This window comes from Salipiger pallidus (assembly GCF_014643635.1).
Taxonomy (GTDB): Bacteria; Pseudomonadota; Alphaproteobacteria; order Rhodobacterales; family Rhodobacteraceae; genus Salipiger; species Salipiger pallidus.
Genome location: NZ_BMJV01000003.1, coordinates 111,481 through 166,898 on the forward strand (window position 1 = coordinate 111,481; position 55,418 = coordinate 166,898).

Genomic DNA, 55,418 nt, shown 5'->3' on the forward strand with positions numbered 1-55,418 from the left:
ACCCATCTGCGACGGGCAGGTCGGCTCGCCCACGAGGCAGACCGTCATCGCCTCGGCCTCGGCGTCCATCCAGTCGAGCAGGGCGATGGTGCCGTCAGTGGCGTCCCCCTCTTCATCACCGGTGATGGCCAGCACGATGGCACCGTCGGGGGGCGTGTCCCTGACGAAATCCACGGCGGCGGCGGCAAAGGCGGCGACGCCGGATTTCATGTCCGTGGCCCCGCGCCCGTACATCACGCCGTCCCGGATCTCGGCCCCGAAGGGATCGGCGGTCCAGGCCGCCTCGTCGCCCACTGGCACAACGTCGGTGTGGCCGTTGAAGCCGAAGGTGCGGGGGTGGCCCTTGTCGCCCCACCGGGCATAAAGGTTCGACGTTCCGTTCCTGTCGACCCGGTAGCAGGTGAAGCCGGCCTCGGTCAGCAACTCCTGCAACAGCACCAGCGCACCGCCTTCGGCGGGTGTGACCGAGGGGCAGCGGATAAGCCGGGCGGTAAGGTCGACGGGGTCGGTCATGTCATGGCTCCTGCGTTTGCGTGCCCTCCGGGCTAGCGCAGCGGCGGACAAAGGGCAAACCTGTAGCATGACGGGCGTGGAGAACGATGGTCCGGTTTCCACGGGCGTGCCCCTGTTCGGGCAGCAAAATGGTGTGGGTTGATCGACGCCGCGATGCCCCTTGTCATGACCAGATGCCGATGCTTGGAGACGATGGGACTTGTAGCGGCATGCACGGCCCAAGCCCTTTTCCCAAGCGCATGACTTCCCAAGTGGATGGATGTCCTGGCGGATGGACCAACCGCAGATCTGCCCTCTCAGGGGCCGCGGGGTGGGTGGTGCCCTTAGTCCTCGTCGTAGAAGGGCGTGACCTGCGCGACGATGACCGAGTTCTCTTCGAGCGCGCGCTCCATAAGGGCGCGCTCGTCCTCGTCGATGTCGTGGCCCTGTTCGAGCCGTTCCTCGAGGGTGCCGTAGCCCGTCACGTCCAGCGGGGCGACATCGGCCTGCTTGAGGATCGCGACGGTCTCGCGCACCGCTTCGGCCTCGTCGACACCGGAGGCATAGCACATCAGCGCGGCGCCGGTAGCCTTGTCGGGTAGCCCGTCACCGGACTTGCGGCCCACGTCCACCAGAAGCGTGTAGACCTGCTGGCGCGAGGGTTTCTTGGGCTTGTTCATGACGGACTCCGGCTTGACTGCGCGGGGGGATGCGGCAGCGCCGCGCCCCTGTCAAGCGGACACTGCGTTTCGCTTGGGGCGCATACTGAATTGCGCCAGCGGCGCATGCTGAACTATTCCAGCGGCACACAGTGGGGAATGCCTGGGGCGGGCTCAGCCCATGGAACCGAAGAGCTCGACCGCCACGGCGCAGCCGTAGATCACCATCAGCAGAACGCTTTCGATACCGATGCGCGCCGGCCCCTCGCGCTGGCGCAGCACCAGCCCGCCCAGCAGGACGGCGGTCATCAGCATGCCCGTCGCCAGCCAATAGAGGTCGGTCTGCCCCGCTGCCTGATAGATGCTGCCATCGCGGTAGGCTACGTCCGAGAACACGAGGAACAGCGTGTCGAAGGTGTTGCCGCCGATGATGCCGCCCACGGCCAGCTGCAACGATCCCTTTCGCACTGCGACCAGCGTGGTCACCAGCTCGGGCAGCGAAGTAATCGTCGCGGTGATGAGCGCGCCGACAAGGCTCGATGACAGCCCGTAGCGGGTGATGAATTCGCCTGCGACCTGGCTGATGATCCAGCCCGCACAGCCCATGAGGGCCACCAGAGCGGCAAAGATCAGCGCGGGTCTCAGGACCGGGGCGTTTGGGTCGTGGTCTTCCTCGGGCTCGTCTTTCCGCGTGTCGCGGGTCTGAACCGGTTGCCACATGGGTCGTTCGCTGACGATGGCCGACAGCCGCACGCCCCACAGGTAGCCTAGGAACATCACCAGCGACACGGGGTGCACCCCGAAATAGGCGATGTCCGGCCCGGCCATCGCGGCGACGGGAAGGCTCAGCAGGATCATCAGCATCACCGCTTGGAACAGGTTCGCAGGCTCGGCGGCGGCATGTTCGAGGTTGGCGCGCTTGTGCAGCAGGTCCGCCACGGCAAGGAACAAGGTCTGCGCCGCGATCCCCCCGACCGCGTTGGACACCGCAAAGCTCGCGTCACCGCCATAGGCGGCGGTGATCGACACCACCACCCCCGACAGCGAGGTGGCCCCGCCCAGCAGGATGCCCCCCGCCAGCGCTTCGCCCAGAGAGGTGCGGTCGGCGATGAGGTCGGCCAGATGGGTGGCCCGGATCGAGGCGGCGACAACGGCGGCCCCGGCGATGGCAAAGATCAGCAGAAGGATCGTGAGCGATAGATCGGCGAACATGGGGCTCCGGCGTCTTGGTCAGCTGCGTCGGGGGAGTGGGTGACATGAAAAAGGCCGCGCACCGGGTGGTGCACGGCCCAAGGCCTCATGGCCAATGTGTCAGGCGCTCCGGCGGAAGGCCCGCGCAATGGCGATCAGAATGCAGGCACCGATGAAGCCGATGATCAGCTGACCAATCCAGCCACCCAGCGTGCTGCCGACAACAAACATCAGGATGGCGTTCAGCAGGATCGCGCCCACGATGCCGAGAATGATGTTCATGATGATGCCCATGTTCGACTTCATGAACTGTTCCGCGAGCCAGCCGGCGATCCCGCCGACGATGATGGCTGCAAGCCAACCGAGTCCGGTCATTGTAAAACCCCTTGAATATATGGTGCCGGGGCACGCCCGGCGTCTGAGTTAACAACATCCGAAGGTTTGGATTGGTTCCGCGCCCCTGTAATTTTACGGCCCGCCACGCGAAAGGCCGGAGCAGGTGCCCCGGCCTTCCACAATAGTCTGCGTCGCGGATCAGTCGCGAAGCAGCTCGTTGATGCCGGTCTTGGAGCGGGTGCGCTCGTCGACGCGTTTCACGATGACGGCGCAGTAGAGGTGCACGCCGTTCTTCGACGGCATGGTGCCCGACACGACCACCGAGTAGGGCGGCACCTCGCCGTACATGACTTCGCCGGTCTCGCGGTCGACGATCTTCGTGGACTGGCCGATGTAGACACCCATGCCCAGCACCGAGCCTTCGCGGACGATGACGCCCTCGACCACCTCGGAGCGGGCGCCGATGAAGCAGTTGTCCTCGATGATGGTCGGGCCGGCCTGCATGGGCTCCAGCACGCCGCCGATGCCGACGCCACCTGACAGGTGCACGCCCTTGCCGATCTGTGCGCAGGACCCGACGGTGGCCCAGGTGTCGACCATGGTGCCGGTGTCCACGTAGGCACCGAGGTTCACGAACGACGGCATCAGCACCACGCCCGGCGCGATGTAGGCCGACCGGCGCACGACGCAGTTCGGCACGGCGCGGAAGCCGGCCTCTTTCCACTCGGCGTCATCCCAGCCTGCGAACTTGCTGTCGACCTTGTCCCACCAGCCGCTGCCCTGCGGGCCACCGGACTGCAGTTCCATGTCCTTGATGCGGAAGCCCAGCAGCACGGCCTTCTTGGCCCACTGGTTGACCTGCCAGTCGCCGCTCTCGGTCTTCTCCGCCACGCGCAGCTGCCCGCTGTCGAGCGCGTCGAGCGTGTCCTCGATAGCTTCGCGGGTTTCGCCGGTGGTGGCGGGGGTGATGGTGTCGCGCGCCTCCCAGGCGGCTTCGATGGCGGCTTCGAGCTGTGCGTTGGACATGTCTGTCTCCTCGTGCGATCCGGGGTTTGAATTGCCTATAGCGGCCAGATCGCCGCAAGAAAAGGAGCCTCCAGCATGGCCAAAGCCATCCACAGCATGATCCGCGTCCTAGATGAGGACCGCTCGGTCGCCTTCTACGACACCGCCTTCGGGCTCAAGGTCGCGGAGCGGCTCGATTTCGACAGCTTCACGCTGGTCTACCTGTCGAACCCAGAGTCGGAGTTCGAGCTGGAGCTGACGGTGAACAAGGACCAGTCCGAACCTTACGATCTGGGCAATGGCTACGGCCATTTCGCCGTGTCGGTCGAGGATGTCGCCGCCGAGCACGCGCGCTTCACCGAGGCCGGCCTGAACCCCCGCAAGCTGGTGGATTTCGCCCCGGGCGGAGAAGTCATCGCACGGTTCTTCTTCGTGCAGGACCCTGACGGTTACGAGATCGAGGTGCTGCAGCGGGGCGGACGCTACCTCTGAGATTCTGCGCGGCGGCCCGGACCCAGCGCCGCAGGTCGCCGCGACATCGCCATACCGGAGACGAGGCTTTGGCTTGGCCGCCTTCAGGCTGGCGACCGGTTGCCTGGCGCCCAAAGGGGCAGGGTCTTGCGGACTTTGCAGGGACAAACCGGGAGGTCCGGAGGCCGCTTCGCCAGCCCGGCGGCCGGTGATATGCGGCGACCCACGCTTACCCCTTGCGGAATCGCGGTGCGGCGCGTATATCCCCCCTCAATAGCGGCGCGTTCGGAGCTTCTCCGGGGCCCACCGGGAAAGATACGACGGGCCGCGCGCCCGTTTTTTTGTGCCGTAATCGGACCTCAACCGGACCCGGAGACATGACAGACCTGATCGCCAAGACCTCCATCGACAAGCGCATCGCCGAGATCGTCACCCCCGTCATCGAGGACATGGGGTTCGAGCTTGTGCGCCTCCGCCTGATGAGCGGCAAGACCGCCACGCTTCAGATCATGGCCGAGCGCCCCGAGGGCGGTGTCGAGATCGACGAGCTGGGCGAAATTTCGACCGCCATTTCCGCCGTACTTGATGTCGAAGACCCGATCATCGACACCTACGTGCTCGAGGTCGGCAGCCCCGGCGTCGACCGTCCGCTGACGCGGCTCAAGGATTTCGAGACTTACGAAGGCTATGACGCCAAGATTCAGACCGAAGAGTTGGTGGATGGGCGCAAGCGCTGGCAGGGCATCCTGGCCGGTGTCGAGGGCGGCGAAGTGCTGCTCAACATCGAAGAGGATGGCGAGACGCAGACCATCGGCCTGCAGTTTGACTGGTTGGCCGATGCCAAGCTGATCCTGACCGACGACCTCATGCGCGAGATGCTCAAAGCCCGCAAGGCGCGCGATGGCAACGACGCGGATGCATCGACTTTCGACGAAATTCAGGCCGACGACGCGGCCACCGACGAGGAGTAAGACCCCCATGGCAATCACCTCTGCCAACCAGCTCGAGCTGCTTCAGACCGCCGAGGCCGTCGCGCGCGAGAAGATGATCGACCCGGCTCTCGTGATCGAGGCTATGGAAGAGTCGCTCGCCCGCGCCGCCAAGAGCCGCTACGGCTCCGAGATGGACATCCGCGTTAAGATCGACCGCAAGACCGGCCGGGCGACCTTTACCCGGGTGCGCACCGTGGTCGAAGACGAGCTTCTGGAAAACTACCAGGCCGAGTTCACCGTGAAGCAGGCCAAGCAGTACATGGCCGACCCGCAGGTGGGCGACACCTACGAAGAAGAAGTTCCGCCTGTGGATCTTGGCCGGATCGCGGCCCAGTCGGCCAAGCAGGTGATCCTGCAAAAGGTCCGCGAAGCCGAGCGTGATCGCCAGTACGACGAATTCAAGGACCGCAACGGCACCATCATCAACGGTACCGTCAAGCGCGAGGAATACGGCAACGTCATCGTCGACATCGGCCGTGGCGAGGGCATCCTGCGCCGCAATGACAAGATCGGCCGCGAGGCCTATCGCCCCGGCGATCGCATCCGCTGCTACATCAAGGATGTGCGCCGCGAAGTGCGCGGCCCGCAGATCTTCCTGTCGCGCACCGCGCCGGAATTCATGGCCGAGCTGTTCAAGATGGAAGTGCCGGAAATCTACGACGGCATCATCGAGATCAAGGCTGTGGCCCGTGATCCCGGTTCGCGCGCCAAGATCGGCGTCATCTCCTATGATAATTCCATCGACCCCGTCGGTGCCTGCGTCGGTATGCGCGGCAGCCGCGTTCAGGCCGTCGTGAACGAGCTTCAGGGCGAGAAAATCGACATCATCCCGTGGAACGAGGATATGCCGACCTTCCTCGTGAACGCCCTGCAGCCCGCAGAGGTGAGCAAGGTGGTGCTCGACGAGGACGCCGAGCGCATCGAGGTCGTTGTGCCCGACGAGCAGCTGTCGCTGGCGATTGGCCGCCGTGGTCAGAACGTGCGCCTTGCGTCGCAGCTGACCGGCCTCGACATCGACATCATGACCGAAGAGGAAGAATCGAAGCGCCGTCAGGCCGAGTTCGAGCAGCGCACCAAGCTGTTCATGGACACGCTGGATCTCGACGAGTTCTTCGCCCAGCTTCTGGTGTCCGAAGGCTTTACCAACCTCGAGGAAGTGGCCTACGTCGAGCTGGACGAGCTGCTGGTCATTGACGGTGTCGACGAGGACACCGCGCAGGAACTGCAGACCCGTGCCCGCGAGAACCTCGAGGAACAGGCCCGCAAGGCTCTGGAACACGCTCGTGAACTGGGTGCAGAGGACAGCCTCATTGACTTCGACGGCCTCACTCCCCAAATGGTAGAGGCACTTGCCGAGGACGGCGTGAAGACCCTCGAGGACTTCGCGACCTGCGCGGACTGGGAACTGGCCGGCGGCTGGACCGTCGTGGACGGCAAGCGTGTGAAGGACGATGGCCTTCTCGAGACGTTCAATGTCGATCTTGCCGAAGCTCAGAACCTCATCATGACCGCACGCGTCATGCTGGGCTGGGTCGATCCGACCGAGCTCGAGGCGGACGAGGAAGAGGGTGACGATCTCGAGATCGACGCCGAAGAAGACACCGACGAGGAGCAGGCCTGAACATGAGCCGGGGCGGCGCACAGAAAAACCGCGAGGACGGCCCGGAACGCCGCTGTATCGCCACGGGCGAAACGGAACCGGCGTCCGGACTGATCCGCTTCGTGGTGGGGCCGGAGGGGCAGGTTGTGCCTGACCTCGCCGGCAAGCTGCCCGGGCGCGGCATCTGGGTGTCTTCGGAGACGAAGGCGCTCGAGACTGCCGAGAAGAAGGGCCTCTTCAAACGGGCCGCGAAGGCTCCGGTCACCGTACCGGAAAACCTTCCGGTGCTCGTGGAACAGATGTTGGCGCGCAGGGTGGTGGAACTCATCAGCCTCGCACGCAAGTCCGGCGCCGCGGTGGCGGGCTATGAAAAGGTCAAGGACTGGCTTGGGCGTGAGGACGCCGATGTGCTGATCCAGGCCGAGGACGGGTCGTCTCGCGGCAAGTCCAAATTGTCTACTCCCCCCTGGGGGACCTATATCGGTTGGCTCACTGCGGATGAACTTGGGCTGGCCTTCGGTCGTGAAAAGGTGATACATGCCGCGCTTGGCGCTGGCGGACTCACCAAACGTGTTGTAGAGGAGGCCCGACGACTGAAGGGCCTGCGTGTCGGTGCGTCCGACGCGAAAACGGTGGCAGGGGCCACCGGGGGCGGCAGCGGCCGCCGGAAAGGACGAGAGAGCTGAATGAGCGATAACGACGGCAAGAAGACTTTGGGTGTACGTGGCGGAGGGCCCCGTTCGGGTTCTGTGAAGCAGAGCTTCAGCCACGGGCGTACGAAGAACGTCGTGGTGGAAACCAAGCGCAAACGCGTCGTGGTGCCCAAGCCCGCAGCGGGTGGTGGCAAAAGCGGTGCGGTTGGCGGCAGTGGCAAGCGCCCTGCGGGGATCACCGACGCCGAGATGGAGCGCCGCCTGAAGGCGCTTCAGGCTGCCAAGGCGCGCGAGGCTGGTGAAGCCGCGAAGCGCGAGGCCGAGGAAAAGGCCCGCGCCGAAGAGCGTGCACGCCAGCGCGCCGAGAAGGAACAGAAAGAGCGCGAGCAGCGCGAAGCCGAAGAGCGTCTCAAGGCCAAGGCCGAAGAAGAGCGCAAGGCTGCCGAGGCCGCCGAGGCTGCGAAGGTTGCCAAGAAGGCCGAGGCATCCGCACCTGCTGCTGCGGCGGCACCGGCCGCGGACCGCGCGGCGCCTGCCGGCGCCAAGCCCGCCCCGAGCCCACAACGCAAGGCCGACCGCGAGCGCGAAGAGCGTGGCCGGTCTGCCCGTGGCCGCGATGATGGCAACCGCCGCTCCGGCAAGCTGACCCTGAACCAGGCGCTTGGTGGTGAAGGTGGCCGTCAGAAGTCCATGGCCGCGATGAAGCGCAAGCAGGAGCGTGCGCGTCAGAAGGCGATGGGCGGCAGCCAGCAGCGCGAGAAGATTGTGCGCGACGTTCAGCTGCCCGAGGCCATCACGGTCGCGGAACTGGCGAACCGCATGGCGGAACGCGTGGCTGACGTGGTCAAGTCGCTGATGAACAGCGGCATCATGGCGACGCAGAACCAGTCGATCGACGCTGACACCGCGGAACTCATCATCGAAGAGTTCGGCCACCGTGTGACCCGCGTTTCCGACGCGGACGTTGAAGACGTCATCAAGACAGTTGACGACAAGCCGGAAGATCTGCAGGGCCGCCCGCCGGTCATCACGATCATGGGTCACGTCGACCACGGCAAGACGTCGCTGCTCGACAAGATTCGCGAAGCCAACGTGACCTCCGGCGAAGCCGGCGGCATCACCCAGCACATCGGCGCCTACCAGGTGACGACGAAGGGCGGCGACGTGCTGACCTTCCTCGATACCCCGGGCCACGCCGCCTTCACTTCCATGCGCTCCCGTGGTGCACAGGTGACGGACATCGTGGTGCTGGTGGTCGCGGCGGATGACGCCGTCATGCCGCAGACGGTCGAAGCCATTGCACACGCCAAGGCGGCGGGTGTGCCGATGATCGTCGCTATCAACAAGGTCGACAAGCACGAGGCGAACCCGACCAAGGTCCGCACCGATCTGCTGCAGCACGAAGTGGTCGTCGAGGCCATGTCGGGCGACGTGCAGGATGTCGAAGTCTCGGCCCACACCGGGCAGGGCCTTGACGAACTGCTCGAAGCTATCGCGCTGCAGGCCGAGGTTCTCGAACTGAAGGCCAACCCCGACCGCGCCGCCGAAGGTGCCGTGATCGAGGCGCAGCTGGATGTGGGCCGTGGCCCCGTTGCGACCGTTCTCGTTCAGAACGGCACGCTCAAGCAGGGTGACATCTTCGTCGTGGGCGAGCAGTACGGCAAGGTCCGTGCGCTCATCAACGACAAGGGCGAGCGCGTGAAGGAAGCCGGTCCGTCGGTTCCGGTCGAGGTGCTTGGTCTCAACGGCACGCCGGAGGCGGGCGACGTTCTCAACGTCACCAGCACCGAGGCACAGGCCCGTGAGATCGCAGAGTACCGTGAACACGCAGCCAAGGAGAAGCGCGCCGCCGCCGGTGCCGCGACCACCCTTGAGCAGCTGATGAAGAAGGCCAAAGACGACAAGAACGTGTCGGAACTGCCGGTGGTTGTGAAAGCCGACGTGCAGGGGTCTGCTGAGGCGATCGTTCAGGCGCTCGAGAAGGTCGGCAACGACGAGGTCCGCGTGCGGGTCATCCACTACGGTGTGGGTGCCATCACCGAGACCGACATCGGTCTTGCCGAAGCGTCGGGCTGCCCGGTCATCGGCTTCAACGTCCGTGCCAACGCGCCTGCGCGCAACAGCGCGAACCAGAAGGGTGTGGAGATCCGCTACTACTCGGTGATCTACGACCTCGTGGACGACGTAAAAGCAGCGGCCTCGGGCCTGCTGTCCAACGAGATCCGCGAGAACTTCATCGGTTACGCCGAGATCCGCGAAGTCTTTAAGGTGTCGAACGTTGGCAAGGTTGCCGGCTGTCTCGTTACCGAGGGTGTGGCGCGTCGTTCCGCAGGTGTCCGCCTGCTGCGCGACAATGTGGTGATCCACGAAGGCACGCTGAAGACGCTCAAGCGCTTCAAGGACGAGGTTCCCGAGGTCCAGTCCGGCCAGGAATGCGGCATGGCCTTCGAAGCCTACGAGGATGTTCGCCAGGGCGACGTCATCGAGATCTTCGAGCGCGAGGAGGTTGAGCGGTCGCTCTGATCGTTGCCTGATCCAAAGAATTGAAGGGGCGGTACCTGCTGGTGCCGCCCTTTTTCATTGCCGGAAGACCGGACAAGAGCGCGGAATTTGGAGGTAAGAGCCTGACGAAGCTCCAGCGTGGTGCATGTCACTGCAAATAGTAGAGGCAAGCATCGACTTGGTTACGCGCTGCTGAGCTTGGCATGGAAGCAACTGCATTGCAGTTAACCCGAAAGGCCTGTCAGGCAGCGCGTTGCGGGCCCGAAGCCGCCTTGGCATTGGCTTGCGGAGGGGCCTGAGGTTTGTCTGGGGGCCGGACAGCGAAAAGCCCGGCCGTTTAGGGTCGGGCTTTCGTGGTAATGTTCAAGAGAGCGTTGCGAGCGGTTTAGGCTGCGACCGGTGTGCCGGTGAAGACCTGGGTGCCGACCCGCACAGCGATGCGTCCATCCGGGAGCTTCTGTTCAAGAATGCCCTGGACGGAGACGCAACTGCCAAGAACGATCGTACGCAGCATTTCCAGTGTTCCCCAATCAGATACAAGAAACTCACGGATATCGGGAAAACGTTAAAATCTCCACAAGAAATAATCGGTACTGCGACTAATTGTTGTGCAATCGTGAGTATTTCTTAAAATATTCTTGCTGCAGCGCAGAAATTCCTGGACTTCCGGATCTCAGAGCCAGTCCCGCAGGATCGGGATCAGCGGCAGGTCCGCGGGGGGCATGGGGTAATCGCGCAGCTGGTTCGGCCTGACCCATTTCAGCGCCTGACCTTCTTTCGGCTGAGGCGTGCCCTGCCACTTGCGGCAGGCAAACAGCGGCATCAGCAGGTGGAAATCATCGTAGGCGTGCGAGGCGAAGGTCAGAGGCGCAAGGCAGCTTTCCCAAGTGTCTATGCCCAGCTCTTCTTGCAGTTCGCGGATCAGGGCATGTTCGGGGCTTTCGCCCGCTTCGACCTTGCCACCGGGGAATTCCCAGAGGCCTGCGAGAGACTTCCCCTCGGGCCGCTGGGCCAGAAGGACGCGGCCGTCGGTGTCGATAAGGGCGACGGCGGAAACGAGGACGATATGGGCCATGCGGAGCTCCTGGCGGCAACGCCGGAGCGAGGGGCCAGCCCCTCGCGCTCCCCGGCATATTTGAAAAGAGAAGAAGGGGCGGGCGTCAGGACCGGTAGTCGGCGTTGATGCTGATGTAGCCGTGGGTGAGATCGCAGGTCCAGACGGTAGCCTTGCCACCACCCAAGCCGATGTCGACGTTTATGATGATCTCGGGCTGCTTCATCACGCTCGCGCCGTCGGCCTCCTTGTAGGAGGGAGCGACCCAGCCCTTTTCCGCGACGAGGATGTCGCCGAAGCTGATCGACAGCATGTCGCGTTCGGCGGCGGCGCCGGATTTGCCGATGGCCATGACGATGCGGCCCCAGTTGGGGTCCTCGCCGGCGATCGCGGTCTTGACCAGCGGCGAGTTGGCGATGGCCATGGCATGGGTGCGGGCGTCGGTGTCGGATTCAGCGCCGGTGACGTTGACCGTGACAAACTTGGTCGCGCCTTCGCCGTCCTTCACCACCTGGTGGGCGAGGTCGAGGAATACCCCCTCAAGCGCTTCGGCAAAGGCGGCGTCAGCGGACGTGACCGAGACGCCCGAGGCACCGGTGGCACCCATCAGCAGGCTGTCGGAGGTCGAGGTGTCGCTGTCGACGGTGATGCAGTTGAAGCTGCGATCGTTGATTTCCGAGACCATGCGCTGCAGGTCAGCGCGCGAGACCTTCGCGTCAGTGAAGATGTAGACCAGCATCGTCGCCATGTCGGGCGCAATCATCCCTGAGCCCTTGGCAAAGCCCGCGATCTTCACCGGGCCGCCGGGCAGGTTCACGGTGGCCGAAGCGCCTTTGGGGAAGGTGTCGGTGGTCATGATGGCGCGGGCGGCTTCCTCGCCCTTGGCGGCATCGAGCGCACCGTTCAGCTCATCCAGCTTGGCGATGATGCGGTCGTGGGGGAGGCGCTCGCCGATCACCCCGGTGGAACTGGTGAAGACGCGGGCAGCAGGCAGGCCGGTGGCCTCGGCGGTGGCGGCGCAGATCGCCGCGACGGACTCGTCCCCCGCAGCGCCGGTGAAGGCGTTGGAGTTGCCCGAGTTCACGAGGATCGCCGCGCCTTCGGCACCATCGCCGCCGATCTTGGCCTGGCAATCGCGCACGCAGGCGGACCGGGTCTTGGAGCGGGTGAAGACCCCGGCAACGGTGCTGCCGGGGGCCAGGAGGGTCAGCATCACGTCCGTGCGTCCCGCGTATCTCACCCCTGCCGCGACGGAGGCGTATCGCACCCCGTCAATGACCGGAAGGTCGGGAAAGGCTGCGGGTGCGAGCGGGGAGACAGACGTGATCTTGGCCAATTATTCCTCCAGGAGTTGCATGTTCGACAGCGCCGTGGGATCGACTTCGGACGCGTCCTTCCGAGTGATGTCAGCCGAGGACATCTTTTCGTCAATGTAATTCTGCACCGCGGTCTGCTGCAGCTTCATCTCGATCTCGCCGCGTACCTCGTCGAGGGCCGGAGCCTCCTGGACGCGGGTCTCATTGAGTTTGATGACATGCCAGCCGAACTGGGTCTGAACCGGCTCGGATACCTCGCCAACTTCCATCTCGTCGACGGCCGCCTGGAAGGGCTCGACCATCATGCCGGCACCGAACCAGCCAAGCTCGCCGCCGTTGGGGCCGGAGGGCCCGGTGGATTTCTCGCGCGCCACTTCGGCGAAATCGGCGCCGCCATCGAGCTCTGTGATGATCTCCTGGGCTTCTTCCTCGGTTTCCACGAGGATGTGCGAGGCGTTGAATTCCTGGCCCATCTCGGCGTCGACGTATTGCTCGTCATAGGCCGCCTGTACTGCCTCGTCGCTCACCGCGCCGTCGGCTATCGTCTTGACCACCTCGGCTGCCAGAAGCGAACGGCGCTCGTTGTCGAGCGACAGGGTCACGCGGGCGGTTTCCTCGGCCGCGTCATCCTGTGCCAGAACTTCCTGCTGGATGATCTGGTCGAGGATGCCGGTCCACAGCACTTCGTCGCCAAGCTGCTGGTATTGATCGGGAAGCGTGGCGCGGACCGACAGCATGTGGCCAAGGGTGATGTCCGTGTCGCCGACGGTCGCAACCACGGTATCGAGCCCCATGTCGTCCTGTGCGGAGGCGGGCAGCGCCAGGCCGATGGCGAAGGCCGCCGCGGTCAGGGTGGTAAGGGTCTTGCGCATGAGATCAGGTCCTTTCGGGTCCTTGGTATGTCGGTCACGGCAGGAGCATGGCCACCGGGGGCAACGTTGACACTCCCACAGCACAGCCTTACATGGCCCAATGGCTCTGCAAGGCCGGTCGTTCTCTCGTGTCATATGGGCTGCGTTCCGGGCGGGCAAGCGGATGCCACCGCAAGAACACGGTTTTGTCAGACAGGAAGCAGGCCAGAATGCTGGGTATCGGAAGTCTCGCGAAGAAGGTCTTCGGAACGCCGAACGATCGCAAGGTCAAGGCCACGCGTACCATCGTTGAAAAGATCAACGCGCTGGAGCCCGAGTTCGAGAAACTCGACGACGCCGGCCTGATCGCCAAGACGGAAGAATTCAAGAAGCGTATCGAGGGTGGCGAACACCTCGACAATCTGCTGCCGGAGGCCTTTGCCAACTGCCGCGAGGGGGCCCGCCGGGCCATCGGTCTGCGTGCCTTCGACGTGCAGCTCATGGGCGGCATTTTCCTGCACCAGGGCAATATTTCCGAGATGAAGACCGGTGAGGGCAAGACCCTCGTCGCAACCTTCCCGGCCTATCTCAACGCGCTGACCGGCAAGGGCGTGCACGTGGTCACGGTGAACGACTACCTCGCTCGCCGCGACGCGGAATGGATGGCGAATGTCTTCGCCGCGCTCGGTCTCACCACCGGCGTGGTCTATCCCAACCAGGCCGAGGACGAGAAGCGCGAGGCCTATGCCTGCGACATCACCTATGCCACCAACAACGAGCTGGGCTTCGACTACCTGCGCGACAACATGAAGTCCGACCTCGGGCAGATGATGCAACGCGGCCATTACTTCGCCATCGTCGACGAGGTGGACAGTATCCTCGTTGACGAGGCGCGCACGCCGCTGATCATTTCAGGCCCGAGCCAGGACCGTTCGGACCTTTACGTCGCCATCGACAAGCTGATGCCGCAGCTGCCAGAAGAGGCCTACACCCTCGACGAGAAGGCACGCAGCGTCACCTTCACCGAGGAAGGCAACGAGGCGCTTGAGGAGGTGCTGCATAGCGCTGGCGTTCTGGAAGAGGGGCAGAGCCTCTATGATCCGGAAAGCACCACCGTGGTGCACCACGTCAACCAGGCGCTTCGGGCGCACAAGCTTTACACCCGCGACAAGGACTACATCGTCCGCGACGGGCAGGTGGTTCTGATCGACGAGTTCACCGGGCGCATGATGGCGGGCCGCCGCCTTTCCGATGGTCTGCACCAGGCCATCGAGGCCAAGGAAGGCTGCCAGATCCAGCCCGAGAACGTGACCCTCGCCCAGGTGACCTTCCAGAATTACTTCCGTCTCTATGACAAGCTGTCCGGCATGACCGGCACCGCGGCCACCGAGGCCGAGGAATTCATGGAGATCTATGGCCTTGGCGTGGTCGAAGTGCCTACCAACCGGCCCATCGCGCGGGTCGATGACGACGACAAGGTCTTCCGCACCGCCCGCGAGAAATACGAGGCCATCGCAGAAGAGATCAAGGTGGCCCACGAGAAGGGCCAGCCGGTCCTCGTCGGAACCACCTCGATCGAGAAATCCGAGATGCTGAGCCAGCTTCTCGCCAGGGAGAATCTGCCGCACAACGTTCTGAACGCGCGCCAGCACGAGCAGGAGGCGCAGATCGTCGCTGATGCCGGCAAGCTGGGCGCGATCACCATCGCGACGAACATGGCGGGCCGCGGCACCGACATCAAGCTGGGCGGCAACTTCGAATTCCAGGTGATGAGCGCCATCGCCGAGGCGCCCGACGCAGACCCCGCCGAGATCCGTGCCCGCATCGAGGCCGATCACGACAAGGCCGAGGCTGCGGTCAAGGAGGCCGGCGGCCTGTTCGTGCTTGCCACCGAACGCCACGAGAGCCGCCGCATCGACAACCAGCTGCGCGGCCGCTCGGGCCGTCAGGGCGACCCGGGCCGCAGCTCGTTCTACCTGTCGCTCGACGATGACCTGATGCGGATCTTCGGGTCTGAACGGCTCGACAAGATGCTGTCGCGGCTTGGCATGAAGGAAGGCGAGGCGATCGTGCACCCTTGGGTGAACAAGTCGCTGGAACGCGCCCAGGCCAAGGTCGAGGGTCGCAATTTCGACATCCGCAAGCAGCTTCTGAAGTTCGACGACGTGATGAACGACCAGCGCAAGGTGATCTTTGCGCAGCGGCTCGAGATCATGGAAGCCGAGGACGTGTCCGAGATCACCGAGGACATGCGCCACGATGTCATCGACGAGCTGGTCGATGCCTACATCCCGCCGAAGACCTACGCCGACCAGTGGGACACCAAAGGGCTTTATGCGGCACTGCTGCAGAAGCTGTCCATCGACGTCCCGGTCATCAAGTGGGGCGAAGAGGAAGGCACGGACGCAGAGATCATCCGTGAACGGCTCGAAGAGACGTCCGACAGGATGATGACAGAGAAGGCCGAGGCCTTCGGTGCCGATACCATGCGCCAGATCGAAAAGCAGATCCTGCTGCAGACCATCGACCAGAAATGGCGCGAACACCTGCTGACGTTGGAGCACCTGCGTTCGGTCGTGGGCTTCCGTGGCTACGCGCAGCGCGATCCGCTGAACGAGTACAAGACCGAGGCCTTCCAGTTGTTCGAGACCATGCTGGAATCGCTGCGCGAGACGGTGACCGAACAACTGTCGCGCATTCGTCCCATGACGGACGAAGAGCAGCAGGCGATGATGCAGAAGCTGTCGCAGCAGCAGCAGGCTCTGCGCGATCAGGCCGAAGGGGCCCGCGCGGCTCAGCCTCCCGCGCCCGAGACCGAGGCCGAAGTGCAGGAGGCCGCCGAGGGCATCCCCCCGGAACCCACCACCCCGCTGGTGGACGGCTTCGACGAAAGCGACCCGGCGACTTGGGGCAACCCGAGCCGGAACGACCCCTGCCCATGCGGTTCGGGCCGCAAGTTCAAGCACTGCCACGGGCGGCTTGCCTGACGGGCCGGCGCGGCCCGCCACGCCTGTGTCCGCAGGCCGCGCCCTGGGCCCGATGGCCCTCGGCAGGACTGCTAGACAGGCGATGCTGTGGCGCTCCGGTCAAGGCGTGCTGCCGGGATGTGTGATTGCTGCTCATCATGCTGGCCGGTGGCCTCCGACGCACCGCGCATAGACATGGCCCCGGCCAAATGGCCGGGGCCTTCTGCATCTAGTCTATCCTTGTCACCGCCCGCCCCGGAGCAGCTCGCGACGGGCGCGACCGAACGCTAACGGACCCCACCTGATGGAGCACTGGCACGCCACCGGATCCAAGATCGAGTCCCCTCACCGGGCCGAGCTTGGCGAGAACGCGCTGACCCCGGGCGCACATATCAGGGCTGCCCTGATCCGGACCCGGCGCGAGATCTTCTCGCGTCCCGACTGGGTGCGGTTGGTTTCGCTGCAGACCCTGCGGGCGGACCTGCTGGCGGGTCTGACCGGCGCCTCGCTGGTGCTGCCGCAGGGCATCGCCTTTGCCGCCATTGCGGGCCTGCCGCCCGAGTATGGTTTTTACGCGTCGATCATTCCCACCATCATCGCCGCGCTGCTGGGGTCAAGCTGGCATGCAGTGACTGGCGCGACCACGGCGCTTTCGGCGCTGGTCTTCGGCGCATTGGCGGGAAGCTTTGTGCCCGGCTCGCCCGAGTTCATTGCTGCTGCCATCTCGATGGCCTTCCTCGTGGGTCTGTTCCAGCTGCTGCTGGGGCTGATGCGCATGGGCACACTGGTGGATTTTGTGTCGCATTCCGTAATGACCGGCTTCGTGACCGGGGCAGCTTTGCTGATCGCCACCAGCCAGCTGCGTCACGTGCTGAACCTGGATCTGCCGCGACCCGACGATCCGATGGCCTTCGCGCGGGCGCTGGCAGTGGGGGTGCCCGGTGCCGACCTGGCCGCGGTGGCCGTCAGCGTCACTGCCATTGCCGTCGGCATCGCGGTAAAGCGCATCGACCGGCGCCTGCCCCATTACCTCGTGGCGTTGCTGGCGGCGACGCTGCTGGGCCGCTGGCTTGCGTTCAAGGGGGCAGAGCTGACCACGGTGGGCGCAATCGAGTCGGTGCTGCCGGTGGCGGCGATGCCGGACCTCAGCCCGGGGCTGCTGCGCGACATCGTGTCGGGATCGTTCGCTGTCGCGTTCGTGGGCCTTCTCGAGGCGGTGTCCATCGCCCGGGCCATGGCGGGCAAGTCGGGCCAGATGCTTGACGGCAACCGTGAGTTCATCGGGCAGGGTGCGGCCAACCTCGTGGGCAGTTTCTTCCAAGCCTACCCGGTGTCGGCCTCCTTCACCCGCTCGGCAGTGAACTACGACAGCGGGGCGCGCACGCCGCTTGCGTCGATCTTCTCGGCGCTGCTGCTGGTGGTGATCCTTCTGCTGGTGGCGCCGCTGTTCTCGTACGTGCCCATCGCCGGGCTTGCCGGGGTGATCCTGCTGGTGGCCTGGCGGCTGGTCGATTTCCGCGAGATCCGGCATATCTGCAGCACCTCTGGGGTCGAGACGCTGATCGCGGGGGCCACCTTCTTCAGCACCGTGTTCATCAGCCTCGAGTTCGCCATCTATACCGGGGTGATCCTGTCGCTCCTGCTGTTCCTGGCGCGTATCGCGCAGCCGGTGATCGCCGTCGTCGCTCCGCACCCCGAGGCGCCCAGCCGGCACATGCGCAGCGCCCGGCTTTACGATCTGGACGAGTGCCCACAGCTTATGATTACCGCCATGCACGGGCCGCTTTATTTCGGCACGGTCGAGGCGACACGGCGGGACTTCCACCGGTTCCGGACCGAGCGACCGTCGCAGAAGCATATCCTCTTCATGACACCGTCGAGCAGTGAAATGGACCTTCCCGCCGCCGAGCTTCTGGTGGAAGAGGCCCGCAAGCGTCAGGCCCTGGGCGGATCGCTGCATCTCAAGATCGGGAGCCTGCGTGCGTTGAACAAGCTGGCACGATTCCGCGTGGTCAAGGCGCTTGGCCGTGAGCATGTCCACATGTCCAAGCGTGACGCAATTGCCGAGATCATCCCTGAGCTTGATCCGGAGATCTGCAGGACGTGCCAGGTAAGGATCTTCCGCGAATGTGCAGGTCAGCCGGGCGGCGATGCCGAGACCTCTCGGCAAGACCTCTAGGCCGCGATTCGGCATGCGGGTGATCAACGCGGCACTGCGGGTCATAGGCCCCGGGCAGTGGGGGCAGGCCCGGGAAATATGCCAGGGTGAGCGGATATGAGGGGGCACCGGGCCAGAGCGGCGGCGACCCGGACCTAGCCTTCATCGAAACGTTGCGCAGAGGTGGGGCATGTCCTGACAGGCCGGCCCGCCCGAATGACTCCGCAACTGCGCCGCACGAGCGCCGCTTTTCGCTGTCACGTTTTAGTTCACTGAACAGTGATCGATTGCGGAGTCCAGAATGGCGCAGTTCAAGACCCTTCCACTTGCGGTGGCGACAGTCTGTTCCGCGCTCGCGATCGGTTACTTCATGGAGCAGGGGTCGAAGGAGACCCTGGTCTACGAGGCTGGCGAGCCGATGGTCGTGCGCGACATCAATGATACCTCCTCGGGTGGGGTGACGCCCAAGGCCCCGCGCGGCCCCGTCACCATTGCCGCCCCGTCAGCGACGCCGGTCGTCGCCGAAGCCACCGAAGCGCCCACCGCACCGCCCGACGTGTCTGCAGCCCCGGATTGCAGGGTGACCGCTGAGGCCACCAGCGAAGCCGGCGCAATGATTGCGTTCTCCCTGAAGGCGCCCTGCTTTGCCGACGAAAGCGTGACGCTGCATCACCATGGCCTCATGTTCAGCGGCCTGACGGACGAGAACGGCGAGCTTTCCGTTCAGATCCCGGCGATGGCAGAGCGAGCTCTGGTGGTGGCTGCCTTCGATTCCGGCGATGGTGCCACTGCAGTGGTCGACGTTCCCGCGCTTGCCTTCTATGACCGGGTGGCGCTGCAATGGCAGGGGAAAACCGGCCTGCAGCTTCATGCTCGTGAATTCGGCGCGGCCTATTTCTCTGAGGCCCATATCTGGGCCGAACACCAAGGATCCATCGCGCGACTGTCCGGTGGAAAGGGCGGCTTCATGATCCGGCTCGGGGACGAACGCCTGTCGGACCCGCTCATCGCCGAGATCTATACCTTCCCCACAGGTGCCGCGACGCGTGACGGAACGGTGTCCCTGACCGTCGAGACCGAAGTGACTGACGCCAACTGTGCAGGCAACCTGAAAGCCCAGAGCCTTGAGCGCCTTTCCGGTGATGACCTGCGGGCCCGGGATCTTACACTCGATATGCCCGGATGCGACAGCGCCGGAGATTTTCTGGTGTTGAAAAACCTCGTCGAAGACCTGAAGATCGCCGCGAAGTGACAGGCGCCCCATCGGGGCAACCGAGGTAACAATGCAGACCTTGCGTGCGGCGGTCCTCGCCGCACTTTCTATTTTTGCACCCATCTCGGGGGCATCCGCGCAGGATGTGGCCCTCAGCTCGCGCGATGGCGGGATCGAACTGGTGGGAACCATGCTGGGTTTCGACGGTGAATTCTACCGCGTGGAAACCCGCTTTGGAGAGCTGACTGTGGACGCCTCGGGGGTGCTCTGCGAAGGGGTCGGCTGTCCGTCCCTGACCAATTTCGTGGCGCGAATACGCGTTTCCGGCTCTGCCACCATCGGTGAGGTTCTGATGCCCGCCCTGGTCGAAGGCTTCGCCCTGCGAAGCGGGTTCGAGGCCGAACGCAGCGCCGCTGAGGGGGCCGATTTCCGCTACACCCTGACCGATCCCGAACAGGGCCGTGTCGTGGCGCAGTTCGCGTTCCAGGTCAGCAGTACGAATGAGGGCTTTGCTGACCTGCTGGCCGACGAGGCCGACGTGGTCATGGCCCTGCGCGAAATCCGACCCGAAGAACGCGACGCGGCGCAGGCGGCAGGCCTTGGAGATCTTGACCACCCCAACCGCAGCCGGGTGCTGGCGTTGGATGCCATCGTGCCGGTGGTGGCACCGGGCAACCCTGTGTCATCCATCACCTTGGCACAGCTGGCACAGCTGGTGTCGGGCCAGATTGTCAACTGGACGGCGCTTGGGGGGCCGGATGCGCCGATCGGGCTGCACCTGGCTGACCAGGGCTCGGGCTTGTCCCAGGGGATCGAGGACCGGCTGCTGCGGCCCTCCGGTCTGTCCCTGCGTGACGGGGTGGTGCGCCACGCCAGCAACGCTGCGCTGGCCGAGGCGGTGCAGGGTGATCCGTTCGGCATCGGCCTTGCCAGCTATTCCGAGACGGGCCATGCCAAGCCGCTCTATCTCAGCGGGAGCTGCGGCTTTCAGTTGCGGGGGCGGCGGGCAGATATCAAGACCGAGGATTACCCTCTCACGGCACCTATGTTCCTCTACCTGCCGGCCCGGCGTCTGCCGGCGCTGGCCCGCGAGTTCCTCGCCTATACCCGAAGCGCGCCGGCGCAGGTGGTCATTCGTCGCGCGGGATTTGTCGACCAAGCGCCAGAAGAGCAAGTGTTGAACCAGCAGGGCGACCGACTGGCCAATGCCATTCGCATGGCCGAGGGAGAGGATGGCCTCGCGACCCTGCAACGCATGGTCACTACGCTTGCGACCAAGCGACGGCTCAGCACGACGTTCCGGTTCGAGCCGGGGTCGGCCCGGCTTGACGCGCAGTCCCGATCCAACGTCCTGCAGCTGGCGAGGTCTCTGGAGGAAGGCGCATATGATGGGCGCAGCCTTACCTTTGTGGGGTTCTCGGACGGGCAGGGGCCGGCGTCGGCCAATATCGACATCGCGGCTGATCGGGCGGAGGCCGTGCGGCAGGCGGTGATTGCCGCTGCCGAGGCGGCGGACCTTGCGCAGGTCGATCTTGCCACCGATGCCTTCGGTGAGGCCATGCCCATGGCCTGTGATGACACGGTCTGGGGCCGGCAGGTCAACCGCCGGGTCGAAGTCTGGCTGCAGTGAACTTCAAAGCAGCCCTTCGCTGCGGAAGCTGAGCTCGCGCGAGCGTCCGATCACGAGGTGATCGTGCAGGGTAATACCAAGCACGTCGGCCGCCTGCTGGATCTGGTTTGTCATCTCGATGTCGGCGGCGCTTGGGGTGGGGTCGCCGGAGGGGTGATTGTGCACGAGGATCACCGCGCTGGCGTTCAGCTCGAGCGCACGCTTGACCACCTCTCGCGGGTAGACCGGAACATGATCGACAGTGCCGCGAGCCTGCGGTTCATCGGCAATCAGCACGTTCTTGCGGTCGAGGAAGAGAATGCGGAACTGTTCCGTATCGCGATGGGCCATGGCGGTCTGGCAGTAGTCCAGAAGCGCATCCCATGAACTGACCACCTGCTTCTGCAACACCCGGCTGCGTGCCAGCCGGTGGGCCGCAGCCTCGACGATCTTGAGTTCGGTCACCACCGCGTCTCCGACGCCATTCACCGCGGCAAGCCGCGCCGGAGGGGCAGATACCACAGCGTTGAAATCCCCGAAGGTCTCAAGCAGTAATCGCGTAAGCGGCTTCACATCACGCCGCGGGATGGCGCGGAACAGTACCAGTTCCAGAAGTTCGTAATCGGGCAGGGCCTCTGCGCCGCCGATCCTGAACCGTTCGCGCAGCCGCGCCCGGTGGTCGCGGATATAAGACGGTTGGCCCCGCTGGTCGGGCGGGGGGCGCGCTTCGTCATGGGCAAAGAGCGCGGCTTGGGAATCGGAAAAATGCTGGCTTCGTGTCATGACCGAAGCCTGCCTCAGCCTGGTTATGGAAGGGTTAACTGCGCTCCGCTTCCGACCGTTTCTCGGTGCGCCGGTTGTAGGTCGCAACTCGCCAGACGTAGATTGCCACCAGCCCGACGACCACGGCGGTCGACACAGGATCAAGCCACGCGCTCACAGCCTCGTAGCCACCTTCGAGCCAGTATCCCGCCAAGGTCAGCAGCGTCGTCCAAAGGACGGTGCCAAGGGCACTGAGGCCAAGAAACCAGCCGCGGTGCATGCGACGCACCCCGGCCGGAACCGAGATGAAGGTGCGGATCGTGGGGATCATCCGCCCGATTAGAACGGCACTGCCGCCGTGACGGTCGAACCAGCCATTGGCGCTGTCCAGCTCGTCCGGGGACACGGAAAGCCAGCGGCCGTGTTTTTGCGCGAGTCGACACAGGCGGTCGTAGCCGATGCGCCTGCCAATCCAGTACCACAGGTAGGCCCCAGCGAGGGACCCGGCGCTGCCCCACGCGATGACGAGCAGCAGGGACATCTCGCCGCGCGCAGCGTTGAACCCGGCCAGCGGCATGATGAGCTCGGAAGGAATCGGGGGGAAGACATTCTCGAGAAACATCAGAAGCCCGACGCCGAAGCCACCCATGGTGCTGATAAGGTTGGTGATCCAGTCGAACATACTATTGCATCCGAAGTGAAAAAAAGAGCCGGTGGAAAACAACCACCGGCCTTCCGATTTCGTTCCAGAGGAGAGCAAGACCACGCATTCAGCGCGAACCAATTCCCCATCCCTCACGCGGCTGGTTTGCTTGTGCGGGGCGACCGGAGTGCGTTCGGGCGAGGGCCGGACCTCAGTCGGGCCTGCGCCCTCGATGCGGCTGACCGCTCTGACAGGACGGCCTGCCGGGCCTGGGCCTAGCATCGCCGGGGGCTTCGCCCGTAATGTCCTTGAACGCTCCACCAGAGTGTTCACCGGGCCCTCGCGGGCCCGGCTATGACATCACCCTTTCATGGAATCCCAGAAGTTCTTCACGGATGAGAAGAAGCTGTGGGACTCCGGGTTGTTGTCCTCGGAAAGCTCTTCAAACTCGCGCAGAAGCTCTTTCTGGCGGGAGGTCAGGTTCACAGGGGTCTCGACCGCGAGCTCGATGAACATGTCACCGGCCGGGCCGCCGCGCAGGGCAGGCATACCCTTGCCACGCAGGCGCATCTGCCGTCCCGATTGGCTGCCGCCGGGGATCTTCACCCGGCTGCGGCCACCGTCGATGGTCGGAACCTCGATGTCGCCGCCAAGGGCCGCCGTGGCCATGGACACGGGCACGCGGCAATGCAGCTCGGGACCGTCCCGCTCGAAGATCTCGTGCTTCTTCACGTCGATGAAGATGTAGAGATCGCCGGGAGGCCCACCGCGCATGCCTGCCTCGCCTTCACCGGCCAGACGGATGCGAGTGCCGGTCTCGACCCCCGCAGGAATGTTGACCGAGAGCGAGCGGTCCTTCTGCACGCGGCCTGCACCACCACACTTGGCGCAGGGGTTCTTGATGATCTGACCAAGGCCGGAGCAGGTCGGACAGGTGCGTTCGACCGTGAAGAAGCCTTGGGTGGCGCGCACCTTGCCCATGCCCGAACAGGTCGGGCAAGTGACAGGTTCGGCACCACCTTCGGCGCCGGTGCCGCTGCATTCGTCGCACTGCACTGAGGTCGGCACGTTGATCGTCTTCTGAAGACCATTGTAGGCCTCTTCCAGCGTCACGCGCAGATTGTACCGCAGGTCGGCGCCGCGCGCCGCGCGCTGACGTCCACCGCCCTGGCGGCCACCCATGAAATCGCCGAAGAGATCGTCGAACACGTCCGAGAATGCGCTCGCGAAATCGCCCTGGCCTTGGAAGCCGCCACCGGGACGGCCACCGCCGCCACCCATGCCGCCTTCGAAGGCCGCATGGCCGTAACGGTCATAGGCCGCCTTCTTGTCGGCGTCCTTGAGGACCTCGTAGGCCTCGTTCACTTCCTTGAACTTCGCTTCGGCGTCGGGGTTGTCGGCGTTGCGGTCGGGGTGAAGTTCCTTGGCCTTCTTGCGATAGGCCTTCTTCAGATCGTCCGCAGACGCGCCTTTTTCGACACCGAGCAGATCGTAATAATCACGCTTGGACATTCATGTCCTCCTATTACCCGGAACGGGAAGGGGCCGGTCCGGCATCCGGACCGGCCCCCGATCTGTTCCAAGCGTCACGCTCAGCTGCGCTTGTCGTTCCCAAGGTCCTCGAAGTCGGCATCGACGATATCGTCGTCACCACCGGCATCCTTGGAGGCTTCGGGCTCGTCCGCCGGAGCGGAGCTGTCACCCTCGTCGGCCTGCGCCTTGTAGATCGCTTCACCAAGGCGCATCGCGACCTCGGTCACGTTCTGGATGCCGGATTTGATCTTCTCGGCTGTGGCGTCGGTCTTCTCAAGATCGTCCTTGAGAGCGGCAACTGCCAGCTCGATCGCCTCGATGGTGGACGGATCGACCTTGTCGCCGTGATCCTCGATCGACTTCTCGGTCGAGTGGATGAGGCTTTCCGCCTGGTTGCGGGCCTCGACCAGTTCGCGGCGTTCCTTGTCGGCCTCGGCGTTCGCCTCGGCGTCCTGAACCATCTTCTCGATGTCCGCATCGGACAGACCACCGGAAGCCTGGATGGTGATCTGCTGCTCCTTGCCGGTGCCCTTGTCCTTGGCGCCCACGGACACGATGCCGTTGGCGTCGATGTCGAAGGTCACTTCGATCTGTGGCAGGCCGCGCGGTGCCGGCGGGATGTTTTCGAGGTTGAACTGACCAAGCATCTTGTTGTCGGTCGCCATCTCGCGCTCACCCTGGAAGACCCGGATCGTCACGGCCGACTGGTTGTCTTCGGCGGTGGAGAAGATCTGGCTCTTCTTGGTCGGGATCGTGGTGTTGCGGTCGATCAGACGGGTGAACACGCCACCCAGCGTCTCGATGCCGAGCGACAGCGGGGTCACGTCGAGAAGGACAACGTCCTTCACGTCCCCCTGAAGCACGCCAGCCTGAATGGCCGCGCCCATGGCAACCACTTCGTCAGGGTTCACACCCTTGTGCGGCTCCTTGCCGAAGAACTTGGTCACCTCTTCGTAGACCTTGGGCATACGGGTCTGACCGCCGACCAGAACGACTTCGTCGATCTCATCCTTCGAGAGGCCCGCATCCTTCAGCGCGGCTGCGCAGGGCTTCAGCGAGTTCTTGATGAGATCGCCCACGAGGCTTTCCAGCTTGGCGCGGGTCAGCTTCATCACCATGTGCAGCGGCTGACCGCCCGAGCCCATCGAGATGAACGGCTGGTTGATCTCGGTCTGGCTGGACGAGGACAGTTCGATCTTGGCCTTCTCTGCCGCCTCTTTCAGACGCTGCAGGGCCATCTTGTCCTTGGTCAGGTCGACGTTGTGCTCTTTCTTGAACTCAGCGGCGAGGTAGTTGACGATCCGCATGTCGAAGTCTTCACCGCCGAGGAACGTGTCGCCGTTGGTGGATTTCACTTCGAACAGGCCGTCATCGATCTCGAGGATGGTGACGTCGAAGGTACCGCCGCCAAGGTCATACACTGCGATGGTCTTCGACTCTTTCTTGTCGAGGCCATAGGCCAGTGCGGCCGCGGTCGGTTCGTTGATGATGCGCAGCACCTCGAGGCCAGCGATCTTGCCGGCGTCCTTGGTGGCCTGACGCTGCTGGTCGTTGAAGTACGCGGGGACGGTGATGACCGCCTGCGTCACTTCTTCGCCCAGGTAGGATTCAGCGGTTTCCTTCATCTTGCCGAGGATGAAGGCCGAGATCTGGCTCGGGGAATACTTTTCGCCACGGGCTTGGACCCAAGCGTCGCCGTTACCGCCATCGACGATGGTGTAGGGGACGATGTCCTTGTCCTTGGTCACGGCGGCGTCGGTGACGCGACGGCCGATAAGGCGCTTCACTGCGAAGACAGTGGCTTCGGGGTTGGTCACGGCCTGGCGCTTGGCCGGCTGGCCGACGAGGCGTTCGTCGTCGGTGAATGCAACGATGGAGGGGGTGGTACGAGCACCTTCGGCGTTCTCGATGACGCGCGCCTGAGTGCCATCCATGATGGCAACACAGGAGTTGGTGGTGCCGAGGTCGATACCGATCACTTTACCCATGTTCGATCCCTTTCTAGTTCAAGGCGATAACGCGAGGCGACAGACCCGATTACGGCATCAGAGCCCCGCTTGAGATTAACCGTCCGGCTTGGGGCCTCGCGGCTTCGGGAGGTATATAAGGAGGGGTTTTCGGTGCTGCAAGCATCCCAAACCCCGCGACTCGGCCAATTGAGGAGATTTTCTTTGCCACTCTTCAATAGATGCGGAACAAAACGGCCATGACCGGCATGGGCGATATGACCGACATGATCGAAAGACGCGGCTTTCGCATTTACCCCGGGCTGCTGGGCCGCGACGCTCAGCAGGCCGTGGTGACCCGGTTGCGCGAGTGTCTCGCGCAGGCGCCGCTTTACCGGCCCGTGACGCCGCGCGGCAGGGAAATGTCCGTGCGCATGTCGTCTGCGGGGCGGTTCGGCTGGGTGACCGACCGGCGCGGCTACCGCTACGAGCCGCGCCACCCGTCCGGCGTGGACTGGCCGCCGATCCCGCCCGAGATCATGGAGATCTGGAATACAGTGTCGGGCTGTGACCGGGCCCCGGAATGCTGCCTCATCAACTGGTACGGCGAAGGCGCGCGTATGGGCCTGCATCAGGACAAGGATGAGGCCGATTTTGGCCAGCCGGTGGTGTCCGTATCGCTGGGGGACGACGGGCTCTTCCGGATGGGAAACACCGAGCGCGGAGGGTCGACCGAATCGATCTGGCTGCACTCGGGGGACGTGGTGGTCATGGACGGCGAGGCACGGCTGCGTCATCACGGAGTGGACCGCATCCGGTTCGGCTCGTCCACTCTGCTGCCACAGGGTGGCCGGATCAACCTGACCCTGCGGGTGGTGACCTGAGCCACGTCGCGCCTGGTACCTTGCGGTACTGAGGGGGGACTGACAATCGTGGCAGCCCGGTAGCGGACATGGTGCTCTTAAGCGTCGCGTCCTTACCCGGAGGCGCCAAGCGGTTGGGCCTTGTTCGACCCCGTCCGTGGCAGGATACCGATCAGTACGAACCTCGCCATCTTCGACACCGGCAAACGAAAAAAACGCCGCCCCGGGAGGGACGGCGTTCGATCTTGCGATCAGGTCTGGCTTCAGAAGCCGAGGCCTTCGTACTTCTTCTTGAACTTCGACACGCGACCGCCGGTGTCCAGCAGGCGCGAGTTGCCGCCGGTCCATGCCGGGTGCACGGTCGGGTCGATGTCCAGCTGCAGCGAGTCGCCTTCCTTGCCCCAGGTGGTGCGGGTCTGGAAGACGGTGCCGTCGGTCATCTTGACGTCGATGACGTGGTAGTCGGGGTGAATGCCCTTTTTCATCGTGCGTCTCCTTATGCGTCGGCGCTTGCGAGCGGCTTGTAGTTGGTCTGCTCTGCGATACGTGCGGATTTGCCGCGACGGGCACGCAGGTAGTAGAGCTTGGCGCGACGGACACGGCCGCGGCGCACGACGGTGATCGACTCGATGTTGGTCGAGTACAGCGGGAACACACGTTCCACGCCTTCACCGAAGGAAATCTTGCGAACGGTGAACGAACCCGCGATGCCCTTGCCGTTCTTGCGGCTGATGCAGACGCCTTCGTAGTTCTGCACACGGGAACGGGTGCCTTCGGTCACCTTGTAGCCGACGCGAATGGTGTCGCCGGCCTTGAAGTCGGGGATCTCTTTCCCCAGGGCGGCAATCTGTTCCGCCTCGATCTGTGCGATCAGATCCATCTGACGCTTCTCCTATCTGCTCACGGTTGGACCCGTGACGTGTCTCGCGTCCCAGAGCTCCGCGTCTTCGACCAGGTCCGCGCCGGAAGTCCGGGGCGCCTGCGGGAGGCTATCGACGTCTTTTTCCGTATCTGCGTGTCCGGAGCGCCGGGTGTCCGCGCCGAAGTCGCGCGATCAGGCAATGCCGAACAGGCCCGCTCGACTCAAAGAGCCTGCGGACGGGCCGCGTATAGGCGCTGCGGGGCGGCCAATCAAGATAAAACAGGCGCGCGGAGCCGCTATTCGCCGCGCTTGGCAGCCTTGTGCGCGTCCCACAGGTCGGGACGGCGTTCGCGGGTGATTTCTTCGGACTGGACGCGGCGCCATTGCTCGATCTTGCCGTGGTGGCCGGACATCAGGACGGGCGGAATCTCGCGGCCTTCCCATGTCGCGGGGCGAGTGTACTGGGGATGTTCAAGCAGGCCGTTGGAAAAGCTCTCTTCTTCGATCGAATCGGCGTTGCCCAGCACGCCGGGCAGCAACCGAACGGTGGCATCCAGCATCGCCTGCGCCGCCAGCTCGCCGCCGGTGAGGACATAGTCCCCCATGGAGACCTCGGTGACGCCGTAATGGTCCAACACCCGCTGGTCGAGCCCCTCGAACCGGCCGCAGATCAGCGTGACACCGGGGGTGCGTGCAAGGTGGCGGGCGAACTTCTGGTTGAACCGGCGTCCGCGCGGCGACAGGTAGATGATCGGCGCGGCGGGGCTGATATGCCGCCGGGCCGCCTCGAGCGCGCGGCCCATGACATCGGGGCGCAGCACCATGCCCGCGCCGCCACCGGCAGGGGTGTCATCGACGTTGCGGTGCTTGCCTTCTCCGAACTCGCGCAGCGGCACGGGCTTGAGCTGCCACTTGCCGTCCTGCAGCGCCTTGCCGGTCAGTGACAGGCCGAGCACCCCGGGAAAGGCCTCGGGGAAGAGGGTTATGACCTGCGCCATCCAGGCGCGGGCCAAGTCCGGGCGGTCGGACATCAGCTCGCGGGGGACCAAAGTGGGATGGATGGTCTTGCGGCCATGGGATTTGTTGCTGTCGCTCATGCGCTGTCCTCTAGCCGCAAGGTGGCGGGCGCTCAAGCGCCGTGATCCCGGTGAGGGCACGTCTGGACGGGAATGATGGAGGGCCGCGAGCCCGCAGCAGCGGCTGGCGCCGCGAACTTGCGCTCCGGTGAGCGGCTGACGTTTCTGGTCAGGTGATGGTGTCGGCGTGCAGCCGAGCCTGATTCAACGTTCGTGGCGTCCGCCCGCTAGCTGTTTGGCCGAGCCTGAGGGGCGCCCATCGCATCAGGCGCAGCCCGCCGGTCGTCAAACGCGCGCCGGTTGCGGGCAATTTCCGCCACGTGGTCCCGCAGCTCAAGCACCACGTTGGGGTTTACGAAACGCTGGGAAAGCTCTCCGGCCCGGTCCGGCCGGGTGGTGATAAGGCTCTGCAACTCCCACAATTCCTGCAGCCGTCCGGGCCCAAGCGCGGCGATGTCGCGGGCGCCCCACGAGGCCACGATACGCTCGATCACCCGGCGCAGGGCATGCTCGGCGGTTTCGGGGCCGGACTCGACGGACCCGTCCGGCGCTTCGGCTTCGAGCGTGCGCACCAAGGCCCTGCGAATGTCCCGGGCGCTTGGCATGTCGCGCGCGGGGTCATCCAGGGCTTCGTGCGTCAGAAGCGGGGCCTCGCGCAAGGCGCGCCGATTGATCGCGTGGCGCCACAGTTCAATGGCGGTAATCGACAGTACCGATGCCACCGCAATCAGGACGAATGAACTTACACGGTCCTCGGCGATGGCAAGAACACGGTCCGGTAAAAGGATCAGGATCACGGCAGGCGACACTGCCAGTCCAGCCCAGAAGACTCGTTGACAATAGGAAAGCATACCCGGCTCTCGTTACATACTATAGGGCAACGATAGGTCGGGAATGTGGCTTTTTCGGGACGGTCAGCGGTGTGAGGCGGTGCAGTTTCTATAAACCAAACAATCAGTCGAAATAAGCCTGACTGTTTGTTTTGAGTCACAAATATCTCTGGGATTCCGTCAGATAGATATCTTTCAAACCACTCCGGTTGAGAGCACGAAACACCTTTACCAGCCTGATACCCGGCTGGGCTTTGTCCGGCGGCTGGAATCGGAGAGACGCACCGACACCCAGCTCAAGCCCGACGAGATCCAGAAGTGGCGTCAGCGGCCTCTGCGCCAGCGACCGGCTGGCCTCGTGCGCAACGGCCACGGTCTGGTGGGGCTGCACCGAGCCACGGCCATCTCGGCGACAAGCTCGTCGAGGGCGGCGGCGGCGTGCCGTACGGCGTCGCCGTCGAGATCTTCGGTCAGCCGGGTGCTGCGCCGGTTCTGCCACCCGGTCGAGCGCCGCCAGGCGTTTGCCTTGCGCATCGACAGGTAGACCGTCAGGTCAAGCGCCGCACGGAAACGGTACCCGGCATTATCGGCAGTGGCCGACAGGGCGCGGGCGGTGCCGTGGTATCGCGTGATGCCGCGCCGCCCGGGCAGATGCCTGACCAGATCCTCGGAGGACATGAGCACCGGGCGATGGCCGCTGCGATCAAGCTTGCGAAAGAATCGCGCAGTGTGGCGGCCAACCGCGGTAAAAGCGTCCTTGGAGCCGTCCAGCGACAGGGCCGGCAGGCGTCGGTCAGCTGCTCGAAATTCTCATTGAGGAACACCCTCAGATGAGGCTCGAGCAGCGAGTGATTGTTTCGAAGGGTCTTCTGGACGGAAGTAGTCCCGATCTTGTGAAATCCGGCATGAATAGACGCATCGCGTCATTCAAAGAGACCCTCTGGCGGGTCCGCCACGATGCGGCCGCCGGCAAGATCCACGGTCGGCACAACGGCCTGCGTGAACGGAATGAGCACGGTCTTCGAGCTGCCGGGCACCTGTACCTCGAGCAGGTCGGCAGCACCATGATTGAGCACCGCCTTCACCGGCCCCAGAAGGACACCGCCGGTGTCATGCACCTGCAGGCCGATCAGGTCGGTGTGGTAGAACTCATCGTCGGGCAGGTGCGGCAGGCGGGCACGCTGGGCGAACAGCTGGACCCCCCGCAGTGCATCCGCGTCCTCTTTGCTGCGCACCCCGGTCAGCCGGGCGGCAAAGCCACCCTTCACGGGCCGTGTCAGCTGCAGGTCAAACTCGCGGCTGCCATCTTCGGTTGCCAGGGGGGCGTAATCCGCAATTGCCTCCGGATCGGCGGTGAAGCTCTTGATCCGCACCTCTCCGTTGACGCCATAGGCGCCCGAAATCGAACCCACGCAGATCATGTCGGTCATGGAGACCCTCGCCAATTGCTTTCGGAAACCGGAGTTCTGGATAGACCACGGTGCAGGGGCTTGGCAATCGGATCCATGGCCCGGACGAGCGGTGCTGCGCCCAGAAATGGTCCTGTACCTCTCCTGCGCCGGTCGTGCCGGGGCAGGGCCGTGGCACTGCCCTGGGGGGATCAGAAACGCAGGTGGAAGTTGCGGGTCACACCAAGACGCAGGGTCCAGTTGTCATCGCTGCCACTCTCGACAATGGGGCTGTCGGCGGCATCCCCTTGGTATTGTTCCCAGGTGACAGCGCCCTCGATGCCCCAGTCGTCATTCAGGCGGTAGGTTGCGCCCATCTCGACCCCGGCAGAATAGAGCCCGGCATCGGGGTTGAAGGTACCGCGCGTGGCTGTGGCCTCGTCGCCGTCGACGCCGAAATAGGTGTCGACGAAGTCATTGCCGCCCCAGTTCAGGCGCGGGCCAACGGACAGCTTCCAGCGATCGTTCGGACGGGCGATAAGGTCGGCACCGGCTTCGCCAACCCATGCCTCGTGGCCGCCGAACCCGCGGCGGAAATCGGTGTAGCCCGAGAAGTACTCGGAGGTGTAGCCAAAACCGAAACCAAGCTCGAGCGCCGCGTCGACGTCATCCATGCCGCGCAGGTCGTCGAAATCGGACGCGTCGCGTTCGCCGATGAAGCGGAAGGCACCGTGAATGTTCCAGCCGTAGCGGTCGCTCCACGGGTCGCCAGCGCCGAAGCTGCGGCCATTGCGCAGGGTCAGGCCGTGGAACTTGAACCCGAGGTCAGGGCCGACCGCGTAATCGTCCGAGCCGAAATACTCCGGCGCGACCGAAAGCCCGCCTCGCAGCGAGAACATGAGGCCCGGCTCTCCGCTTTGCGCCGCCGCGATCACGGGCAGGGCGACAAGCGCAGTGGACAGGGCGAGGGCGGTACGGGTCGGTTTCATGGCACGCTCCGGCAGCTAGAGGGTGATTCTCGTTGTAGCGGCAGAAGCATGCTTTGCCATACGACGAAAACGAGAAAGGCGCGCAGGGGGTCCCCTGCGCGCCAGATTTCCTGCCAGTGTGGCAAGGATCACTCGGCTGCGGCCTCTTCGGTCGCTTCCGAAGCAGCGGCTGCCTTGGCTGCCTTGGCTTCCGCGCGGTCGGCTGCTGCCTTGCCCGGCTTCGCCTTGTTGGGGTTGTTGCGGGCTTTCTTGTCCACAACGCCGGCGTTCTCGAGGAAGCGCGACACACGATCGGTGGTCTGTGCGCCTTGACCGATCCAGTACTGGATGCGCTCGACGTCCATGTTCACGCGACGCTCGTCATCCTTGGCGAGCAGCGGGTTGTAGGTGCCGACCTTCTCGATGAAGCGGCCGTCGCGCGGCATGCGCGAGTCGGCGACGACGATTGCGTAGTGGGGGCGTTTCTTGGAACCGCCGCGGGCGAGACGAATCTTGAGGGCCATTGCGTTTCTCCTTTGAATGGCTGTGGTTGACGGCGGGTGCCGTCAGGATTGGTGTCGTTCGTGGTGCTTGATGACTTCCTGAATGATGAAATTCAGGAACTTCTCGGCGAATTCGGGGTCGAGGTCGGCCTCGTTCGCCAGATCCCGTAGCCGCGCGATCTGTTTTTCCTCACGCGCGGGGTCGGAAGGGGGGAGGTCGTGGGTCGCCTTGAGGACGCCCACGCCTTGGGTGTGCTTGAACCGCTCGGCCAGGGTGAACACGAGGATCGCGTCCAGACGGTCGATGCTTTCGCGGTGGCCCTTGAGCAGGTCCGCGGCGCGAGCGGTGGTGTCGGTCATGTCAGTCAATGGCCCAGCCTTTCGGTTTGAACAGGGGGTCCCGGAAATTGGCGAGTTCCATGTCGATGCCATGAGCCAGCTGAGTGCCTCGAAGGGCGGCGGGCGCAGGGTGGCGATAGACCGCGTCGCTGCCGTCGATCGAGGCAGCGGAGGCGTCCTTCGTGGCCCCGAGCCGTTCCGCGAGGCGAATGGAATCAAGGTTCTTGGGGTCGATGTAGCTGACCGCCCCATCCCAGCCCATGTGGTCATAGAGATGCGCGCGCACGCAATGGGTGGCCTCGAGCGCAAAGCCGCGCCCGGCCTTGTCAGGCCAGATGATCCAGGCGATCTCACGCTCGGGCCATTTTGCCGGGAACCAGCCACCGGCCATGCCGACGGTTTCGCCTGTGTCCTTGAGGCGGATCATCCACATGCCGAAGCCGCGGATCTCCCAGTGTCCGATCTCGGCGGCGTAAAGCATCCAGGTCTCGTAGGCGTTCAGCGGCCCGCCCATGAAGCGCGAGCGGTACGATGCGAAGGTTGCCTTGAAGTCCGGGTAATCCTGAGGTTCGGGCGCACCGAGGGTCAGGCGCGCGGTCTCGAGGCGGGGAATGTCATGCAGATGCATCAGCAGGCCCCCTTCACATGACGCCAGATCTGCGTGCCGTCGGCCAGCTCGCCCTCGGCTATGTCGTCGCGGGCGGCGCCGAGACGTTCCATCAGCTTGCAGCCGCGGGTGTTTTCCTCCGCGAGGTAGGAGACGACGCTGTCCCAGTCGAGGGTGTCGAAAGCGTAGTCGCGGGCAGCCTCGCAGGCCTCCTGCGCGTAGCCTTGGCCTTCGGCGCCTGCGGTCAGGAAAATGCCAAGTTCGACCTCGGGGTCGTCGTATTCGAAGCCGAGCAGGACGAAGCCGGCCGAGGGCATGGTCTGGGCGTCGATGGTCCACAGGCCATGACCGTGCAGCAGCCATTGCGCGCTGTACTGGGTGAACGCGCTCCATGCCTCGGCGCGGGACAGCGGGCCGCCCACGTGTTCGGCCCGGTCTGAGCAGAGGATGTCCGCGTAGGATCTGAAGTCGTAGATCCGCGGCCCGCGCAGCTGCAGCCGCCGGGTGTCGATGCTGGGGATGCGGCCACCAAGCCGGGCGGCCTGCCGGGCGCCGGGGCCGGGGCGGTGCTGTTCGCAGGCGGCGGTCATTGTTCGCCCTCCTGGTCCAGTGCATCGGGGCCGGGGTGTCTCCAGAGCTGGTCTTCGCCCATATTGTAGTTGTGGTAGGTGCGCTCGTAGGTGGCGCCGAGCCGTTCGGCCAGCGCGACCGAGCGGGTGTTGCCCGGCACGATGTTCGAGGTCAGGGTGTCGAGCCCGAGATCCTCGTAGGCGTATCGGCGCACGCGGGCGGCCGCCTCGTAGGCGATGCCCTTGCCTTCGTGGCCGTCGAACACCACCCAGCCCAGTTCCGGCTCGGGCCAGCCTTCGGGATACCAGATGCCGCAGATGCCCGCGACGGCGGCGGTGTCCTTCATCTCGATGGTGAAGTAGCCGTGGCCGCGCAGGTGCCAGTGGCCGATGTTCGTGGCGAACCAGCGCCAGGCGTCGCCGCGATGATCATAGGCGCCGAAGCCCTCCGCACGGGTGCGGTCGAGCAGGAAGGCGATCATCGGCTCCGCATCCCCGGCCTCGGGGCCGCGCAGGACGAGGCGCCCGGTTTCGAGGCGGGGGGCATTCACGACAAGGCTCATGCGCGCACCTCACCGGTCCACGCCGCGGTGCACGCGGGGCGGGCAAATTCCTTGCAAGAAATTTGGCGGGTGGAGAGGGCGCGGCGGAGGGTCATGCGTAGGCCTCGGGGGAGCCGTCGTCGTCATCGCCGGGGGCGCCGTATTGCGCGTAGGGCGATGTTGTGTCGGTGGGCGGGATCGCAGGTGCGTATTTGGAAAGAGAAGAAGGGCGCAGGTCTTCGGACCCGGCCGCGGTGGGGGCGGTCGGGGTGGTCTTGTCGAAGAGGGGGACGCCCTTGTCGGTCATTTCTTCTTGCCGAAGCCGCTGAGGCCAGGGGGGAGGCCGCCGCCGCCCATGCCGGGCATTCCGCCCATGCCGCCGGGCATGCGCTGCCCCATGGCCTTGGCCGCCGCCTCGAGCTGCTTGGGGTCCATCTGCGACGGGTCCATGCCTTCGGGCATGCCACCCTTGCCGAACATGCCCTTCATGGCCTGCTTCATCATGCCGCCTTTGCCCATCTTGCCCATCTTCTTCATCATGTCGCCCATCTGGCGCTGCATCTTCAGAAGCTTGTTGAGGTCGGACACCTCCATGCCTGCGCCCGCCGCGATACGCTTCTTGCGGCTTGCCTGCAGGAGCGCGGGATTGGCGCGTTCCTTCTTGGTCATGGAGTTGATGAGCGCGATCTGCTGGCGCAGGATGCTGTCATCCATGCCGGCATCATCCATTTGCTTGGCCATCTTGGCGGCGCCGGGCATCATCTGCATCATCGCGCCCATGCCGCCCATCTTCAGCATCTGCTCGAGCTGCATCTTGAGGTCGTTCATGTTGAACTGACCCTTGGAGAAGCGCTTCATCATGCGCTCGGCCTGTTCGGCCTCGAGCGTCTGCTGCGCTTTCTCCACCAGAGCGACGATGTCGCCCATGCCAAGGATGCGGCCCGCGACCCGGTCAGGTTCGAAGGTTTCGAGCGCGTCCATTTTTTCGCCAAGGCCGACGAAACGGATGGGTTTGCCGGTTATGGCGCGCATCGACAGCGCGGCGCCGCCGCGACCGTCACCATCCATACGGGTCAGCACCACGCCAGAGATGCCGATGCGGGTGTCGAAATTCTCTGCGGTATGGACGGCGTCCTGACCGGTAAGGCCGTCCACCACCAGAAGCGTCTCACGCGGGGTGACCACGTCGCGGACCGCCTCGACCTGGGCCATCAGCTCTTCGTCGATCGACAGGCGGCCGGCGGTGTCGAGCATGTAAACATCGTAGCCGCCGAGGCCGGCCTGGGTCTTGGCGCGCTTCGCGATGGAGACCGGATCCTCGCCCTTGACGATGGGCAGGGTGTCGACGCCGATCTGGGTGCCGAGGATCGCCAGCTGTTCCATCGCCGCTGGGCGGTTGACGTCGAGCGAGGCCATCAGGACCTTCTTGTTCTGACGTTCCTTCAGGCGCTTGGCGAGCTTGGCGGTGGTGGTGGTCTTGCCGCCGCCCTGCAGGCCGACCATCAGGATCGGCGCGGGGGGAGTGTCGATGCGCAGGCTGCCCGGATCGCCCTCGCCGGCGAGCACGGCGATCAGTTCGTCATGGACGATCTTGACCACCTGCTGGCCGGGGGTCACCGACTTGGTCACCGATGCGCCGGTTGCCTTCTTCTCCACCGCCTTGATGAACTGGCGGGCCACCGGCAGCGACACATCCGCCTCAAGAAGTGCGACGCGGACCTCGCGCAGGGCGGTGCGGACGTCGTCCTCGGACAGGGCGCCCTGCTTGGTCAGCCGGTCGAATACGCCGCCGAGCCGTTCCGAAAGAGTCTCGAACATGGGGCCTCTGGCCTCCCGTTTCCTGTTTTCCCTGACCCGCAATGTGGGGCCTGATGTTGCGCGATGCCAGCGGCGGGGCCGCGACCGGATGCGGGACAAGCAGAACGGCCCCCGTGGGCGCAACGCGCTGACGGAGGGCGATCCCGGGCTGTTCCCATGGGACCGGAGGCACAATACGGCTTCCGGAGTTGGCGCGGGAATACGCGTTGCACCCGTCCGAGTCAAGAACGGCGGTCCCGTGAGGGGGCGTGGAACATTGCGCTGGCACGCGCGTTGCGGTAGGTGTTCCGAGGTTCGATGCATGCCAGATTGTGCCGGGTCCGGAACTCTTCCGGTATCCCGGCTCAAGTATTGCACAAAAAATACACCCCCAGGTGGTTTTTGCGCGTAATGATGCTGGTGCAGAATTTCGAACTAGTCGATTCGGCAATCCGCCGGTATGGATGTTAGAAGAAACGCTCATTTCTGAAGGTGTAGCATGAAACTGAAAACTCTTATGACCTCGGCTGCCATCGCGAGCATGCTGGCCGCTTCCGCTGCAACGGCTGGCGACATCAGCGATGCGGGCACCACCGACGATGACCCCTATGCAATGGTTCCCGTGGTTCCCGCAGCCGGTTCGGCAAATGCTGGCCTGATCGCTGGTGCCATCGCCGGCACCGCCGCGATCGTCGCAATTGCAAGCGCAGGTGGCGACGGTAGCTCCTCCGGCTCGACTGGCTCGACCGGCCGCATCAAGCGCTGATATCTAGGGGGCACAGCCTCCTAAATCATGGAATTCCAAGGGCGTCCGGCATATGCCGGGCGCCCTTTTCGCTGGTGAGCAGTTGTCTGCGTGGCTTTTGCACCGCAGGACCCGCGCCGTGTCATGCGGTCCGCGTTGCGGCAGGGGTGCAAGCTTGCATCTTCCCGCCAAACACTCTTGTTTGCTAGAGCAACGAGCAGCGACGACGGAAAGCGAACATGACCGACTGGGACGAGATCCGAACCGCTTACCAGGTGGCGCGGCTGGGCACCGTGAGCGGGGCGGCCGAAGTGCTTGGCGTGCACCATGCGACCGTGATTCGCCACATCGACGCGCTCGAACAGCGGATGGGGGTGAAACTGTTCCAGCGTCATGCCCGGGGCTACACGCCCACCGAGGCGGGGCAGGACCTGGCGCGGGTGGCGCAGGCCACCGATGACCAGTTCCAGCAGCTGTCGGGCCGGATCAAGGGGCGGGGCGAAGGCGTCTCCGGCGAGCTTCTTGTCACCTCGCTGATCAATTTCTCGCCGCTCATGGTCGGGGCCCTTACGTCGTTCCGCGAAGCGCACCCCGAAATCGTCGTGCGGTTCCTGACCGGTGCCCGGCTGTTTCGGCTGGAATACGGCGAAGCACATGTCGCGTTGCGGGCCGGCAGCGCACCGCAAGAGCCGGACAACGTGGTGCAGTCCTTCTCGCGGCAGGCGGTGGCGCTCTACGCGGCGAAATCCTATATCGCGGCTCGGGGCATGCCCAAGGACGAGGCTGCGCTGACCGGGCATGACTTCGTCGGCTACGACGATCCTGAAAGCCGTGCGCCCTACGCCATCTGGATGCGCAAGACCGTTCCCTTTGAACGCGTCGTGTTCCGCGCCGAGGATGGCCGGGTCCAGCAGGAGGCACTGCGGGCCGGGGCGGGGCTTGGCTTCATGGCGGTGCAAGAGGCGCGGCTGGATCCGTCTCTGGTGCAGGTGCTGCCTCCGCGCGAGGAATGGTCGTCGCCTTTGTGGCTGGTAACCCACGTGGACCTGCACCGCACTCCAAAGGTGCAGGCCTTCCTGCGGCACCTAAAGGAGTACGCCGCCGCCCGGGACGCGGAGTGACCGCTGCAGCGCAGGGCCATCTTGCCCTGCTTGCTTTCTCCGCTCTCGCGGCAGGGTCCTTCGCGCTTGGCTCCATGGTGGCGACCGAGATCGCGCCGCTGGCCCTCAATACTGTTCGGTTCGTTCTGGCCGTGGCGGTCCTGAGCGTGGCCGCCGCAGCCTCGGGGCAGGTGCGCCGCAGTTCGCTGCAGGCACCTTGGCGCTACCCGGTGCTGGGTGGACTGATGATCACCTACTTCGTGTTGATGTTCAAAGGGCTTGAGACAGCTGAGCCGGTGTCCCTGTCGGCGGTCTTTACCCTGACGCCGCTGATGGCGGCGGGCTTCGGGTTCTTGCTGCTGCGCCAGAAGGTAACGCGGCGGATGACGCTGGCGCTTTGCGTCGGGGCGGCGGGCGCGCTCTGGGTGATCTTCAGGGGCGATCCGATGGCACTTGCAACACTGGGCCTGGGGCGCGGCGAGGCGATCTATTTCATCGGCTGCGCATCACATGCGCTTTATGCTCCCATGGTGCGCAAGCTCAATCGCGGCGAGCCGGCATTGGTCTTCACGCTCTGGACCAACCTGGGGGGCACGGTGCTGCTGCTCATTTTCGGCTGGCCCACCCTGATGGCGACGGACTGGGCGTCGCTGTCGCCGATGGTCTGGATTACCATCGTCTATACTGGCGTGGCGGCGACCGCACTGACCATCCTGCTGCTGCAGTTTGGCGCGTTGCGGCTGCCGTCGGCCAAGGTCATGGCCTACACCTATCTGACGCCCAGCTTCGTTATCCTGTGGCAGACGCTGCTCGGGCAACCTCTGCCGCCGGCGTTGGTTCTGCTCGGGCTGGTGTTGACGATGGTCGCGCTGGGATTGCTTCTGAAGCAGGAGTAACGGCAAATTCCTTGCCAAGGAATTTGCGAGTGCCGCGCTACTCCTCCGGCGGTGTGCCCAGCTCGGCGTTCAGGAAGCGCTCGAAGGCGTCGAGGTTCACCGGTTCCACGAGCCCGAACCCCGTCATCCATACTGACGCCTCGCGCAGGGCGTCTGGTTCGAGCTTGCACCATTTGACCCGGCCGCGCTTTTCCTGGCTGATGAGCCCGGCGCCGGCGAGGATGGCGAGATGCTTGGAGATCGCCGCCAGCGACATCTCGAACGGCTCGGCCACATCGGTCACCGCCATGTCATCCTCGAGCAGCATCGCGAGGATGCGGCGACGGGTCGGATCAGCTAGGGCGGCAAAGACGGGGGAGAGCGCGTCGGTCATGGCGCCATAAGCGGTGCTTGCGAAGGCAAGGTCAAGCGGCCCTGCGCCAAGATCAACCTCGGGGTTGAATATGGGTCAAGGCGGCATGTGGGCGCAAAAGCCCAGCAAGGGGCCGGTCCGGCCTTAACTGCCACCTGGAAAATTACATGAAAAACAGGTATTTAGGGTCATTGAAGCAATTGTTCACCGCTTCTTGACTTAAGCCCCCCCACCGCATAGCAACATCCCCGAACTCCTCTTGGGGCAGTACGTGTGAGCGATCCCGATCCAAAGCAGCAACTCGATGCACTGGAGGCGAAGATCGCGGCGGCGAAGGCTGCCCGGGTCAGCGACCGGCGGCACCAGGAAGAACACTACAGCCAGGCGAATCTTGCCTGGCGCATGGTAACGGAAATGGTCTCGGGTCTCGGGATCGGCTTCGGGATAGGTTTTGGGCTCGACGCCCTTTTCGGCACCAAGCCTTGGCTCATGGTGCTGTTCACAGTACTGGGTCTGGTGGCGGGCATCCGGGTGATGATGCGCTCCGCCGACGAGATCCAGGAGAAACAGCTGGCCGCTCAAAAGGCCGCAGAGGACGAAAAGAGGGATCGCGATGGCGACTGAAGTGGAACACGGCGCAGAAATGGCGGATCACGCGGTCGAGAACACCGGCCTCGTCTTTCATCCCATGGACCAGTTCATCGTCAAGCCGCTCTTCGGGGACGGCCACGTGGGCATGTTCACCATCACTAACGTAACCCTCTGGATGGCCATCGCCATCGCCGCGATTGCCGCGCTGATGGTCTGGGGCACCTCGCGCCGCGCCATCGTGCCGTCGCGCACCCAGTCTGTTGCGGAACTGGCCTACGGCTTCATCCACAAGATGGTCGAAGACGTCACCGGCAAGGACGGCCTGAAGTACTTCCCGTACATCATGACCCTGTTCATGTTCATCGTGATGTCGAACTTCCTCGGCCTCATCCCGATGTCCTTCACCACCACCTCTCACTTCGCGGTGACCGTGGTGCTGGCCCTCGCGGTGTTCCTTGGCGTGACCATCCTCGGCTTCGTCAAGAACGGCGCTTCGTTCCTGTCGCTGTTCTGGGTTAGCTCGGCCCCGCTGGCGCTGCGCCCGATCCTGGCGCTGATCGAAGTCATCTCGTACTTCGTCCGTCCGGTCAGCCACTCGATCCGTCTTGCCGGCAACGTCATGGCAGGCCACGCGGTTCTCAAGGTTTTCGCCGGCTTTGCTGCAGTCGCCGCGGTGTCGCCGCTGACCATCGTCGCGATCACCGCGATCTACGGGCTCGAAGTGCTCGTGGCCTTCATCCAGGCCTACGTGTTCACGATCCTCACCTGCGTCTATCTCAAGGACGCACTGCATCCGCACCACTGATTTCGGGCCGGGGGCCATGCCCCCACCCAACCGCACACCCGTTCAAGATCACTTCCAGACGTAAGGAGATACACCCATGGAAGGTCAACTCGCACACATCGGCGCAGGTCTCGCAGGTCTCGGCACCGGTCTCGCCGCTCTCGGCGTGGGCAACGTCGCAGCCAACTTCCTGTCCGGCGCGCTGCGCAACCCGTCGGCTGCTGCATCGCAGACCGCAACCCTGTTCATCGGCATCGCATTCGCCGAAGCACTGGGCATCTTCTCCTTCCTCGTTGCTCTGCTTCTGATGTTCGCCGTCTGATCGACGGTCACTGACATCCTTACGCGCGGGCGGCATCGTCATATGATGGGCCGCCCGTAACAGAGACAACGTTCCGACGGAGGACGACATGGCGACATCTCAACTCGCCGAAGATCTCGCCGGCATCTGCGTCGATTCCCATGGCTCGGCCATCGGCATGCCGCAGCTTTGCTCGGAGTGGATCCCGAACCAGGTCTTCTGGCTCGTCATCACGCTTGTCGTGATCTTCTTCGTGCTGTCGCGCATCGCTCTGCCGCGGATCGCATCCGTCCTGGCCGAGCGTCAGGGCACGATCACGAACGACATCGCCGCCGCCGAAGAGCTCAAGCGCCAGGCGTCCGAGGCCGAAGCGGCCTATGACAAGGCGCTCGCCGACGCGCGTTCCGAGGCTCAGGGCATCGCCCAGGCCACACGGGATGAGATCAAGGCAGAGCTCGACGCGGCAACCGCCAAGGCGGACGAACAGATTGCGGCCAAGTCCGCGGAATCCGAGGCAGCCATTGCCGAGATCCGTGCGTCTTCGCTGGCCAACATCGAAATCGTTGCCAAGGACGCTGCTGCTGCCATCGTGGCCCGCTTCGGCGGCAACGCCGATCAAGCTGCCATTTCGGCCGCAGTCGACAGCCGGATGAAAGGGTAAGTCATGCGCAAGCTCATCGCGACCGCCGCACTTGCCGCAGGCACTGCCAGCCCCGCGCTGGCCGCTACCGGCCCGTTCTTCTCGCTGCGCAACACTGACTTCGTGGTGCTGCTGGGCTTCCTGCTTTTCCTCGCGGTCCTTGCCTACTTCAAGGTCCCGCAGGTTCTGAACAAGCTGCTCGACAAGCGCTCGGACGACATCCGCAGTGAACTGGACGAAGCCCGCGGTCTGCGGGAAGAAGCCCAGAAGCTGCTGGCATCCTACGAGCGCAAGCAGAAGGACGTTCAGGTTCAGGCTGAGGGCATCGTCGCAGCGGCCAAGGCCGATGCGGAGAAGGCTGCGGCTCAGGCCAAGCTTGATCTTGACGCCTCGATCAAGCGGCGCCTTGCCGCTGCCGAGGACCAGATCACTTCGGCACAGGCTTCTGCCGTCAAGGAGGTGCGTGACCGTGCCGCCGAGGTGGCCGTCGCCGCTGCCCGCGACGTGATCGCTCAGCAGACCAGTGCCGCGGACAAGAACCGCATGATCGACGAGTCGATCTCGGAGGTCGGTGCCAAGCTGCACTGATCCCGGCATCGCCGACCGACAGATCTTCGCAAAGCCCGGCCCTTGTGGTCGGGCTTTTCGCTTCTGTGCCCGCTGAGGCATCTCGGGCACGCTGTGCGCCCGACAGGGCAAGTTCCGGTCGGCAAGTCTTTGCTTATGCCAATCCACCAGATACGGTGTGACAGCGGCGCTCACAGCGGCACATGTGGGCAGGGCGGAAGATCAGAAGGGGACACAGTGGCACATATTATCGTCGTCGGGAACGAGAAGGGCGGAGCGGGCAAGTCCACCGTTTCCATGCACGTGGCCACGGCGCTGTGCCGCATGGGTCACCGGGTCGGTGCGCTGGATCTCGACCTGCGCCAGAAAACCATGGGCCGCTATTGCGACAACCGCAGCCGCTACCTTGCGTCGGAAGGGCTTGAACTCCCCGGGCCGACCTACATCGAACTGCCTCAGGTGGACGCATCCGAACTGGCTCCCGGCGAGAACGCTTATGATCATCGCTTGAGCAAGGCCATTGCCCAGCTGGAGACAACCTCGGATTTCATCCTGATTGACTGCCCCGGCTCGCACACCCGCCTGAGTCAGGTGGCGCATTCACTGGCTGATACCTTGGTGACGCCACTCAACGACAGTTTCATCGACTTCGACCTGCTCGCCCACATAGATGGGGATGGCGAAAAGATCCTCGGGCCTTCGGTCTATTCCGAGATGGTGTGGAGTGCACGTCAACTGCGCGCCCAGGCGGGCCTCAAACCCATCGACTGGATCGTGCTGCGAAACCGCATGGGCGCCCAGCAGATGATCAACAAGATGAAAATGGAAAAAGCGCTCGAGCGCCTGTCGCGGCGGATCGGCTTCCGCATTGCGCCGGGTTTCAACGAACGGGTCATCTTCCGGGAGCTGTTTCCGAGAGGCCTCACCCTGCTCGACCTGAAGGATGTTGGCGTGAAGCAGCTCAACATCTCGAACGTGGCGGCACGTCAGGAGCTGCGTGACTTGATGACGGCGATCAACCTGCCGGGCGTTACGGTCAAGTTCTGAGGCCTGCTTCGGGGGATCAGCGCAGACGCCAGGCCAGTGCCGCGGCGCCGATCCCCGAGCTCAGCAATTCGATGCCGAGCAGAATGCCTAGCACGCTTGCCGGAGCGTCAGACATGGCGATCAGGATCAGCAGGCCAAGTACTATGGAAATGACGCCGGATGTCATGAACCAACCCCAGCCTGAGTGGCCGCGTAGCTGCATTGCGATCCAGACACGTAGAACGCCGATCAGCATGAAGAACCCAGCCACGATCAGGGTCAACGACACGATGCCGGCCATCGGGTTTGCAAGCAGCGCTACGCCGAAGATCATCAGAGCGAGCCCAAGCAGCGCCGTCCCGACGCTGCCTGCACCGAATTCGACATCCTGAAAGGCCAGCCACAGGTGGATGATGCCGGCCAGACCGACGACTGCACCAGCAATGGCCGCAGCGGTGAGGGATGCGGCGAACGGGTTGATGAGTGCCATGATTCCGCCGACAGCCAGCAGGGCGCCGAGAATTAGAAGCCAGCGCCAATCTGGCCGGCGGAATTCTTGTTTTTTATAAGGTTCATCGGTCACGTCGCACCTCCTGTGCTCTGGCAATTCAACCGGCAGGTAGAAGCTATGGTTCCATCACCTGCTGGCGAGGCCGCCATGCGGGGACTGCATGGAGCGGGCTGCCCGATGTGAGTGGGGAGGGGGTGACAAGGTCAGCCGGGTTGACCGGAAGACATGTCAGCCGCTAGAGGCGGGGATTAACTTTGGCTTAACTAAGGGGCGGCATGATCGCGAGATGATCAAAGCCATCTTCTTCGCCCTGTCAGCCTGTCTTGGGACCACTGCGTGTACGTTCCCCAGCACCGGATACTACGGTGTGCCGTCCGTCGAGCGCGAGGTCGAAGGATCGCGCTTTTCCATCCGAGTACGCGACGACGTGGCGGAGGTGATCCGCACAAGCCCTGAGTTTCCTGCCCGCTATCCCGTCATTGCGGCGCGTGCGCAGAAGGCCGTGCACCTTGAGACTGGCTGCAGCCCTGAATGGGTGACTGGCGATCCCGCGATGCTCTGGGTGGGGCTGTCGTGTGACGGGGCGGCGCCACCGAAACGCCCGAGGCGGGGCATCATCACTTGGCAGGATTTCGGGTAAGCCGCGTCACGCCATGGGCTTTTCATAAAACAGGCTTGAGGCGTTGGGCTGGTAGCTTCCGAAGGCGTCACGCCGGATGAACCCCTGCCGCTCATAGAGCGACACTGCCGCAGCCAGCCTGTCCCCGGTCTCGAGCCGCAGAAGTGGCAGCTGTTCGGCACGTGCGGTTTGTTCCACTTGGGCAAGAAGTCGCCGGGCGACCCCTATTCCCCGCGCTTCAGGCACGACGAACATGGATTTCACCTCGCCATAGCCGTCGCGACGTGCGAGAGCGGCGCAGCCCAGAAGCTCACCGCCGCTTTCGGCACAGAAGAAGGTGATCTCGTCCGAGCAGAGCGCCTCGAGGTCGAGCATGTGGTTCTCTTCGGGCGGAAAAAGCGCGTTCATCAGCGCATGGCTTTCGCTGAGCAAAGCCGCGGCGCGGGGGTCGCGCGGGGACACGGTGTGTATGGCAAGCGTCATGGCGGCAGCTCCTTGCAGGTCCGATGATGAAACGCCTTCGTTACAAAACCGTCAAGACACGCTTTCGTGGTGAATATCGCAATATCTTGTGGATATGACGTCGAAAACCTCCATATCCTGACCGGGTTGATTGACCCATCTGTCTGTAAACGTCAAAATGGCGAAAAACTGGAATCAAGGCAGGTCCACGTGCAGTTCTCACGCCTCCGACTTACCGGCTTCAAGAGCTTCGTCGATCCAACCGATCTTGTCATTGCGCGGGGTCTCACCGGCGTGGTGGGCCCGAACGGCTGCGGGAAGTCCAACCTTCTCGAGGCGCTGCGCTGGGTGATGGGCGAAACCCGCGCCAAGGCGATGCGCGGCGCCGGGATGGAGGACGTCATCTTCGCCGGTGCGTCGTCCCGCCCCGCCCGCAACTTCGCCGAGGTCTGCCTGACCATCGACAACACGGACCGGCTGGCACCTGCGGGCTTCAACGATGCCGACCAGCTCGAGGTGACGCGGCGCATCACCCGCGACGTGGGCTCGGCCTACAAGACCAACGGCAAGGACGTTCGGGCGCGCGACGTGCAGATGCTGTTCGCCGATGCCTCCACCGGCTCGACCTCGCCGGCGCTGGTGCGGCAGGGGCAGATCTCCGAGCTGATCAACGCCAAGCCCAAGGCCCGCCGCCGCATCCTCGAAGAAGCTGCCGGGATCTCGGGGCTCTACCAGCGCCGCCATGAGGCGGAGCTGAAGCTGAAGGGCGCCGAGGCGAACCTGCTGCGGGTTGATGACGTGATCGAACAGCTTGCCGGGCAGCTGGGTCAGCTGGACCGGCAGGCCCGGCAGGCGGCCCGCTACCGCGCCATCGGCGTCGACCTGCGGCACGCCGAGGGGCTGCTGCTGTTCCGCCGCTGGCGGGATGCCGACGAGGCGCGGCTCGAGGCCGAAGCCGGCCACGGGGCCACCGTGACCGCCGCCGCCGCCGCCGAAAGCGCCGCCCGCGCCGCCGAGGCCGCTCGCGCGCAGAGAGAAGAGGCGCTGCCGCCCCTGCGCGAGGAAGAGGCCATCGCCGCCGCCGTTCTGCAGCGGCTCGGGGTGCAGCGGGATGCGCTGACCGAACAGGAAAGCCGCGCCGCCCAGACCATTGCCGCGCTCACCCACCGCATCGAGCAGATGGCCCGTGACATGGAGCGCGAAGCCAGCCTCAACCACGACGCTGGCGAGAGCATCGCCCAGCTTGAGCGCGAAAGAGAACGGCTCGCCGCCGCTGTCGACGGCCACGATGACCGTCTTGAGGAAGCGTCAGAGGCTGCCGCCGAGGCCGCGACGGTGCTGGCCAAGCGCGAGGCGGATCTGGCGCAGTACACCGAGGACATGGCGCGCCTTGCCGCCCGCCACCAATCGGCGCACCGCTACCTGTCGGACAGCCGCCGGACGCTGGAAAAGCACGAGGCTGAATCCGCCAGTGCCCGCGAGGCGGTGGTCGCCGCCAAGGCGACCCTCGAAGGGGCGTCGGGTGCCATGGAAGAGGCCGAAGCGCGCCACGATGAAGCCGAGGCTATGGCCGAGCGCGCCGAGCAGCTGCTGATCGACGCAGACGCAGCCCGCACCGAGGTGCAGTCCCGCGAAGCCGAGGCCCGTGCCGAACGCTCCGAGGCCGAGGGCGAGTTCAACGCCCTGCGTGCCGAGGTCACCGCCCTTGCTCGGCTCGTGGAACGCGACACTGCCGAAGGCGGCCAGATCCTCGACCGGCTTCAGGTGGAGCAGGGCTTTGAAAAGGCGCTTGGCGCTGCGCTTGCCGACGATCTGCGCGCGCCCGAGGTGGAGGCCGACGGCCCCACCGGCTGGACCGTGCAGCCGAAGTATGACACCGACCAGCCCCTGCCCGCAGGGGTCACTGCGCTGACGCATCACGTATCGGTGCCCGAGGTGCTTGAGCGGCGCATGGGTCAGATCGGCCTCGTGGAGGCGGACGACGGCCCCCGCCTGCAGGCGCAGCTGGCGCCGGGCCAGCGGCTGGTGAGCCTCGAGGGCGACCTGTGGCGCTGGGACGGCTACCGCGCCTGGGCCGAGGATGCGCCCTCTGCCGCCGCGCTGCGGCTGGAACAGCTCAACAAGCTCGAGACGCTCAAGCAGGAGATGGCCGAGGTCACCGCCCGCGTGGACGGCATGCGGGCGGCGCACGAGGCGCTTGTCACCCGGCTGGCCGAGCTGACCGAAGCGGACAAGTCCGCCCGCGAGGCCCGGCGCGAGGCCGACCAGAAGCTCAACGACGCCACCCGCGCCATGAACCGCGCCGAGGCGGACCGCAACATGGCCGAGGGAAAACTGGAAACCCTTGCCGTGACCGTGACCCGCCACGAGGACGAGGCCACGCTTGCCCGCAAGCAGGTGCTCGAGGCCGAGCGCGCGGTGGAGGAGCTGGGCGATCTCGAGACCGCCCGCGCGGTGGTCGAAGACATCAAGCTGACGGTTGAAGCCTCGCGCATGACGATGATGGCCCGCCGGTCGGCCCATGACGAGCTGCGCCGCGAGGGCGAGGCCCGCAAGGGCCGCATCCAGCAGGTGGCAAAGGATCTTGCCGGCTGGCGCAATCGCCTCGACACCGCCGAGAAGCGCGGTAGCGAGCTGGCCGAGCGCAAGCAGGCGACCGAGGATGAACTCTACGAGGCCGCGCAGGTCCCCGAGGAGCTGCGCGAGAAACGTGCCGAGCTGGGTGAGGCCATCGCCGTGGCCGAGGCCCGCAAGGGCGCGGCGTCGGAAGCGCTCTGGCGGGCCGAAGAGGATCTGCGCACCACCATCGCCGCCGAGCGGGACGCGGAACGCAGCGCCTCGGAAGCGCGCGAGACCCGCGCCCGTGCCGAGACCCGCGTGGAGGCCGCCCGCGAGACCGTTGCCGCCGCCACCGCCCGCATCCTCGAAGAGCAGGAGACCACCCCCGAGGCGCTGCTGGAACGGCTGGGCGTCGAAGCGTCCGAGATGCACCCCAGCGCCGAGCTCGAAGCGGAGGTGAACCGCCTCAAGCGCCAGCGCGACGCCCTCGGTGCCGTCAACCTGCGCGCTGAGGAGGACGCCGCCGAGGTCCGGCAGGAGCATGATGCGCTGGTGGCCGAGAAAACCGACCTCGAGGCGGCCATCGGCACCCTGCGCGCTGGCATCGCCTCCCTGAACAAGGAAGGCCGCGAGCGGCTTCTGACCGCGTTCGAGCAGGTGAACAGCAACTTCAGCATGCTGTTCAAGCACCTCTTCAACGGCGGCGAGGCGAACCTCGTGATGGTGGAATCCGATGACCCGCTCGAGGCGGGGCTCGAGATCATGTGCCAGCCGCCGGGCAAGAAGCTGTCGACCCTGTCGCTGCTGTCGGGCGGCGAACAGACCCTGACCGCGCTGGCGCTGATCTTTGCGGTGTTCCTGGCCAACCCCGCGCCGATCTGCGTGCTGGACGAGGTGGACGCGCCGCTGGACGATGCCAACGTGACGCGCTTCTGCGATTTGCTGGACGAGATGTGCCGCCGTACCGACACGCGGTTCCTCATCATCACCCACCACGCGGTCACCATGTCCCGCATGGACCGCCTGTTCGGCGTGACCATGCAGGAACAGGGGGTGTCGCAGCTGGTGTCCGTGGATCTCAAGAAGGCCGAGAAGCTGGTCGCCTGAGGCGATCTTGGCTCAGGCTGAATAGAGGGCGGTGGTCTGGTTCAGGCCACCGCCCGTTTTACGGCAGAGGTGAACACGGTCTCGTTTCCCGGCGTGGGATGGCGGGGGATCATCAGCGCGAGGCCCAGAGAGGTCAGCGCCATGCAGGCCGCCAGCGCGAACACCGCCCCCGGCGAGACCAGCCACAGGTAGCCAAGCGCGAATGGCAGGATCACCGCGGCGATGTGGTTGATGGTGAAGGCCACCGCGGCCGTGGGGGCGATGTCCTCGGGCGACGCGATCTTCTGGAAATAGGTCTTCAGCGCCAGTGCGAGGCCGAAGAAGATGTGGTCGATCACGTAAAGCACAGCGGCCAGCAGCACGCCCCAGCCGAACCAGTAGAGCCCGCCGTAAGCAAGGAACACCAGCGTCAGTCCGACATATTCGACGATCAGCACCCGGCGTTCGCCGAACAGGTGCACTGCCTTGCCCAAGAGTGGCGCGCAGATCATGTTGGCGATCAGGTTGACGAGGAACAGTGCGGTGATCTCGTGAACCTCGAAGCCGAAGCGTTCCACCATCATGAAGCCGGCGAAGACGACGAAGATCTGCCGCCGTGCCCCCGACATGAACTGAAGCGCGTAATAGAGCCAGTAGCGCCGCCGCAGCACAAAGCTCTTGAGCTGCGGGGTGGGGCTTTCGAACTGCGGGAAGGCGATGGCGCAATAGCCCACGATCAGCAGCGTCAGCCCGCCCGAGGCCATGTAAACCGTGTTGTAGGACAGATCGAGCGCCTCCCACGTGAGCACGATGAGCCCGTAAGAGATCAGCGTTGCCCCGCTTCCGGCGGCCAGAAGCCAGCCAAGCATCTGCGGCGCGCGGTCCTTGGGAAGCCATTGCAGCTGCAGGCTCTGGTTCACGGTCTCGTAGTAGTGAAAGCCGATCGAGCTTAGCATGGTGACGATGAGAATCCCCGCCATGTTCGGGAACAGCGCGGTGATCGCCGTGGCCGCCCCCAGCAGCGCCAGCGCCGACAGGGCCAGCACCTGCTCGCGCATCACCATCAGCACGAGGATCACCCCGATGGCAAGAAAACCGGGGATCTCGCGCACCGTGTGCAGCCAGCCGATGTCGGACCCGTCGAACTGCGCCGCGTCGATGACGAAGTTGTTGAGCAGCGCCGACCAAGTGGCAAAGCTCAGTGGCATGGCCACGGCCATGGCGAACAAAAGCGCGACGGGGCGGCGCCAGAGCGGCAGGGACCGGGCATCGGTAAGGGGAAGTGAGCGTGTCATGCACACTCGATAGGGCGGTTTCATGGATTTGGCGACAGGATTCAGCCCGGTCCGGGGCCGGGGAGGCCTTCAAATCTCCTAGGCACCGCCATAGACAGGGGCCGACCGACAGGAGGACAGGCCATGGAGCCGCAGGACATCGAGCCGCTCTTCACCCGGGCGGATGGCAGCTATCTTTGCGCTCGCTGGGGGCGGCCCATTGCGCCCATCGTCTTCGGCGTCGAGGATGCCACCATCGCCACGCTCAAGGGCGCTTTCGAGGCGGTCTGTGTCGTGGCCGGGCACCGCATGGCGGAAACCGACCCCGAGCTTGGCGCCAATGCCATGGTCTTCTTCTTCCGCGACTGGGCCGAGCTTTTGGCGGTGCCTGATCTGGGCCGGATGATCGACGGGCTGGAGCCGCTGGTGGCCCGGCTGGCACAGGCCGGGGCGAACCAGTACCGTGTGCTGCGCTTCGACGCGGAGGGTGCGATCAAGGCGGCCTTCGTGTTCCTGCGTGTGGACGAGGCCATCGCGGCGCAGCCCGCGGACGAACTGGAGCTGGGGCAGGTGGTGCAGATCATGCTCAGCTGGTCCGAAGGTGCCTTCGCGGAACGTTCTCCGCTGGGCCGGCTCGAGGATGGCCGTGTGGTGCTGCGCCCGGACGTCGCGGGGCTGTTGGCGGCGGCCTATTCGCCGGTCATGCCCGCCTGCGCCACTGACCCGAGCCACGCGCTGCGTCTGTCCGCCCGCCTGCGCTGAGGGGCACCCTTTGTAAGGGGGAGCAGGGTACGCTCTGCCTGTTGGATGCAGGCAGGAAGAGCCGCCGCAGGTCGTGACGTTGGTCGTTTGAGATTGGGCAGGGCATCCGGACCGCCGTTGTGGTCCGTGCGCTGTCGCTTGGCAGGCGTACCGTGCTGCCGCTTGCCGTGGGTGCCGTGCTGGTGCTTCGGGCCTTGCCACATCTTGCGCCGGAATGGTGCGGCGCGCAGGGTCGAGCGCTGGAGTGCGGTTCCGCGCATCGGGGGCTGTCGAAGGGTGGCTCTCGGTAACCCGCTGCCGGCGCTTGGCAGCTGTGCCACGCCGATGCGGGTGGCCTCAGGCACTGATCGGGCCGAAGGCGGGGCAGGTCGGCCCACCAATGCGGGCCGACCCTTCAGTTCACGACATCAGACGCGGGCGCCGACCATGCCGACGATCTCGTAGGTGCGCTGCAGGATCGGTGCCGCGATGGCACGGGCGCGGTCTGCGCCGCCCGCAAGGATGCGGTCGATCTCGGCCGGGTCCTGCATCAGCCGCGACATCTCGGTCGAGATCGGCGCGAGCCTATCCACTGCGAGGTCCACCAGAAGCGGCTTGAACTCGCCGAATTGCTTGCCTGCCATCTCGGCCATCACCGCGTCGGTGCTGGTTTCCGCCAGCGCCGCGTAGATGTTGACGAGGTTGCGGGCCTCGGGGCGGTCTTTGAGGGCCTCGAAGGTCTCAGGCAGGGGCTCGGGGTCGGTCTTGGCCTTGCGGATCTTCTTGGCGATGGCATCGGCGTCATCGGTCATGTTGATCCGGCTGGCGTCCGACGGATCGGATTTCGACATCTTCTTTGACCCGTCGCGCAGGCTCATGACGCGGGTGCCCGCGCCCTCGATCACCGGGTCGGTCATCGGGAAGAAATCGACACCGTAATCGTGGTTGAACTTGGCCGCGATGTCGCGGGTCAGTTCCACATGCTGCTTCTGGTCCTCGCCCACGGGAACGTGGGTGGCGTGGTAGAGCAGGATGTCCGCGGCCATCAGCGCAGGATAGGCATAAAGGCCAAGGGATGCCTTCTCGGCATTCTTGCCCGCCTTGTCCTTGAACTGGGTCATGCGGTTCATCCAGCCAAGCCGGGCAACGCAATTGAAGATCCAGCCCAGCTGCGCATGTTCGGCCACTTGGCTCTGGTTGAACATGATCGACTTCGCCGGATCGACCCCGGCGGCGATGTAGCCGGCGGCCAGCTCGCGGGTTTGCTTGCGCAGCGCTTCGGGATCCTGCCAGACGGTAATGGCGTGCATGTCGACCATACAATAGATGGTCTCGATGTCACGTGCCTGCCAGTCCACGAAGCGCTTGATGGCGCCGAGATAATTGCCAAGCGTAAGTCCACCGGACGGCTGGATGCCGGAAAAGACACGCTGGGTGAAGGCGGGGTTGTTCTGAACCGCCTCGGACATGGGCTGATACTCCGTCTGGAAATTCGGGTAGGGCTGGCTTACCCATGCCCCGAGGAAGCGTCAAGAAAGAGCCAGACCATGAACCAGTCCCCGATGAATCCGATGAACCCGGTGCCGCCCGTGGTGCTGGCGCTCTGCATCGTCATCGTTGGCATCGAGGCGGCGTTCTCGCTTGGCGCCTCCGGCCTCGTGGGCGGCCCCGGCGCGGTGGGCTGGCGGCTCGCGGCGATGGAGCGATTTGCCTTCTTCCCGCAGGTGCTGTCCTGGATGTTCGAGACAGGACGTTTCCCACCAGAACACCTCGTGCGTTTCGTCAGCTACCCGTTCGTGCATGGCTCGTTTACCCATGCGCTGTTTGCCGGGGTGATGCTGCTGGCCATGGGCAAGATGGTGGCCGAGGCGCTGGGGCCGGTACGCACCGTGGCGATCTTCTTCGCCTCGAGCCTTGGCGGCGCGTTGGCCTACGGGCTGCTGGCGGATACGCAGGTGCCGCTTATCGGGGCCTTTCCGCCGGTCTACGGGCTGATCGGCGGCTTCACCTACCTGCTGTGGCTGCGGCTGGGCATCCTCGGAGAAAGCCAGGTCAGGGCATTTTCCCTGATCGGGATGCTGCTGGGCATCCAGCTGCTGTTCGGCCTGATCTTTGGCGGATCGCAGGACTGGATCGCCGACCTCGCGGGCTTTGCGGTTGGCTTTGCCATGACGCTGGTCATGGTGCCGGGCGGCTGGGCGCGGCTTCTGGCGAAGCTGCGCCGGGACTGAGCCGCCTCAGAACATGTCAGCGGGCAGGAACGGCATCGCGCGCGAGAAACGCCGCCCGGTCGCGGAGGGATAGGGCAGGGCAAAGCCGTCGCGATCGACCGGATCTTTGGCGGCATTGGCCAGTGCCGCCTGACGCCACGTCCGTGCCTGCGTGGTCGACCCCGCCCCAAGGCGCGGACCCAGCCACTTGGCCGCCAGCCGCTCGCGCAGCTCCTTGACCGCCTCGGGGTCGCGGAACAGTACCGACGCTTCGGTGTCCCAGCGCATCGACCGTCCGTTGAGGTTGGCCGACCCAACCATGCCCACGCGGTCGTCCACCAACGTGACCTTGGAATGGATGTAGATCGGCCCCGCGTCCAGCACGCGTGCCAGATCGTCCTTGGCCTGCTTCGTCTGGCCGGGCGATATGAGCGCCAGCCGATCGCCGAAGGCCTTGGCGATCTTGGTCACCGCGCGGGTCTGCAGGGAATGGCCGTAGCGCGCGCTCCAGCCGACGTCGCTGTCAAAGAGCACACGATCGGCGGCGGGGGGCAGGATGACGACCAGCTGCAGGTCGGGTGCCCGCTTGGCGGCGCGGACCAGTGCATCTGCAATGGGCTTGTGCCGCAGGAACTGCGTTTCGATGTAGATGTGATGCTGAGCCTCCCCGGCCAGCGCGATCATCATCTTCTCGTGGTCATAGACCGATGGCTGTGGCGCCAGCCGCGCCGGGCCGCTGCAGGGCATGGACATGGTCCGGACAAGGCGCATGTCCGCAGGTGCCTGAGGGCGCACGCTGCTGGGCATCTTCTCGGCATCACCGTTGAGGCTCGGGCTGCCGCAATCGAGAGCGGCGTTCCACGTGTCCGAGAAGTGCACACGCAGCGCGGCAGAGAAGTCCGGGTCGTCCACCTGCATGGAGACATCGTGCCATGTCTCCTCGGTAGGACGGTCATGCTCGAAATCGTCCCAGCGGCGTTCGTTGACGTCGAGCCCGCCGATGATGCTGCGGGCGCCATCGGCCACCATGAACTTCTGGTGGATGGTCACCGGGCGCAGCCGGACCTGTCCCTTGAGCAAGGTGCGCTGCACCGGGGTCAGGAGCGACGAATCCTCTTCGCGCAGCTTACGCAGAAGCCCGCCGATCCGTCCCCGCATGGCGAGACGCCAGAAAGGTCCGGCAAGCTGGCCGTGGGGAGCGCAGACAATGCGCACGTCGCCGTGAACAATCTGGGCGAACCCGCTGGCGGACCGCCATGCAAGCTGATGCAGGTCAGAGGCGAAGATCGGGTCGAAGTCCGACAGCACCATACGGATCTTCACGCCACTGCGGGCGATATCTGCCAGCAGGTCGGCCCATGTTTCGAGGCCGCGCTCGATCAGCTCGGCGCTGCGCAGCTTGGTCTCGGGCTCGAAAATGCGGAAGGACATGACCAGCTCCTCCTTGGCGGAGGCGGCAAGTCGTTCCAGTGCGGGAAAGCCCTCAGCGGCAGTGATCAGTGACGTCAGGCTCACGAATCGGGGTCCTTCCTACGATTTCTGCGCATGGCAGTGCGGAAATCCGCAAGCCGGAAGGCGCCCATCACCTGACCGGCCACGCCATAGGAGACGATGCCTACGCTCAGCAACAGCAGCAGGGTCGGATAGCGCCAGTAGTTCATATTCAGAAAAGGCTCGAGCGCGAGGAAGGTTCCGTAGAGAATTGCTCCCATCACCAAAGAGGCACCTATGATGCGCCAGATCCGCCTGCGGAATCGGTCGTCAAAGCGGGCGGTGTCCCCGAGGCGGCGGCCGCCGAAGACCAGCAGGATCACCATGGCCCAGCCTGCCGCGGTGGTGGCAATGGCCGGGGCGATCCAGCCCAGCACCGGGGCGAGCCCGATGGCCAGCACCGCATTCACCGCCAGCGACCACAGCGCGTAGCGGAATGGGGTGCGAGTGTCCTCGCGGGCGAAGAACAGCGGTTGCAGCACCTTCTGCAACACGAAGGCCGGCAGCCCCAGCCCGTAGATCGCCACCGCCATCGAGATGGCAAGGCTGTCCGCCCGGCTGGTGGCACCACGTTCGAACAGCACCGAGACCATGGGCAGCGGGATTACCACCAGCGCCACGGCGGCGGGAATGGTCAGCGCCAGCGCCATTTCCCCGGCGCGGGAAAATGCATGCCGCGCCCCGGCGTCGTCCTGCGACTTGAGCCGGCGCGACAGGTCCGGCAGCAGCACGATGCCAACGGCGATGCCCACCACGCCCAGCGGCAGCTGGTAGAGCCGGTCAGCAGCATAGAGCCAGCCCACCGCCTTCTCGAATTGCGAGGCGACCTGCTGCCCCACCAGAAGGTTGATCTGCATGACCCCGCCGGCCAGCGCCGCGGGCACGGCCACGCGCACAAGCCGCTTCATGTCGGGCGTCAAGCGCGGGCGTCCGGGGCGCACACTGATCCCCGCCCGCTCGGCGGCGATCCAGACCAGCGCCAGCTGCACTATTCCGGCCAGCGGAACGGTCCAGACCAGCCATTCGATCACGTCGCCGCCCATGGATGCGCCGATCAGCATGGCGCCGATCACCATGATGTTGAGCATCACCGGCGCCGCGGCGGCGGCCGCGAAATAGCCCACCGCGTTGAGCGCGCCGGAAAACAGGGCCGCCAGCGAGATGAAC

General features: G+C 64.8%; 57 protein-coding genes (2 of these 57 only partly in view). 23 read left to right on the plus strand and 34 right to left on the minus strand.

What is annotated here, in order from left to right; translation table 11 throughout:
* From dapE to dapD, 5 genes are all read right to left on the minus strand, one after another.
* Positions 1 to 513, minus strand: partial view of a succinyl-diaminopimelate desuccinylase gene (dapE, locus tag IEX41_RS08510; protein WP_188789821.1) — the beginning only. Its footprint begins 630 nt before the window's first position; only the first 513 of its 1,143 coding nucleotides appear in the window; it begins with the start codon at positions 511 to 513; its stop codon lies off the left edge, out of view.
* A gap of 323 nt (positions 514 to 836) precedes the next feature.
* A complete protein-coding gene (locus IEX41_RS08515; RefSeq protein WP_188789822.1) occupies positions 837 to 1,172 on the minus strand; it encodes a DUF8846 family protein in 336 nt (111 codons plus the stop codon).
* Between the two features lie 153 nt (positions 1,173 to 1,325).
* A complete protein-coding gene (locus IEX41_RS08520) occupies positions 1,326 to 2,363 on the minus strand; it encodes a sodium:calcium antiporter (RefSeq protein ID WP_188789823.1) in 1,038 nt (345 codons plus the stop codon).
* Between the two features lie 99 nt (positions 2,364 to 2,462).
* The gene (locus IEX41_RS08525; protein ID WP_188789824.1) at positions 2,463 to 2,717 is read right to left on the minus strand and encodes a GlsB/YeaQ/YmgE family stress response membrane protein; all 255 of its coding nucleotides are present in this window, start codon (positions 2,715 to 2,717) and stop codon (positions 2,463 to 2,465) included.
* 159 nt (positions 2,718 to 2,876) lie between these two features.
* A complete protein-coding gene (gene dapD / locus IEX41_RS08530) occupies positions 2,877 to 3,704 on the minus strand; it encodes a 2,3,4,5-tetrahydropyridine-2,6-dicarboxylate N-succinyltransferase (RefSeq protein ID WP_188789825.1) in 828 nt (275 codons plus the stop codon).
* A gap of 75 nt (positions 3,705 to 3,779) precedes the next feature.
* On the opposite strand from dapD, the gene IEX41_RS08535 reads away from it, so the two are divergent.
* From IEX41_RS08535 to infB, 5 genes are all read left to right on the plus strand, one after another.
* Complete coding sequence (locus IEX41_RS08535) at positions 3,780 to 4,175, plus strand: VOC family protein (RefSeq protein WP_188789826.1); 396 nt, start codon at positions 3,780 to 3,782, stop codon at positions 4,173 to 4,175.
* Between the two features lie 356 nt (positions 4,176 to 4,531).
* On the plus strand, positions 4,532 to 5,125 hold the full coding sequence (gene rimP / locus IEX41_RS08540; protein ID WP_188789827.1) for a ribosome maturation factor RimP: 594 nt from the start codon (positions 4,532 to 4,534) through the stop codon (positions 5,123 to 5,125).
* A 7-nt stretch (positions 5,126 to 5,132) separates the two neighbouring features.
* Complete coding sequence (gene nusA / locus IEX41_RS08545; RefSeq protein WP_188789828.1) at positions 5,133 to 6,767, plus strand: transcription termination factor NusA; 1,635 nt, start codon at positions 5,133 to 5,135, stop codon at positions 6,765 to 6,767.
* A gap of 2 nt (positions 6,768 to 6,769) precedes the next feature.
* The gene (locus IEX41_RS08550; protein WP_188789829.1) at positions 6,770 to 7,432 is read left to right on the plus strand and encodes an RNA-binding protein; all 663 of its coding nucleotides are present in this window, start codon (positions 6,770 to 6,772) and stop codon (positions 7,430 to 7,432) included.
* Positions 7,433 to 9,922, plus strand: coding sequence for a translation initiation factor IF-2 (gene infB, locus IEX41_RS08555; protein WP_188789830.1), 2,490 nt, complete (start codon positions 7,433 to 7,435; stop codon positions 9,920 to 9,922). It abuts the gene before it with no gap.
* Between the two features lie 364 nt (positions 9,923 to 10,286).
* Here the strand turns inward: infB and IEX41_RS21695 are convergent, their stop codons facing one another.
* The 4 genes from IEX41_RS21695 to IEX41_RS08570 form a co-directional block, all read right to left on the minus strand.
* Positions 10,287 to 10,415: a hypothetical protein gene (locus IEX41_RS21695; RefSeq protein WP_277874169.1), complete on the minus strand. Its 129-nt coding sequence runs from the start codon at positions 10,413 to 10,415 to the stop codon at positions 10,287 to 10,289.
* Positions 10,416 to 10,574: 159 nt separating this feature from the next.
* Positions 10,575 to 10,976: a (deoxy)nucleoside triphosphate pyrophosphohydrolase gene (locus IEX41_RS08560; protein WP_188789831.1), complete on the minus strand. Its 402-nt coding sequence runs from the start codon at positions 10,974 to 10,976 to the stop codon at positions 10,575 to 10,577.
* Between the two features lie 85 nt (positions 10,977 to 11,061).
* Complete coding sequence (gene argJ / locus IEX41_RS08565; protein WP_188789832.1) at positions 11,062 to 12,291, minus strand: bifunctional glutamate N-acetyltransferase/amino-acid acetyltransferase ArgJ; 1,230 nt, start codon at positions 12,289 to 12,291, stop codon at positions 11,062 to 11,064.
* Positions 12,292 to 13,143, minus strand: a complete 852-nt coding sequence (locus IEX41_RS08570) for a peptidylprolyl isomerase (protein ID WP_188789833.1) — start codon at positions 13,141 to 13,143, stop codon at positions 12,292 to 12,294.
* A 209-nt stretch (positions 13,144 to 13,352) separates the two neighbouring features.
* Here IEX41_RS08570 and secA point away from each other — a divergent pair, with 209 nt between their 5' ends.
* From secA to IEX41_RS08590, 4 genes are all read left to right on the plus strand, one after another.
* Positions 13,353 to 16,109: a preprotein translocase subunit SecA gene (secA, locus tag IEX41_RS08575; protein WP_188789834.1), complete on the plus strand. Its 2,757-nt coding sequence runs from the start codon at positions 13,353 to 13,355 to the stop codon at positions 16,107 to 16,109.
* A 283-nt stretch (positions 16,110 to 16,392) separates the two neighbouring features.
* The gene (locus tag IEX41_RS08580) at positions 16,393 to 18,267 is read left to right on the plus strand and encodes a SulP family inorganic anion transporter (protein WP_188789835.1); all 1,875 of its coding nucleotides are present in this window, start codon (positions 16,393 to 16,395) and stop codon (positions 18,265 to 18,267) included.
* A gap of 280 nt (positions 18,268 to 18,547) precedes the next feature.
* Positions 18,548 to 19,498, plus strand: coding sequence for a translocase (locus tag IEX41_RS08585; protein ID WP_188789836.1), 951 nt, complete (start codon positions 18,548 to 18,550; stop codon positions 19,496 to 19,498).
* Positions 19,499 to 19,529: 31 nt separating this feature from the next.
* On the plus strand, positions 19,530 to 21,089 hold the full coding sequence (locus IEX41_RS08590) for a phosphate ABC transporter substrate-binding/OmpA family protein (protein WP_188789837.1): 1,560 nt from the start codon (positions 19,530 to 19,532) through the stop codon (positions 21,087 to 21,089).
* Between the two features lie 3 nt (positions 21,090 to 21,092).
* Here IEX41_RS08590 and radC read toward each other — a convergent pair whose 3' ends face one another.
* From radC to dnaK, 4 genes are all read right to left on the minus strand, one after another.
* Positions 21,093 to 21,851, minus strand: a complete 759-nt coding sequence (radC, locus tag IEX41_RS08595) for a RadC family protein (RefSeq protein WP_188789838.1) — start codon at positions 21,849 to 21,851, stop codon at positions 21,093 to 21,095.
* Between the two features lie 34 nt (positions 21,852 to 21,885).
* The gene (locus IEX41_RS08600; protein ID WP_188789839.1) at positions 21,886 to 22,512 is read right to left on the minus strand and encodes a DedA family protein; all 627 of its coding nucleotides are present in this window, start codon (positions 22,510 to 22,512) and stop codon (positions 21,886 to 21,888) included.
* Positions 22,513 to 22,833: 321 nt separating this feature from the next.
* The gene (gene dnaJ / locus IEX41_RS08605; RefSeq protein ID WP_188789840.1) at positions 22,834 to 23,985 is read right to left on the minus strand and encodes a molecular chaperone DnaJ; all 1,152 of its coding nucleotides are present in this window, start codon (positions 23,983 to 23,985) and stop codon (positions 22,834 to 22,836) included.
* Between the two features lie 80 nt (positions 23,986 to 24,065).
* On the minus strand, positions 24,066 to 25,994 hold the full coding sequence (gene dnaK, locus IEX41_RS08610) for a molecular chaperone DnaK (protein WP_188789841.1): 1,929 nt from the start codon (positions 25,992 to 25,994) through the stop codon (positions 24,066 to 24,068).
* Between the two features lie 218 nt (positions 25,995 to 26,212).
* Between dnaK and IEX41_RS08615 the strand changes: the two genes are divergently transcribed.
* Positions 26,213 to 26,836: an alpha-ketoglutarate-dependent dioxygenase AlkB family protein gene (locus IEX41_RS08615; protein WP_373285621.1), complete on the plus strand. Its 624-nt coding sequence runs from the start codon at positions 26,213 to 26,215 to the stop codon at positions 26,834 to 26,836.
* Positions 26,837 to 27,078: 242 nt separating this feature from the next.
* On the opposite strand, the gene rpmE is transcribed toward IEX41_RS08615, so the two are convergent.
* The 14 genes from rpmE to ffh all read right to left on the minus strand — a co-directional run bounded on the left by rpmE (position 27,079) and on the right by ffh (position 36,317).
* On the minus strand, positions 27,079 to 27,300 hold the full coding sequence (gene rpmE / locus IEX41_RS08620) for a 50S ribosomal protein L31 (RefSeq protein WP_188789842.1): 222 nt from the start codon (positions 27,298 to 27,300) through the stop codon (positions 27,079 to 27,081).
* An 11-nt stretch (positions 27,301 to 27,311) separates the two neighbouring features.
* On the minus strand, positions 27,312 to 27,695 hold the full coding sequence (gene rplS, locus IEX41_RS08625) for a 50S ribosomal protein L19 (protein ID WP_188789843.1): 384 nt from the start codon (positions 27,693 to 27,695) through the stop codon (positions 27,312 to 27,314).
* 278 nt (positions 27,696 to 27,973) lie between these two features.
* On the minus strand, positions 27,974 to 28,774 hold the full coding sequence (gene trmD, locus IEX41_RS08630; protein WP_188789844.1) for a tRNA (guanosine(37)-N1)-methyltransferase TrmD: 801 nt from the start codon (positions 28,772 to 28,774) through the stop codon (positions 27,974 to 27,976).
* A gap of 206 nt (positions 28,775 to 28,980) precedes the next feature.
* The gene (locus tag IEX41_RS08635; RefSeq protein WP_188789845.1) at positions 28,981 to 29,562 is read right to left on the minus strand and encodes a hypothetical protein; all 582 of its coding nucleotides are present in this window, start codon (positions 29,560 to 29,562) and stop codon (positions 28,981 to 28,983) included.
* Between the two features lie 345 nt (positions 29,563 to 29,907).
* Positions 29,908 to 30,267, minus strand: a complete 360-nt coding sequence (locus IEX41_RS21490) for a hypothetical protein (protein WP_229673070.1) — start codon at positions 30,265 to 30,267, stop codon at positions 29,908 to 29,910.
* Between the two features lie 239 nt (positions 30,268 to 30,506).
* On the minus strand, positions 30,507 to 31,013 hold the full coding sequence (gene rimM, locus IEX41_RS08645; RefSeq protein ID WP_188789846.1) for a ribosome maturation factor RimM: 507 nt from the start codon (positions 31,011 to 31,013) through the stop codon (positions 30,507 to 30,509).
* Between the two features lie 170 nt (positions 31,014 to 31,183).
* Positions 31,184 to 31,960, minus strand: coding sequence for a MipA/OmpV family protein (locus tag IEX41_RS08650; protein WP_188789847.1), 777 nt, complete (start codon positions 31,958 to 31,960; stop codon positions 31,184 to 31,186).
* Positions 31,961 to 32,088: 128 nt separating this feature from the next.
* The gene (rpsP, locus tag IEX41_RS08655; RefSeq protein WP_188789848.1) at positions 32,089 to 32,463 is read right to left on the minus strand and encodes a 30S ribosomal protein S16; all 375 of its coding nucleotides are present in this window, start codon (positions 32,461 to 32,463) and stop codon (positions 32,089 to 32,091) included.
* A gap of 42 nt (positions 32,464 to 32,505) precedes the next feature.
* Positions 32,506 to 32,802, minus strand: coding sequence for a chorismate mutase (locus tag IEX41_RS08660; RefSeq protein ID WP_188789849.1), 297 nt, complete (start codon positions 32,800 to 32,802; stop codon positions 32,506 to 32,508).
* Between the two features lies 1 nt (position 32,803).
* Positions 32,804 to 33,409 (minus strand): GNAT family N-acetyltransferase, encoded by a 606-nt coding sequence (locus IEX41_RS08665; protein ID WP_188789850.1) that lies wholly within the window; start codon positions 33,407 to 33,409, stop codon positions 32,804 to 32,806.
* Positions 33,409 to 33,978 carry a GNAT family N-acetyltransferase gene (locus IEX41_RS08670; RefSeq protein WP_188789851.1) on the minus strand — a complete coding sequence of 190 codons (570 nt, stop codon included), beginning with the start codon at positions 33,976 to 33,978 and terminating at the stop codon, positions 33,409 to 33,411. The genes IEX41_RS08665 and IEX41_RS08670 overlap by 1 nt, the downstream gene beginning before the upstream one ends.
* Positions 33,975 to 34,520, minus strand: coding sequence for a GNAT family N-acetyltransferase (locus tag IEX41_RS08675; protein ID WP_188789852.1), 546 nt, complete (start codon positions 34,518 to 34,520; stop codon positions 33,975 to 33,977). Before IEX41_RS08675 ends, IEX41_RS08670 begins: the two co-directional genes overlap by 4 nt.
* A 91-nt stretch (positions 34,521 to 34,611) precedes the next feature.
* The gene (locus IEX41_RS08680) at positions 34,612 to 34,806 is read right to left on the minus strand and encodes a hypothetical protein (protein WP_188789853.1); all 195 of its coding nucleotides are present in this window, start codon (positions 34,804 to 34,806) and stop codon (positions 34,612 to 34,614) included.
* A complete protein-coding gene (gene ffh / locus IEX41_RS08685; RefSeq protein WP_188789854.1) occupies positions 34,803 to 36,317 on the minus strand; it encodes a signal recognition particle protein in 1,515 nt (504 codons plus the stop codon). The genes IEX41_RS08680 and ffh overlap by 4 nt, the downstream gene beginning before the upstream one ends.
* Before the next feature lie 478 nt (positions 36,318 to 36,795).
* Between ffh and IEX41_RS08690 the strand changes: the two genes are divergently transcribed.
* The 3 genes from IEX41_RS08690 to IEX41_RS08700 all read left to right on the plus strand — a co-directional run bounded on the left by IEX41_RS08690 (position 36,796) and on the right by IEX41_RS08700 (position 39,037).
* Positions 36,796 to 37,062 (plus strand): hypothetical protein, encoded by a 267-nt coding sequence (locus IEX41_RS08690; protein ID WP_188789855.1) that lies wholly within the window; start codon positions 36,796 to 36,798, stop codon positions 37,060 to 37,062.
* A 218-nt stretch (positions 37,063 to 37,280) separates the two neighbouring features.
* Entirely contained in the window at positions 37,281 to 38,162 is an 882-nt protein-coding gene (locus IEX41_RS08695) for a LysR family transcriptional regulator (protein WP_188789856.1), read from the plus strand.
* Positions 38,159 to 39,037, plus strand: a complete 879-nt coding sequence (locus tag IEX41_RS08700; RefSeq protein ID WP_229673078.1) for a DMT family transporter — start codon at positions 38,159 to 38,161, stop codon at positions 39,035 to 39,037. Before IEX41_RS08695 ends, IEX41_RS08700 begins: the two co-directional genes overlap by 4 nt.
* A 37-nt stretch (positions 39,038 to 39,074) precedes the next feature.
* On the opposite strand, the gene IEX41_RS08705 is transcribed toward IEX41_RS08700, so the two are convergent.
* Complete coding sequence (locus IEX41_RS08705) at positions 39,075 to 39,410, minus strand: ArsR/SmtB family transcription factor (protein ID WP_188789858.1); 336 nt, start codon at positions 39,408 to 39,410, stop codon at positions 39,075 to 39,077.
* A gap of 252 nt (positions 39,411 to 39,662) precedes the next feature.
* Here IEX41_RS08705 and IEX41_RS08710 point away from each other — a divergent pair, with 252 nt between their 5' ends.
* The 6 genes from IEX41_RS08710 (at position 39,663) to IEX41_RS08735 (ending at position 43,319) form a co-directional block, all read left to right on the plus strand.
* Complete coding sequence (locus tag IEX41_RS08710) at positions 39,663 to 40,013, plus strand: AtpZ/AtpI family protein (protein ID WP_188789859.1); 351 nt, start codon at positions 39,663 to 39,665, stop codon at positions 40,011 to 40,013.
* A complete protein-coding gene (locus IEX41_RS08715) occupies positions 40,003 to 40,785 on the plus strand; it encodes a F0F1 ATP synthase subunit A (protein WP_188789860.1) in 783 nt (260 codons plus the stop codon). The genes IEX41_RS08710 and IEX41_RS08715 overlap by 11 nt, the downstream gene beginning before the upstream one ends.
* A gap of 76 nt (positions 40,786 to 40,861) precedes the next feature.
* A complete protein-coding gene (locus IEX41_RS08720; RefSeq protein ID WP_009505655.1) occupies positions 40,862 to 41,086 on the plus strand; it encodes a F0F1 ATP synthase subunit C in 225 nt (74 codons plus the stop codon).
* Positions 41,087 to 41,174: 88 nt separating this feature from the next.
* Positions 41,175 to 41,726, plus strand: coding sequence for a F0F1 ATP synthase subunit B' (locus IEX41_RS08725; RefSeq protein WP_188789861.1), 552 nt, complete (start codon positions 41,175 to 41,177; stop codon positions 41,724 to 41,726).
* A 3-nt stretch (positions 41,727 to 41,729) separates the two neighbouring features.
* Positions 41,730 to 42,293, plus strand: a complete 564-nt coding sequence (locus IEX41_RS08730) for a F0F1 ATP synthase subunit B (RefSeq protein ID WP_188789862.1) — start codon at positions 41,730 to 41,732, stop codon at positions 42,291 to 42,293.
* 216 nt (positions 42,294 to 42,509) lie between these two features.
* Positions 42,510 to 43,319, plus strand: coding sequence for a division plane positioning ATPase MipZ (locus IEX41_RS08735; RefSeq protein ID WP_229673079.1), 810 nt, complete (start codon positions 42,510 to 42,512; stop codon positions 43,317 to 43,319).
* 16 nt (positions 43,320 to 43,335) lie between these two features.
* On the opposite strand, the gene IEX41_RS08740 is transcribed toward IEX41_RS08735, so the two are convergent.
* A complete protein-coding gene (locus tag IEX41_RS08740) occupies positions 43,336 to 43,881 on the minus strand; it encodes an HdeD family acid-resistance protein (protein ID WP_229673080.1) in 546 nt (181 codons plus the stop codon).
* Positions 43,882 to 44,095: 214 nt separating this feature from the next.
* Between IEX41_RS08740 and IEX41_RS08745 the strand changes: the two genes are divergently transcribed.
* On the plus strand, positions 44,096 to 44,449 hold the full coding sequence (locus tag IEX41_RS08745) for a hypothetical protein (RefSeq protein ID WP_229673081.1): 354 nt from the start codon (positions 44,096 to 44,098) through the stop codon (positions 44,447 to 44,449).
* 6 nt (positions 44,450 to 44,455) lie between these two features.
* On the opposite strand, the gene IEX41_RS08750 is transcribed toward IEX41_RS08745, so the two are convergent.
* Positions 44,456 to 44,911: a GNAT family N-acetyltransferase gene (locus IEX41_RS08750; protein ID WP_188789863.1), complete on the minus strand. Its 456-nt coding sequence runs from the start codon at positions 44,909 to 44,911 to the stop codon at positions 44,456 to 44,458.
* 189 nt (positions 44,912 to 45,100) lie between these two features.
* Here IEX41_RS08750 and smc point away from each other — a divergent pair, with 189 nt between their 5' ends.
* Positions 45,101 to 48,556: a chromosome segregation protein SMC gene (gene smc, locus IEX41_RS08755; RefSeq protein ID WP_188789864.1), complete on the plus strand. Its 3,456-nt coding sequence runs from the start codon at positions 45,101 to 45,103 to the stop codon at positions 48,554 to 48,556.
* Positions 48,557 to 48,597: 41 nt separating this feature from the next.
* On the opposite strand, the gene IEX41_RS08760 is transcribed toward smc, so the two are convergent.
* Positions 48,598 to 49,830, minus strand: a complete 1,233-nt coding sequence (locus tag IEX41_RS08760) for an MFS transporter (protein WP_188789865.1) — start codon at positions 49,828 to 49,830, stop codon at positions 48,598 to 48,600.
* Positions 49,831 to 49,953: 123 nt separating this feature from the next.
* On the opposite strand from IEX41_RS08760, the gene IEX41_RS08765 reads away from it, so the two are divergent.
* Positions 49,954 to 50,571: a hypothetical protein gene (locus tag IEX41_RS08765; RefSeq protein ID WP_188789866.1), complete on the plus strand. Its 618-nt coding sequence runs from the start codon at positions 49,954 to 49,956 to the stop codon at positions 50,569 to 50,571.
* 407 nt (positions 50,572 to 50,978) lie between these two features.
* Here IEX41_RS08765 and trpS read toward each other — a convergent pair whose 3' ends face one another.
* On the minus strand, positions 50,979 to 52,019 hold the full coding sequence (trpS, locus tag IEX41_RS08770) for a tryptophan--tRNA ligase (protein WP_188789867.1): 1,041 nt from the start codon (positions 52,017 to 52,019) through the stop codon (positions 50,979 to 50,981).
* Between the two features lie 78 nt (positions 52,020 to 52,097).
* On the opposite strand from trpS, the gene IEX41_RS08775 reads away from it, so the two are divergent.
* Positions 52,098 to 52,781, plus strand: coding sequence for a rhomboid family intramembrane serine protease (locus IEX41_RS08775; RefSeq protein ID WP_188789868.1), 684 nt, complete (start codon positions 52,098 to 52,100; stop codon positions 52,779 to 52,781).
* Positions 52,782 to 52,787: 6 nt separating this feature from the next.
* Here the strand turns inward: IEX41_RS08775 and IEX41_RS08780 are convergent, their stop codons facing one another.
* Entirely contained in the window at positions 52,788 to 54,275 is a 1,488-nt protein-coding gene (locus IEX41_RS08780; protein WP_188789869.1) for a phospholipase D family protein, read from the minus strand.
* A protein-coding gene (murJ, locus tag IEX41_RS08785; protein WP_188789870.1) for a murein biosynthesis integral membrane protein MurJ crosses the window boundary here: on the minus strand, positions 54,272 to 55,418 show its 3' portion. Its footprint extends 416 nt past the window's final position; the window shows 1,147 of its 1,563 coding nt (coding positions 417–1,563); the start codon falls outside the window, past its right edge; it ends in the stop codon at positions 54,272 to 54,274. The genes IEX41_RS08780 and murJ overlap by 4 nt, the downstream gene beginning before the upstream one ends.

Excerpts from the sequence above, each read along its gene's own strand:
- IEX41_RS08515 (WP_188789822.1), bottom strand. The coding sequence starts at position 1,172 with ATGAACAAGCCCAAGAAACCCTCGCGCCAGCAGGTCTACACGCTTCTG.
- IEX41_RS08520 (WP_188789823.1), bottom strand. The coding sequence starts at position 2,363 with ATGTTCGCCGATCTATCGCTCACGATCCTTCTGCTGATCTTTGCCATC.
- IEX41_RS08525 (WP_188789824.1), bottom strand. The coding sequence starts at position 2,717 with ATGACCGGACTCGGTTGGCTTGCAGCCATCATCGTCGGCGGGATCGCC.
- dapD (WP_188789825.1), bottom strand. The coding sequence starts at position 3,704 with ATGTCCAACGCACAGCTCGAAGCCGCCATCGAAGCCGCCTGGGAGGCG.
- IEX41_RS08535 (WP_188789826.1), top strand. The coding sequence starts at position 3,780 with ATGGCCAAAGCCATCCACAGCATGATCCGCGTCCTAGATGAGGACCGC.
- rimP (WP_188789827.1), top strand. The coding sequence starts at position 4,532 with ATGACAGACCTGATCGCCAAGACCTCCATCGACAAGCGCATCGCCGAG.
- nusA (WP_188789828.1), top strand. The coding sequence starts at position 5,133 with ATGGCAATCACCTCTGCCAACCAGCTCGAGCTGCTTCAGACCGCCGAG.
- IEX41_RS08550 (WP_188789829.1), top strand. The coding sequence starts at position 6,770 with ATGAGCCGGGGCGGCGCACAGAAAAACCGCGAGGACGGCCCGGAACGC.
- infB (WP_188789830.1), top strand. The coding sequence starts at position 7,433 with ATGAGCGATAACGACGGCAAGAAGACTTTGGGTGTACGTGGCGGAGGG.
- IEX41_RS21695 (WP_277874169.1), bottom strand. The coding sequence starts at position 10,415 with ATGCTGCGTACGATCGTTCTTGGCAGTTGCGTCTCCGTCCAGGGCATT.
- IEX41_RS08560 (WP_188789831.1), bottom strand. The coding sequence starts at position 10,976 with ATGGCCCATATCGTCCTCGTTTCCGCCGTCGCCCTTATCGACACCGAC.
- IEX41_RS08570 (WP_188789833.1), bottom strand. The coding sequence starts at position 13,143 with ATGCGCAAGACCCTTACCACCCTGACCGCGGCGGCCTTCGCCATCGGC.
- secA (WP_188789834.1), top strand. The coding sequence starts at position 13,353 with ATGCTGGGTATCGGAAGTCTCGCGAAGAAGGTCTTCGGAACGCCGAAC.
- IEX41_RS08580 (WP_188789835.1), top strand. The coding sequence starts at position 16,393 with ATGGAGCACTGGCACGCCACCGGATCCAAGATCGAGTCCCCTCACCGG.
- IEX41_RS08585 (WP_188789836.1), top strand. The coding sequence starts at position 18,548 with ATGGCGCAGTTCAAGACCCTTCCACTTGCGGTGGCGACAGTCTGTTCC.
- IEX41_RS08590 (WP_188789837.1), top strand. The coding sequence starts at position 19,530 with ATGCAGACCTTGCGTGCGGCGGTCCTCGCCGCACTTTCTATTTTTGCA.
- radC (WP_188789838.1), bottom strand. The coding sequence starts at position 21,851 with ATGACACGAAGCCAGCATTTTTCCGATTCCCAAGCCGCGCTCTTTGCC.
- IEX41_RS08600 (WP_188789839.1), bottom strand. The coding sequence starts at position 22,512 with ATGTTCGACTGGATCACCAACCTTATCAGCACCATGGGTGGCTTCGGC.
- dnaJ (WP_188789840.1), bottom strand. The coding sequence starts at position 23,985 with ATGTCCAAGCGTGATTATTACGATCTGCTCGGTGTCGAAAAAGGCGCG.
- dnaK (WP_188789841.1), bottom strand. The coding sequence starts at position 25,994 with ATGGGTAAAGTGATCGGTATCGACCTCGGCACCACCAACTCCTGTGTT.
- IEX41_RS08615 (WP_373285621.1), top strand. The coding sequence starts at position 26,213 with ATGACCGGCATGGGCGATATGACCGACATGATCGAAAGACGCGGCTTT.
- rpmE (WP_188789842.1), bottom strand. The coding sequence starts at position 27,300 with ATGAAAAAGGGCATTCACCCCGACTACCACGTCATCGACGTCAAGATG.
- rplS (WP_188789843.1), bottom strand. The coding sequence starts at position 27,695 with ATGGATCTGATCGCACAGATCGAGGCGGAACAGATTGCCGCCCTGGGG.
- trmD (WP_188789844.1), bottom strand. The coding sequence starts at position 28,774 with ATGAGCGACAGCAACAAATCCCATGGCCGCAAGACCATCCATCCCACT.
- rimM (WP_188789846.1), bottom strand. The coding sequence starts at position 31,013 with ATGACCGACATGATCTGCGTGGGTTCGATTTCGGGCGCCTATGGCGTC.
- IEX41_RS08650 (WP_188789847.1), bottom strand. The coding sequence starts at position 31,960 with ATGAAACCGACCCGTACCGCCCTCGCCCTGTCCACTGCGCTTGTCGCC.
- rpsP (WP_188789848.1), bottom strand. The coding sequence starts at position 32,463 with ATGGCCCTCAAGATTCGTCTCGCCCGCGGCGGTTCCAAGAAACGCCCC.
- IEX41_RS08660 (WP_188789849.1), bottom strand. The coding sequence starts at position 32,802 with ATGACCGACACCACCGCTCGCGCCGCGGACCTGCTCAAGGGCCACCGC.
- IEX41_RS08665 (WP_188789850.1), bottom strand. The coding sequence starts at position 33,409 with ATGCATCTGCATGACATTCCCCGCCTCGAGACCGCGCGCCTGACCCTC.
- IEX41_RS08670 (WP_188789851.1), bottom strand. The coding sequence starts at position 33,978 with ATGACCGCCGCCTGCGAACAGCACCGCCCCGGCCCCGGCGCCCGGCAG.
- IEX41_RS08675 (WP_188789852.1), bottom strand. The coding sequence starts at position 34,520 with ATGAGCCTTGTCGTGAATGCCCCCCGCCTCGAAACCGGGCGCCTCGTC.
- IEX41_RS08680 (WP_188789853.1), bottom strand. The coding sequence starts at position 34,806 with ATGACCGACAAGGGCGTCCCCCTCTTCGACAAGACCACCCCGACCGCC.
- ffh (WP_188789854.1), bottom strand. The coding sequence starts at position 36,317 with ATGTTCGAGACTCTTTCGGAACGGCTCGGCGGCGTATTCGACCGGCTG.
- IEX41_RS08690 (WP_188789855.1), top strand. The coding sequence starts at position 36,796 with ATGAAACTGAAAACTCTTATGACCTCGGCTGCCATCGCGAGCATGCTG.
- IEX41_RS08695 (WP_188789856.1), top strand. The coding sequence starts at position 37,281 with ATGACCGACTGGGACGAGATCCGAACCGCTTACCAGGTGGCGCGGCTG.
- IEX41_RS08705 (WP_188789858.1), bottom strand. The coding sequence starts at position 39,410 with ATGACCGACGCGCTCTCCCCCGTCTTTGCCGCCCTAGCTGATCCGACC.
- IEX41_RS08715 (WP_188789860.1), top strand. The coding sequence starts at position 40,003 with ATGGCGACTGAAGTGGAACACGGCGCAGAAATGGCGGATCACGCGGTC.
- IEX41_RS08720 (WP_009505655.1), top strand. The coding sequence starts at position 40,862 with ATGGAAGGTCAACTCGCACACATCGGCGCAGGTCTCGCAGGTCTCGGC.
- IEX41_RS08725 (WP_188789861.1), top strand. The coding sequence starts at position 41,175 with ATGGCGACATCTCAACTCGCCGAAGATCTCGCCGGCATCTGCGTCGAT.
- IEX41_RS08730 (WP_188789862.1), top strand. The coding sequence starts at position 41,730 with ATGCGCAAGCTCATCGCGACCGCCGCACTTGCCGCAGGCACTGCCAGC.
- IEX41_RS08745 (WP_229673081.1), top strand. The coding sequence starts at position 44,096 with ATGATCAAAGCCATCTTCTTCGCCCTGTCAGCCTGTCTTGGGACCACT.
- IEX41_RS08750 (WP_188789863.1), bottom strand. The coding sequence starts at position 44,911 with ATGACGCTTGCCATACACACCGTGTCCCCGCGCGACCCCCGCGCCGCG.
- IEX41_RS08760 (WP_188789865.1), bottom strand. The coding sequence starts at position 49,830 with ATGACACGCTCACTTCCCCTTACCGATGCCCGGTCCCTGCCGCTCTGG.
- IEX41_RS08765 (WP_188789866.1), top strand. The coding sequence starts at position 49,954 with ATGGAGCCGCAGGACATCGAGCCGCTCTTCACCCGGGCGGATGGCAGC.
- trpS (WP_188789867.1), bottom strand. The coding sequence starts at position 52,019 with ATGTCCGAGGCGGTTCAGAACAACCCCGCCTTCACCCAGCGTGTCTTT.
- IEX41_RS08775 (WP_188789868.1), top strand. The coding sequence starts at position 52,098 with ATGAACCAGTCCCCGATGAATCCGATGAACCCGGTGCCGCCCGTGGTG.